50 protein-coding genes and 1 riboswitch (1 of these 51 running past the window's edge) are annotated in these 57671 nt (G+C 38.1%); of the genes, 28 read left to right on the top strand and 22 right to left on the bottom strand.

Translation table 11 applies throughout. The features are described from left to right. From KKC91_08540 to KKC91_08455, 18 genes are all read left to right on the top strand, one after another. Nucleotides 1-788: the 3' portion of an ABC transporter ATP-binding protein gene (locus KKC91_08540; GenBank protein ID MBU0478600.1), read on the top strand. Its footprint begins 172 nt before the window's first position; the window shows 788 of its 960 coding nt (coding positions 173-960); the start codon falls outside the window, past its left edge; its stop codon occupies nt 786-788. Nucleotides 789-790: 2 nt separating this feature from the next. Beyond that, nucleotides 791-1735 (top strand): ABC transporter ATP-binding protein, encoded by a 945-nt coding sequence (locus tag KKC91_08535; protein ID MBU0478599.1) that lies wholly within the window; start codon nt 791-793, stop codon nt 1733-1735. Beyond that, a complete protein-coding gene (holA, locus tag KKC91_08530) occupies nt 1713-2768 on the top strand; it encodes a DNA polymerase III subunit delta (protein MBU0478598.1) in 1056 nt (351 codons plus the stop codon). Before KKC91_08535 ends, holA begins: the two co-directional genes overlap by 23 nt. Nucleotides 2769-2779: 11 nt before the next feature. Beyond that, nucleotides 2780-3328 (top strand): DUF3750 domain-containing protein, encoded by a 549-nt coding sequence (locus KKC91_08525; GenBank protein MBU0478597.1) that lies wholly within the window; start codon nt 2780-2782, stop codon nt 3326-3328. 22 nt (nt 3329-3350) lie between these two features. Further along, the gene (gene budA, locus KKC91_08520; protein MBU0478596.1) at nt 3351-4079 is read left to right on the top strand and encodes an acetolactate decarboxylase; all 729 of its coding nucleotides are present in this window, start codon (nt 3351-3353) and stop codon (nt 4077-4079) included. Nucleotides 4080-4178: 99 nt separating this feature from the next. After that, the gene (tkt, locus tag KKC91_08515; GenBank protein ID MBU0478595.1) at nt 4179-6179 is read left to right on the top strand and encodes a transketolase; all 2001 of its coding nucleotides are present in this window, start codon (nt 4179-4181) and stop codon (nt 6177-6179) included. A gap of 12 nt (nt 6180-6191) precedes the next feature. Continuing rightward, entirely contained in the window at nt 6192-7364 is a 1173-nt protein-coding gene (locus KKC91_08510; protein MBU0478594.1) for a 6-phosphofructokinase, read from the top strand. Continuing rightward, nucleotides 7365-8246, top strand: coding sequence for a tetratricopeptide repeat protein (locus KKC91_08505; protein MBU0478593.1), 882 nt, complete (start codon nt 7365-7367; stop codon nt 8244-8246). A gap of 20 nt (nt 8247-8266) precedes the next feature. Continuing rightward, nucleotides 8267-10213: an aconitate hydratase gene (locus KKC91_08500; GenBank protein MBU0478592.1), complete on the top strand. Its 1947-nt coding sequence runs from the start codon at nt 8267-8269 to the stop codon at nt 10211-10213. Then, complete coding sequence (gene icd, locus KKC91_08495; protein MBU0478591.1) at nt 10213-11424, top strand: isocitrate dehydrogenase (NADP(+)); 1212 nt, start codon at nt 10213-10215, stop codon at nt 11422-11424. Before KKC91_08500 ends, icd begins: the two co-directional genes overlap by 1 nt. A gap of 5 nt (nt 11425-11429) precedes the next feature. Then, complete coding sequence (locus KKC91_08490) at nt 11430-12275, top strand: AraC family transcriptional regulator (protein ID MBU0478590.1); 846 nt, start codon at nt 11430-11432, stop codon at nt 12273-12275. 74 nt (nt 12276-12349) lie between these two features. Beyond that, nucleotides 12350-13594, top strand: coding sequence for a hypothetical protein (locus tag KKC91_08485; protein MBU0478589.1), 1245 nt, complete (start codon nt 12350-12352; stop codon nt 13592-13594). Between the two features lie 62 nt (nt 13595-13656). Next, nucleotides 13657-14673, top strand: a complete 1017-nt coding sequence (locus KKC91_08480) for a Gfo/Idh/MocA family oxidoreductase (GenBank protein MBU0478588.1) — start codon at nt 13657-13659, stop codon at nt 14671-14673. A gap of 314 nt (nt 14674-14987) precedes the next feature. Further along, the gene (locus KKC91_08475) at nt 14988-15809 is read left to right on the top strand and encodes a hypothetical protein (protein ID MBU0478587.1); all 822 of its coding nucleotides are present in this window, start codon (nt 14988-14990) and stop codon (nt 15807-15809) included. 22 nt (nt 15810-15831) lie between these two features. Next, on the top strand, nt 15832-16713 hold the full coding sequence (locus KKC91_08470; GenBank protein MBU0478586.1) for a Gfo/Idh/MocA family oxidoreductase: 882 nt from the start codon (nt 15832-15834) through the stop codon (nt 16711-16713). Between the two features lie 10 nt (nt 16714-16723). Then, nucleotides 16724-17770: a Gfo/Idh/MocA family oxidoreductase gene (locus KKC91_08465; GenBank protein ID MBU0478585.1), complete on the top strand. Its 1047-nt coding sequence runs from the start codon at nt 16724-16726 to the stop codon at nt 17768-17770. Between the two features lie 19 nt (nt 17771-17789). Continuing rightward, nucleotides 17790-18605 (top strand): sugar phosphate isomerase/epimerase, encoded by an 816-nt coding sequence (locus KKC91_08460; GenBank protein ID MBU0478584.1) that lies wholly within the window; start codon nt 17790-17792, stop codon nt 18603-18605. Nucleotides 18606-18618: 13 nt separating this feature from the next. Next, the gene (locus tag KKC91_08455) at nt 18619-19497 is read left to right on the top strand and encodes a sugar phosphate isomerase/epimerase (GenBank protein MBU0478583.1); all 879 of its coding nucleotides are present in this window, start codon (nt 18619-18621) and stop codon (nt 19495-19497) included. Here KKC91_08455 and gcvPB read toward each other — a convergent pair. The 8 genes from gcvPB to KKC91_08415 form a co-directional block, all read right to left on the bottom strand. Next, on the bottom strand, nt 19489-20949 hold the full coding sequence (gcvPB, locus tag KKC91_08450) for an aminomethyl-transferring glycine dehydrogenase subunit GcvPB (protein MBU0478582.1): 1461 nt from the start codon (nt 20947-20949) through the stop codon (nt 19489-19491). The two genes, KKC91_08455 and gcvPB, sit on opposite strands and share 9 nt — an antisense overlap. A gap of 132 nt (nt 20950-21081) precedes the next feature. After that, the gene (locus tag KKC91_08445; GenBank protein MBU0478581.1) at nt 21082-21996 is read right to left on the bottom strand and encodes a prepilin peptidase; all 915 of its coding nucleotides are present in this window, start codon (nt 21994-21996) and stop codon (nt 21082-21084) included. Between the two features lie 42 nt (nt 21997-22038). Further along, nucleotides 22039-23664 carry a 30S ribosomal protein S1 gene (locus KKC91_08440; protein MBU0478580.1) on the bottom strand — a complete coding sequence of 542 codons (1626 nt, stop codon included), beginning with the start codon at nt 23662-23664 and terminating at the stop codon, nt 22039-22041. A 73-nt stretch (nt 23665-23737) separates the two neighbouring features. After that, nucleotides 23738-24346: a 1-acyl-sn-glycerol-3-phosphate acyltransferase gene (locus tag KKC91_08435; GenBank protein ID MBU0478579.1), complete on the bottom strand. Its 609-nt coding sequence runs from the start codon at nt 24344-24346 to the stop codon at nt 23738-23740. Then, on the bottom strand, nt 24343-25005 hold the full coding sequence (gene cmk, locus KKC91_08430; protein ID MBU0478578.1) for a (d)CMP kinase: 663 nt from the start codon (nt 25003-25005) through the stop codon (nt 24343-24345). The genes KKC91_08435 and cmk overlap by 4 nt, the downstream gene beginning before the upstream one ends. Then, the gene (gene aroA / locus KKC91_08425) at nt 24995-26344 is read right to left on the bottom strand and encodes a 3-phosphoshikimate 1-carboxyvinyltransferase (protein MBU0478577.1); all 1350 of its coding nucleotides are present in this window, start codon (nt 26342-26344) and stop codon (nt 24995-24997) included. Before aroA ends, cmk begins: the two co-directional genes overlap by 11 nt. A 13-nt stretch (nt 26345-26357) precedes the next feature. Beyond that, complete coding sequence (locus KKC91_08420) at nt 26358-27224, bottom strand: prephenate dehydrogenase (protein MBU0478576.1); 867 nt, start codon at nt 27222-27224, stop codon at nt 26358-26360. Further along, the gene (locus tag KKC91_08415; protein MBU0478575.1) at nt 27205-27828 is read right to left on the bottom strand and encodes a phosphoribosylglycinamide formyltransferase; all 624 of its coding nucleotides are present in this window, start codon (nt 27826-27828) and stop codon (nt 27205-27207) included. The genes KKC91_08420 and KKC91_08415 overlap by 20 nt, the downstream gene beginning before the upstream one ends. 218 nt (nt 27829-28046) lie before the next feature. Here KKC91_08415 and KKC91_08410 point away from each other — a divergent pair, with 218 nt between their 5' ends. From KKC91_08410 to KKC91_08380, 7 genes are all read left to right on the top strand, one after another. After that, a complete protein-coding gene (locus KKC91_08410) occupies nt 28047-28937 on the top strand; it encodes an AraC family transcriptional regulator (GenBank protein ID MBU0478574.1) in 891 nt (296 codons plus the stop codon). A gap of 91 nt (nt 28938-29028) precedes the next feature. Next, nucleotides 29029-29682, top strand: a complete 654-nt coding sequence (locus tag KKC91_08405; GenBank protein ID MBU0478573.1) for a DUF1559 domain-containing protein — start codon at nt 29029-29031, stop codon at nt 29680-29682. An 86-nt stretch (nt 29683-29768) separates the two neighbouring features. Continuing rightward, nucleotides 29769-34433, top strand: coding sequence for a beta-galactosidase (locus KKC91_08400; GenBank protein ID MBU0478572.1), 4665 nt, complete (start codon nt 29769-29771; stop codon nt 34431-34433). A gap of 76 nt (nt 34434-34509) precedes the next feature. Continuing rightward, entirely contained in the window at nt 34510-35772 is a 1263-nt protein-coding gene (locus tag KKC91_08395) for a dipeptidase (protein ID MBU0478571.1), read from the top strand. A gap of 9 nt (nt 35773-35781) precedes the next feature. Further along, nucleotides 35782-38778, top strand: a complete 2997-nt coding sequence (locus KKC91_08390; protein ID MBU0478570.1) for a hypothetical protein — start codon at nt 35782-35784, stop codon at nt 38776-38778. A 4-nt stretch (nt 38779-38782) separates the two neighbouring features. Continuing rightward, a complete protein-coding gene (locus tag KKC91_08385) occupies nt 38783-39904 on the top strand; it encodes a sugar phosphate isomerase/epimerase (GenBank protein MBU0478569.1) in 1122 nt (373 codons plus the stop codon). Nucleotides 39905-39921: 17 nt separating this feature from the next. After that, nucleotides 39922-40749: an SDR family oxidoreductase gene (locus tag KKC91_08380; GenBank protein MBU0478568.1), complete on the top strand. Its 828-nt coding sequence runs from the start codon at nt 39922-39924 to the stop codon at nt 40747-40749. A 53-nt stretch (nt 40750-40802) separates the two neighbouring features. Here KKC91_08380 and gcvPA read toward each other — a convergent pair whose 3' ends face one another. The 4 genes from gcvPA to priA all read right to left on the bottom strand — a co-directional run bounded on the left by gcvPA (nt 40803) and on the right by priA (nt 46155). Beyond that, nucleotides 40803-42143 (bottom strand): aminomethyl-transferring glycine dehydrogenase subunit GcvPA, encoded by a 1341-nt coding sequence (gene gcvPA / locus KKC91_08375; GenBank protein MBU0478567.1) that lies wholly within the window; start codon nt 42141-42143, stop codon nt 40803-40805. Between the two features lies 1 nt (nt 42144). Then, complete coding sequence (gene gcvH, locus KKC91_08370) at nt 42145-42537, bottom strand: glycine cleavage system protein GcvH (protein MBU0478566.1); 393 nt, start codon at nt 42535-42537, stop codon at nt 42145-42147. Nucleotides 42538-42539: 2 nt separating this feature from the next. Beyond that, nucleotides 42540-43613 (bottom strand): glycine cleavage system aminomethyltransferase GcvT, encoded by a 1074-nt coding sequence (gene gcvT, locus KKC91_08365; protein MBU0478565.1) that lies wholly within the window; start codon nt 43611-43613, stop codon nt 42540-42542. Nucleotides 43614-43754: 141 nt separating this feature from the next. Continuing rightward, nucleotides 43755-43852: riboswitch (glycine riboswitch) on the bottom strand. Between the two features lie 62 nt (nt 43853-43914). Then, nucleotides 43915-46155 (bottom strand): primosomal protein N', encoded by a 2241-nt coding sequence (gene priA, locus KKC91_08360; protein ID MBU0478564.1) that lies wholly within the window; start codon nt 46153-46155, stop codon nt 43915-43917. A 135-nt stretch (nt 46156-46290) separates the two neighbouring features. Here priA and KKC91_08355 point away from each other — a divergent pair, with 135 nt between their 5' ends. Next, complete coding sequence (locus tag KKC91_08355) at nt 46291-47028, top strand: hypothetical protein (protein ID MBU0478563.1); 738 nt, start codon at nt 46291-46293, stop codon at nt 47026-47028. Between the two features lie 8 nt (nt 47029-47036). On the opposite strand, the gene typA is transcribed toward KKC91_08355, so the two are convergent. Next, nucleotides 47037-48860 (bottom strand): translational GTPase TypA, encoded by a 1824-nt coding sequence (typA, locus tag KKC91_08350; protein MBU0478562.1) that lies wholly within the window; start codon nt 48858-48860, stop codon nt 47037-47039. 89 nt (nt 48861-48949) lie between these two features. Here typA and KKC91_08345 point away from each other — a divergent pair, with 89 nt between their 5' ends. Then, a complete protein-coding gene (locus KKC91_08345; protein MBU0478561.1) occupies nt 48950-49174 on the top strand; it encodes a YggU family protein in 225 nt (74 codons plus the stop codon). On the opposite strand, the gene KKC91_08340 is transcribed toward KKC91_08345, so the two are convergent. Continuing rightward, the gene (locus tag KKC91_08340; protein MBU0478560.1) at nt 49167-49799 is read right to left on the bottom strand and encodes a corrinoid protein; all 633 of its coding nucleotides are present in this window, start codon (nt 49797-49799) and stop codon (nt 49167-49169) included. The two genes, KKC91_08345 and KKC91_08340, sit on opposite strands and share 8 nt — an antisense overlap. A gap of 103 nt (nt 49800-49902) precedes the next feature. Continuing rightward, nucleotides 49903-50568, bottom strand: a complete 666-nt coding sequence (locus tag KKC91_08335; GenBank protein MBU0478559.1) for an AraC family transcriptional regulator — start codon at nt 50566-50568, stop codon at nt 49903-49905. Between the two features lie 100 nt (nt 50569-50668). Between KKC91_08335 and KKC91_08330 the strand changes: the two genes are divergently transcribed. Then, entirely contained in the window at nt 50669-52003 is a 1335-nt protein-coding gene (locus KKC91_08330; protein ID MBU0478558.1) for a YihY family inner membrane protein, read from the top strand. Here the strand turns inward: KKC91_08330 and coaD are convergent. The 7 genes from coaD to KKC91_08295 form a co-directional block, all read right to left on the bottom strand. Next, nucleotides 51992-52474 (bottom strand): pantetheine-phosphate adenylyltransferase, encoded by a 483-nt coding sequence (gene coaD, locus KKC91_08325; GenBank protein MBU0478557.1) that lies wholly within the window; start codon nt 52472-52474, stop codon nt 51992-51994. The two genes, KKC91_08330 and coaD, sit on opposite strands and share 12 nt — an antisense overlap. A gap of 4 nt (nt 52475-52478) precedes the next feature. Then, a complete protein-coding gene (locus tag KKC91_08320) occupies nt 52479-53195 on the bottom strand; it encodes an anaerobic ribonucleoside-triphosphate reductase activating protein (protein ID MBU0478556.1) in 717 nt (238 codons plus the stop codon). Then, a complete protein-coding gene (locus tag KKC91_08315; protein ID MBU0478555.1) occupies nt 53192-54115 on the bottom strand; it encodes a radical SAM protein in 924 nt (307 codons plus the stop codon). The genes KKC91_08320 and KKC91_08315 overlap by 4 nt, the downstream gene beginning before the upstream one ends. After that, entirely contained in the window at nt 54108-54425 is a 318-nt protein-coding gene (trxA, locus tag KKC91_08310) for a thioredoxin (GenBank protein MBU0478554.1), read from the bottom strand. The genes KKC91_08315 and trxA overlap by 8 nt, the downstream gene beginning before the upstream one ends. 16 nt (nt 54426-54441) lie before the next feature. Next, a complete protein-coding gene (locus KKC91_08305) occupies nt 54442-56298 on the bottom strand; it encodes a DUF4445 domain-containing protein (protein MBU0478553.1) in 1857 nt (618 codons plus the stop codon). Beyond that, nucleotides 56295-57269 carry a thioredoxin-disulfide reductase gene (trxB, locus tag KKC91_08300; GenBank protein ID MBU0478552.1) on the bottom strand — a complete coding sequence of 325 codons (975 nt, stop codon included), beginning with the start codon at nt 57267-57269 and terminating at the stop codon, nt 56295-56297. The genes KKC91_08305 and trxB overlap by 4 nt, the downstream gene beginning before the upstream one ends. Next, the coding region (locus KKC91_08295; GenBank protein MBU0478551.1) for a hypothetical protein at nt 57266-57671 on the bottom strand (406 nt) is incomplete at its 5' end. The genes KKC91_08295 and trxB, both read right to left, overlap by 4 nt.

Below are 57671 nucleotides of genomic sequence, written 5' to 3'. Positions count from 1 at the left end.
TCTCTCCCCCAGGAAAGATTGTAGGAGGAAAGATAAACTTCAATGATACAGATCTTCTGGAATTAGGGAATAAGCAGTTGAGAAAAATAAGAGGCAATAACATATCCATGATATTTCAAGAACCTCTCTCATGCCTTAATCCAACTCTTACTATTGGAAATCAAATTCTGGAAGCTATCTTCACACACAAATCTACTCCGAAAGCTCAGGCATACAGAGACACAATTGATATCTTAAAAACTGTCGGGCTCCCGGATCAGCAAAGAATATTTAATACATACCCGCATCAACTCAGCGGAGGTATGCAGCAGAGAGTAATGATTGCTATGGCTCTAATTACAAAGCCACAGCTCCTGATCGCAGACGAACCAACAACTGCTCTGGATGTTACTATTCAGGCACAAATACTTTCCCTGCTAAAAACTCTGCAGAGGAAACTCAATATGTCAATTTTATTAATAACTCATGATTTGAGCATAGTGGCTCAAGTTGCCCAGCGAGTTGTAGTAATGTATGGAGGAGAAATTGTAGAAGAGGCAGATGTAAAACAAATTTTTGCCTGCCCTCTACATCCTTATACAGAAGCTCTTCTAAAGTCTGTGCCAAACTTAAAAAAAGAAAAAGGTAAACTGGAAGTTATTCCGGGCTCTGTGCCAAATCCGGCTGAATTTCCCACAGGATGCAGGTTTCATCCAAGATGCAGAGAAGCTGATAGAATATGCAAAAAAGCCAAACCCGGATTGTTTGAAGTTGAGAAACAACATTTTGTTAGATGTTTGAAGAGATAAAGATGAAACAAGAAATTTTAGTTATAAAGGATGTAGAGAAATATTTCTCGCGGAAAACAAGTCTTTGGGCTAAGCATTCATATGTAGTAAAAGCTGTTGATGGTGTGAGTTTTTATATTGGGCGAGGAGAAATACTTGGACTTGTTGGAGAAAGCGGGTGCGGTAAAAGCACCGTTGGAAAGCTAATAACAGGGCTTATTCCGCCTGATAAAGGAACTATAGAATATCTTGGAGATAAAAGCGTTAACCCGCAACTGATATTTCAGGACCCTGTAAACTCTCTAAATCCAAGAATGAACATAAACCAGACACTTCGCGAGCCATTACTAATAAATAGGTCATTAAGTAAAAAGAATATGTTGCCAGAAATTAAAAGACTTATAAAGATGGTTGGATTAGACATAAAAATGTTAAATAAATATCCCCATCAACTAAGCGGAGGGCAGAAACAGCGTGTTGGCATAGCCAGAGCTTTAGCAGCAAACTCTGAGCTTATAATTGCTGATGAGCCGACTTCATCTCTGGATGTCTCAATACAGGCACAAATACTAAATCTGCTGAGTCAACTACAGTCTGACTTCAGCCTTTCTATGCTCTTTATTTCACATGACTTAAACATAATCAAGTACATAAGTCATCGTGTGTGCGTAATGTATCTTGGTAAAATAGTGGAACAAGGTCCGTGCGATGAAATATTCAAAAGGCCGCTGCATCCTTATACAAATACTTTGCTTCGCGGGGCACCTGCAGAGGAAACATCAAGTTCATTACCGCCATCTTCAGGATGCAGCTTTTATCCGAGATGCAAAATTGCCAAAAATAGATGTAAAAGCCAGGTTCCTGAGTTAAAACAGATAGGTAAAGAGCATTATCTTGCATGTCATGTGATGTATGAAATTTTTTCATATACCAGAAGGGTTGAAAGTGTTAGAAAACAGACTAAGTAAACAATCCAATCTGATCAAAAAAATAAAAAACGGAGATCCCCCTAATTTATTCCTGATTTTTGGCGGAGAGAGTTATCTGGTAGAGGACACTGCCAAGAAGATTATCAACATACTATTACCTGGAGATAAAAAAGAGTTTGGATTGGAAATAGTACATGCGAAAGACACAGATATAAAGAGCATTATATCTGCAATAAAGACTCCTTCTTTACTCGGACTTAAACGTGTTGTCTGGATTAAAGATTGTGAAAATCTACTCGGGAAAAATTCTGAAGGATTTGATGAAACGATAGAACATGACATACCCGCTAATACCTATGTAATTTTAACTGCTGAACAGGCGGATAAAAAAATTGGAGAAGTAATTGAATTTTCCTCTTTCAAGGAAAACAAAAAATCAGACAGAAACCAACTATATGAATTTGTACAGCTAAAACTAAAGAAGAGCGCTAAACAGCTCTCTCCAATTGCCTTTGAATATCTACTGTCTTTCACCGGAGTAAATCTCAGGCAAATAATAAATGAACTCGACAAATTAGAACTTTATTGCAATGGCAAAGATAATATTACAGAGGATGATATAAATATACTTGTCCCTGAATCAATAGAATATGCATCATTTGCTATGTCTGATGCAGTTGCAGAGAAAAACCTTCCAAGAGCCTTAAAACTTCTTGAGGAATTCTCTCGTACTCAAAACACTAGCTATAGCATTGTGCCTATGCTGACAAAAAGAATCAGGCTGTTATTGCAGATTAAGATACTTATTGAAAAAGATGACATTCCTCTTGATATAGTCAGAAAAGGATACTATGATCAGAAGATATATAGTTCTGCTTCCAAAAAGCTCTCTGGGCAGCATCCTTACCTCATATTCAGAATAGCTCAGCAAAGTCTAAAATTTCAAAAAGAAGAGCTGATGGAAGATATTAAGAAATTGTTTGAAACAGAGGTTGCTATAAAGACAGGTAAAGTTCCCCAAAAACTGGCATTAGAGCTGCTTATTGCTAAGATTTGCAAGGTGATTTCGTGAAGCATATATTTATGAAAATCTTGAAACTACTGCCGGCTTTTGTCCTGATGGGATTGATTTTGTCGAACTGTTCTTCTGGTAAAGACTGGCGCACCGCCAGCCGCGAACCTGCTGGGATCGCACCCGACCCTGCCGTGACAAAAGAAGCGGTTCTTCACGTCTACGGTGCCAAGGCCTGGGGCTGGCGTGGCTGGTTTGCCATTCACACCTGGATTGCAGCCAAGCGGACCGGCGAAGCCTCTTACACGGTGTATGACGTGGTCGGTTGGCGCGGTTATCACGGCCAGCCGGTCCTGAGGATTACCCAGGACGTCCCCGACCGCTACTGGTATGGCGAGAAACCACGGATTCTCAAAGAGCATAGAGGAACGGGAGTAGACGAACTGATTGATGCCGTCGACAAGGCTGCCCGTGCTTACCCATGGAAAACGAAATACAAGGCCTTTCCAGGTCCCAACAGCAACACCTTTACCGCCTGGATCGCCAAGCTGGTGCCGAAACTGGAACTAGACCTCCCCTTTTCTGCCATCGGCAGTGGTTACGGATCCAAAGGGAAATGAGCAAAAAAATTAGGAGAGGATAATGAAGAAAAAAGAACAGGCTACACCTGACACGAGTCGTGTTTACCTGTGCGCTCCTGTGAATGCACTCGTTGAAGGACTCTATGAACAAAAAATTCCTTTTACGCAGATAAAACAGTACGGTGATTTTGGTTTAGGCACCTTTGACAAGTTGGATGGCGAGATGGTTATGCTCGACGGGGAGATTTATCAAATCACTGCCGAAGGATTCGTCCGTAAAGTTAACGAACAAGAATCGACGCCGTTTGCCTGTGTCACTTTTTATAAGCCTTTGAGTCATGATAAGGTTGAAACAGAATTGTCTTATGCTGAATTTCAAGAATGGCTATATAGACTATTGCCATCGTCCAATATTATTTATGCCATTCGGGTTGAAGGACGATTTTCCTATATGCGGCTCCGTTCAGTGCCGAAGCAGGAGAATTATCGGCCTTTGGTGGAAGTCGCCAAGGATCAACAGGTTTTTACTTTTAGAGACATTGTGGGCACCTTGGTAGGGTTTTTTACGCCTTCATTTATTAGTTCGTTGAGTGTACCTGGCCTGCATCTCCATTTTCTTTCATCTGATCGGCAACGGGGTGGACATTTACTGGAATGTCAACCTAAGCAAGTGCGTGTGGGAGTGCAGTTTATTTCGACCTTAGAACTGGCGTTTCCCATGAGTTTGGATTATTTGACATGTGACTTTCATCGCGAGCCAAAACAGGACTTGGAAAAAGTCGAGAAGTGATTCAAGCGGGTGCGATTTTCTTGACATGAAATTTTTTTTATGATAAAAAACCACACACTATAAATTAGACAATTAGACACAAAAATCGAGGAGACAGAAATGCAATTTAATAAAAAAGATACTCTCTCAATAAATACAATAAAAATGCTCTCAGTAGATGCTGTACAAAAAGCCAATTCAGGGCACCCTGGGCTTCCAATGGGAGTTGCGGATTATGCATATGTAGTCTGGACCAGATTTTTAAGATATAATCCCAAAGATATTACGTGGATAAATAGAGATAGATTTGTTCTTTCCGGCGGACATGGTTCAATGCTTCTTTACTCATTGCTTCATTTGAGCGGGTTTGACTTATCACTTGAAGAACTTAAAAATTTCAGGCAGTGGGATAGTAAGACTCCGGGACATCCTGAATATGGGATGACACCAGGAGTTGAGACAACAACCGGTCCTCTTGGGCAGGGATTTGCAAATGGAGTTGGTATGGCAATATCGGCAAAAATCTTTGAAAACAGGTTTAATACAGACCATATTAAACTCTTTGATTCCTATGTTTACGGCATAGTAACCGATGGGGATCTAATGGAAGGTATTAGCGCAGAAGCAGCGTCTTTTGCAGGGCATCTTGGACTCGGAAATATTATATACTTCTATGATGACAATCACATTACTATTGAAGGAGATACTTCTCTTACCTTTAGTGAAGATGTAGGAAAACGCTTTGAAGCATATGACTGGCAAGTAATAAAAATTGACCCGTATAATCTTCGGGAAATTGCAGAGGCGATTGAATCAGGACAAAAAGAAAAAAATAAGCCAACCTTAATTATAGGCAGAACTAATATCGCAAAAGGATCTCCTAATAAACAGGACTCGGCATCTGCACACGGCGAGCCTTTAGGAGAAGAAGAAGTAAAACTGACAAAGGAAAACATTGGCTGGCCTCTTGAACCTTCATTTTATATACCAGGGGAAACAAAGGAAATCTTTGGAAAATGTAATGAAAAAAATCTTTTAATCTATAAAGACTGGGAAAACAAGCTGGAAGAATACAAAACAAAATATCCACAAAAAGCAGAGGCTCTGAACAACTGGCTGAATAAAGAAATCCCAGAAAATATAGCAGACACTTTACCAAGCTTTGAAAACAAACCGGTTGCAACACGAAATGCTGCTGGTGAAGTAATGCAGGCTATTGCAGAAAAAGTTCCTTTTCTTATCGGCGGTTCAGCAGATCTTTCTCCGTCTACAAAGACAATCCTGAAAAAATACGAATCTATAAACAGAGTGAAATTCAGTGGACGCAACATGCATTTTGGTATAAGAGAACACTGCATGGGCGGAGTATTGAATGGCATGTCTCTTTTTGGTGGCATTATTCCATATGGCTCTACTTTTTTTGTCTTCTCAGACTATATGAGACCTTCTATACGGCTTGCAGCTATTATGAAGCAGCAGGTAATCTATGTTTTTACACATGACAGTATTTTTGTTGGAGAAGACGGTCCAACTCATGAACCCGTTGAGCAAGCAGCTTCACTTCGTTTGATACCCAACTTAACAGTAATAAGACCGGCTGACGCCTCTGAGACACCTGCTGCATGGATAGAGGCTCTTAAAAACAAAAATGGGCCAACTGCTATTCTCCTGACAAGACAAAAAATTCCTGTAATTGACAGGAATAAATATCCATCAGCAAAAAACCTTTCTAAAGGGGCGTATGTGCTAATAGATAGCAAGTCCAGAGTACCAGAACTTGTTATTATTGCTTCTGGCTCTGAAGTCAGTATTTGTATGGAAGCAACAGAGCGACTGAATAAGGAAGGACATAATGCGAGACTTGTGAATATACCAAGTGTCGAAATATTTGAAGCACAGTCTGGATCATATATTGAAAAAGTTATTCCATCATTATGCAGGCAGAGATTGGTAGTTGAAGCCGGCTCAACTGCAGGATGGTGCAAATATGCAGGATTAGATGGAAAAGTGCTCGGAATTGATGAATTTGGAGCTTCTGCGCCATATGAAATATTAGCAGAAAAGTTCGGGTTTACTGCTGATAATGTGTATAAGAAAGCATTGGAAATAATAAAAAGATAAGGAGGATTTTAAATGAGTACAAAAGCATGTGGAAACGCTGTTATAGGCCAATCAGGCGGGCCAACGTGTGTTATTAATCAGAGCTTAGTTGGTGCAATAATAGAAGCAGGCAAACATCCGGAAATTCAAAAATTTTATGGTGCATGGCATGGCATAAAAGGAATACTTGATGAGAATTTTATTGATTTGGGGGCACAGGACTCCTCAGTTCTTGAAAAAGTAGCCAACACACCATCTGCTGCACTTGGTTCTGTTAGGAAAAAACCTACTGAAGAGGAATGTGAAAAAATATTTAAGATATTCAAGAAGAATAATATCAGATATTTCTTTTATATTGGAGGTAATGATTCAGCAGAAACAGCAGATATTATAAATCAACTTGCAAACAAATCAGGCTATGATTTAACGTCTTACCATATACCAAAGACTATTGATAATGACTTGCTTGTTACTGACCACTGTCCAGGTTATGGTTCTGCGGCAAAATTTGTTGCAATGGCAATAATGGGTGATAATCTTGATAACGGTGCTATCCCTGGAATTAAAGTTAACATTATTATGGGGAGACATGCAGGATTTTTAACTGCCGCTTCTGCTCTTGGCAGACAACATGAGAATGATGGCCCGCATCTGATCTATGTGCCTGAAATTCCATTCTCAAAAGATAAGTTTATCAAGGATGTTAAAGATGTTTATAACAGACTGGGACGATGCCAGATAGCCGCTTCTGAAGGAATAAGTGATGACAAAGGCAACCCGATTTTTCAATCCGGAGTTAAGGATGCTCATGGAAATGTACAATTGAGCGGCTCCGGAGGACTTGGAGATATGCTGATAGAGCTTATTAAACAAAACATTCCCGGCAAGCTTAGAGCTAGAGCTGATACATTTGGTTATTTACAAAGATGTTTTCCCGGTATTGTTTCTGAATCGGATGCAGAAGAAGCAAGACGTATTGGAGAATTTGCAGTAAAGAGTGCTGTGAAAAGCGAGCTCAAAGACGGAAGTGTTGCAATAAAAGGAAGCGGGCTTTTCATAACCCCTCTTCATTCTGTTGCTAAGAATACACGAGGCATGCCCAGAGACTACATGAACGAGAAAGGCAACAACGTAACGGAAAAGTTTCTTGCATATGCAAGACCTTTAGTAGGGAAATTACCCGAAATTGGGAAATTAAAAATATAGATGAAAGCAATCACCATATTTGCAATATTTTTCCTGTTTTCCTCTTCCGCGTATTCTTATTCTCAATCAGACACAGAGCTTTTTCAGCTCTCGGATGCAAATAGAAAAAAAGCTGAAGAATACTTCGTCCTTGCAGAAAAACACGTTGATAATGAAGAAATTAAAAAGGCTGTCAAATACTATAAACTTGCCATAAAATATAGTCCTGCGTACGTGGAAGCTTATTATAATCTGGGGAAAGTATATGATAAGCAGGATAAACTGGATAAGGCTATATCTCAATACACGTTCGCTCTTAAGTATAATCCTAAATATATCAAGGCTTATAATTGTTTAATGGAGATTTATAAAAAACTTGGGCAAATTGAACAAATGGCAGGGCATTACAAGTTTGCCATCTCTTATGACCCCAAATATAGCTGGGCATATTTTAATCTCGCCGGGCTCTATTTTGATTTAAATAATACTCCAGATGCTATAAAAAACTTGAAGCTTGCCGTAAAGCATAGTCCTCAATATTCTGACAGTTATAACAATCTTGGAGTTATTTATTGGAAACAGGGTAAATTAGAGAAAGCTGAAGAGCAATATAAACTCGCTATTAAGCATGATCCGAAACATGTTGTTTCTTACAATAACTTAGGCGCTGTATATTTGCAGGAAGATAAGCTGGCACAAGCCGAAAAGCAATTAAAACTTGCTATAAAATACGACCCGAAATTCTATTATGCTTATTACAATCTGGGATTGGTTTACGCAAAACAGGCTAAGCCGGAACTATCTGTCGCTCAAATGAAATTTGCTATTAGTAATAATCATTACCTATCAGATACTGCCAATAATCGCGGTATTGCTTATTACCAAAGACAATGGAGAAATTAAAGAATGAGGAGGGCATAAAATTGGGTTTAGGTGTAGTAGAAAAAATCATAAAAGAACATCTCCTGAAAGGGAAAATGATATCTGGTGAAGAAATTACTCTAAAAATAGACCAGACCCTTACACAAGATGCTACAGGAACAATGGCCTACCTGCAGTTTGAAGCTCTTGAAATTCAAAAGATAAAAACAGAGCTATCTGTCAGTTATGTTGATCATAATACTATACAAGATAGTTTTGAGAATGCTGATGACCATTGCTACCTTCAAACTGCTGCTTCTAAATATGGAGCTTATTTTTCCAGAGCTGGAAATGGAATATGCCATCAGGTGCATCTGGAAAGGTTTGCGGAGCCTGGAAAAACACTTCTTGGTTCGGATTCCCACACTCCAACAGCCGGAGGGATGGGAATGCTTGCTATCGGAGCAGGTGGATTAGACGTGGCTGTGGCAATGGGAACATGCGAATATACCCTGCGTTATCCCAGAATCATCCGCATCAATCTGGAAGGCAAATTAAATCCATGGATAAACGCAAAGGATATAATACTTACAATTTTAAAGATGTTTGGCACCAAAGGAAACGTTGGAACCATAATAGAGTATGGAGGCAGCGGGCTTAAAAGCCTAGATGTCCCTGAAAGGGCAACCATAACCAATATGGGTGCAGAGCTTGGCGTGACAACATCAGCTTTTCCAAGCGATTTTCTTACAAAAAGATTTCTTGCAGCTGAAAATAGAGAAAGTGCGTGGAAAGAATTAAAGGCAGACTCAGATGCTAAATATAAAAAAGTAATAAACATTGATCTTGCTGAAATTGAACCCATGCTGGCGTGTCCTCATAGCCCGGGTAATGTTGTTCCCGTAAGAGAACTAGCTGGGAAAAGAGTAGATCAAGTAATCATTGGCAGTTGCACCAACTCTTCCTACAATGACCTTAAGACAGTTGCTCATATAGTCAAAGGACATAAAATTCCACAGAACGTAAGCTTTGTAGTTGCCCCAGGTTCAAGGCAGGTATTAAAAATGATAACAGATGACGGCAGCCTTTCCACCTTGATTGATGCAGGTGCCAGAATTGCAGAATGTGTATGTGGGTTCTGCATTGGGAATAGCCACGCTCCAGCCACAGGAGCAGTAAGCATCAGAACCAGTAATAGAAATTTCAAGGGTCGCTCGGGAACTCAATCTGCTTCTGTTTACCTATCAAGTCCCCAAACAGCTGCGGCATGTGCGCTGTCTGGAATAATCACTGATCCACGTGATCTTAAAGAACTGGTTTTTCCATCCTTTGATCTGCCAAAGAAATTTCATATAGATGATACTATGATCATTCACCCGGCACCTGAGGGCAAAAAAACAAAGATACATAAAGGTCCGAACATTGGAGATCCTCCTAAAAACAAACCTTTGTCTGAAAACATCAATGCTAAAATTGCAATTAAGGTAGGAGATGAAATTACCACTGACCATATAATGCCTGCAGGATCAAGATTGAAATATCGCTCCAATATTAAAAAATACTCTCAATTTGTATTTGAAGAAATTGATCCATCTTTCACGAGCCGATGTAAGGACAATAAATTAGATGGTTATAGTAATATTATTGTGGCTGGACTGAGTTATGGACAGGGTTCAAGCCGCGAACATGCAGCTATGTGTCCAATGCATCTAGAAGTAAAAGCTGTTATTGCAAAATCTATAGAAAGAATCCATAGAACCAATTTAATAAACTTTGGCATCCTGCCTCTTATCTTTATAAAACCAGATTATTATAAGCATCTAAATGCAGGAGATATTGTGGAAATTCGAAGTATAGAGAAAATAATAACAAAAAATGCGAAACTAGTTTTAAAAAACAAAACCAAGAATGTTGATATTGAGTTAAAATATGATTTTACCGAAAAGGAAAAACAGATAATAGTGGCAGGAGGTTTATTAAATTATATAAAAAGAAAGGACAAACAATAATGGACAATCTAATCAGGATGAGGGAAGGAAAACTTCATGTGCCTGATAAACCAATTATTCCCTTTATTGAGGGAGATGGAACTGGTCCTGATATCTGGCGAGCTTCAGTAAGAGTATTCAACGTGGCTGTTGATAGGGCGTATGAAGGCAAGAGACAAATTGTATGGAAAGAAATATTTGCAGGAGAAAAAGCATATAAAAAAACCAAAGAATGGCTGCCTGAAGAAACAGTTAATGCTTTCAAGAAATATCTGGTGGGGATAAAAGGGCCACTAACAACGCCTGTTGGCGGCGGCTTCAGAAGTCTAAATGTTCTTCTTAGGAAATCGTTGGATCTATACGTTTGTCTGCGGCCAGTAAGATGGCTCAAAGGCGTTCCGAGTCCGGTTAAGCATCCAGAGAAGGTTGATGTAGTTGTTTTTCGGGAAAATACTGAAGATGTCTATGCAGGTCTGGAACTACAAGCATATTCAGAAGATGTAAAGAAGCTTATTAGCTTTTGCAAAGATTCTTTTGGATGGCACATCAGAGAAGACTCTGGCGTAGGAATAAAACCAATAAGTGAGACTGGAAGTAAAAGATTAATAAGAGCAGCAATAAATTACGCAATAGAGAACAAAAGAAAAAGCGTAACTCTTGTTCATAAAGGCAATATTCAGAAATACACAGAGGGTGCGTTTAGAAATTGGGGATATGAGCTGGCAAAGGATGAGTTTTCAGAAGAAGTTATATCATGGGATAAATGTAAAGGAATCGTTCCTCAGGGAAAAGTCTTAATAAAAGATACTATTGCTGATATTTTCTTGCAGCAAATATTAACAAGAACAGACGAATTCGATGTAATAGCTACAATGAATCTCAATGGAGATTATATTTCAGACGCGATAGCTGCACAGGTAGGAGGCATCGGAATATCACCCGGAGGGAATATCAATTATGACACCGGTCACGCAATATTTGAGGCAACTCACGGTACAGCGCCTAAGTACAGGGGTATGGATAAAGTAAACCCCGGCTCATTAATATTGTCTGGAGAGATGATGCTTAGATATATTGGATGGGAGAAGGCCGCGGATCTTATTGCTAAAGGAATAAGTAAAGCAATCTTAAACAAAAAAGTTACATATGATTTTGAAAGATTGATGAATGGAGCAAAGCTTCTTAAGTGCTCTGAGTTTGGAGATGAAGTCATAAAGAACATGTCAGAATAGCTAATATGACTAAAGACCTTAACAATATTTCTCCAGTGGTGAATTCTGCAGGAAAAACCAGTTCTTCACCAGGATTTGTTGAAAAACCCAAAAAATGTCAGGCTTGTCCTGACCATGATCTTCATTTTGTTGCATCAGGTAAAGGTGCGTTAATTGTAGATAATACTGAATATCATCTGGAGAAAGGGGATGTGCTCCTCGTATATCCTGGAGAAAATTTCAGGGTATATACAGAGGGACATGAAGACTTTGTCCGCTACTATATCCACTTCGATTTTTATAATACAAATAAGTTGAGGAAGAAAACACCTCTACTGAAGAACAATCGAATATGGCCTCGCATTGTCCACCTGAAAGCAGATATCGAAGCAAGAAGCATCTGTTCTGCTATTGTTTATCACCTACGCAATAACTCAACAACTTCTTCAATCATTACAAGCGGGGAGTTAAAAGCTTTATTAGGACTCATTTTAAACGCTTATTTAAACGCAAGAGACTCATTTCAATTCCGAAGAATAAAAAGTTATAAAAATATAATCAAAGCAGAAAAATTCATACGAACTAATTATCAAAAAGATATAAGCCTGCAGGACATAGCCAGAGAAGCAAATTTAAGCGAAACATATTTTGGTAATATTTTTAAGAAAATTACAGGTAAATCCCCTATTGATTACCTTACCAGTACAAGAATCAACAATGCAAAGCGACTGCTTATTGAAACAGATCATAACATCTCTGAAATTTCTTCTCTTATTGGATATGAAGACTCCCATTATTTCAGCTACATATTCAAGCAAAAAGAAGGAATTACTCCATCTGAATTTCTGGCTTCTCTCTCCGAAACAGTATAGCTACAGTGAAAAATCAAACAAAAAAGTGATTTATTCTAAAGACAGCTATCAGTTATTGTGCTAGCATTCGTCATATGACTTCAAATGACAAAGTTATTCTACGTGACCTCGCCAGGCGATATCTTGAGGTTTGCAATAGAGATGTGCAAAAGGAGCGTCGTACCCTGTGGCGACAGCACAATAGCTTTATTAGAACACAAATTCCCATCTATGTGCGTGCCTTTGCGTGGAAAGAGATGCCTGAGGCTATCTTGAAATGTGAAAACCCTTTCTTTCGCAGTCATGAGAATTTCCTGCGCCAGATGATTTTTCAGGATACAATAGGAGATGATTACATATTTGAGCCATGGATTACGCAAGAAGTCTCGTATGTTTCTGGAGCTGAGGGAATTTGGGGCACTAAGATTGGACGCACACCAAGCTCTGAAGAGCGCGGTTCATGGAAATACGATCCTCCTATTAAGGATTTGAAGGATATTGACAAAATGGTTATGCCTCATCATATAATTGATGAGAAGAAAACTGCTAGGAATGTAGCGCGTCTTGAAGAAACAATCGGCAATATTCTCACAGTAAATGTAGACAGAGCTCCTCTTTATAAAATCTGGAATGCTGATATTTCAACTCAGCTGGCTAATCTGCGTGGTCTGGAACAGATTATGTGGGATATGACGGACAATCCCGAATGGCTACACAGACTTCTTTCCTTTATGCGTGATGGAATTCTGAGAACCCATCAGGAGGCTGAGGATGCAGGAGATTGGTGTTTATGTAATCATTATAATCAGGCAATGCCTTATGCTGAGGAGTCGCCTGATCCAGAGGCAAACAGTAAGCCTGTTACCCGTGATAAGCTGTGGATATTCATGGCAGCACAGGAGTTTACTCTTATATCACCACAAATGCATGAGGAGTTTATGTTTAATTACCAGTTACCAATTATGGAGAAGTTTGGTCTTGTTTCATATGGGTGCTGCGAGAATCTCACTAAAAAGATAGATATGCTTCGTAGAATTCCTAATCTGAGGCGCATTGCTGTAACACCATGGGCTGATTTACAGAGATGTGTTGAGCAGATTCAACAGGATTATATTATCTCGTGGAGACCAAATCCGGCTGATATGGTAAGCTGTGGGTTTAATCCTGATCATGTTCGCAAAGTTGTTAAAAACGCAATTGAAATTGCAAAAGGATGTTATATCGATATTACTTTGAAAGATGTACAAACAGTAGAGAATGATCCTAATAGAGTCCGAGAGTGGGTAAGAATTGTTAGAGATGTTTGTTCTTCAGTAGTGAAAAATCCAACAAAAAAGTGATTTATTCTAAAGACGTTCGTGTTTTTATATGTTAAAATTCTGAAAAAAACAGGTTAAATTCTATGGCTATAAGAACAGCAATTATTGGTTATGGACGCAGTGGAAGTAAACTTCATGCAGACCCGCTTGAAGCTCTGCCTGAGTATAAGGTAGTGGCTGTATGTGACCCTGATAAGGAAAGACAGAAAATAGCTTACCAGCGGTTTGGATGTTCCACATACAATAATCTATCCTCTTTGCTCAAAAAAGAAAAAATAGACCTTGCATGTATTATCACAAGAAGTGACCAACACGCTTCAATGGCGATTGAAGCTATGAAAAAAGGGGCACATGTTCTGGTTACAAAACCAATGGCAATTAATGCAGTTCAGGTAAAAAAAATGCTGGATGCCTCAAAAAAATACAAAAGGATACTGGCTCCATGGCAGCCATCTCGCTGGGGAACGGATTTTACACAGATTAAAAAAATAATTGCGGAAGGTGAAATCGGGAAGGTATTCAGTATTCAAAGAAATTTTCTGTTCTATGATGTACGGCATGACTGGCAGACAAAGAGCAAATTCGGCGGCGGCTATCTTCTGAACTGGGGACCTCATCTTATTGATCAGGTTATAGAACTGGTTAAGGAACCTGTGGAAAGCGTATGGGGAAAACTCTGGCAGGCCATTAATCCAGGAGATGTCGAGGATAGCATTAAAACTATTCTTGCTTTTAAAAACTCTGATATAATAGGTGAAATAAATATTGGTATCGGCGCAGAACAGCTTCCCAGATGGTTTATACAGGGCTCACTTGGAACAATTACGTCGGATGAAAAATATGTTTATGTAGTTGTCTCGAAAAAGAAACAAGAATTTGTTACGGGTATTCCCGGTAATAGCGAGAAGAGAGATGTTATAGAGAGAACACCTGTTGGAAAGTTTATTTACGGAGATGCTTCTGTAATTTACAGAGAACTGGCTCAGGCAATACATGGGGAAAAATCCTTTACAGTCACACCTGAAAGTGTACTGAATCTTATGAAAGTACTGGACGCTGTCCGGGAATCCAATAAAAAGGGAAGTACAATCAAGCTATGACATCAAGGGAGCGAGTTTTAAGAGCACTTGGACATTCTGAACCCGATAAAATTCCCTACGACTTGTCCGGGACAACAGTAACCGCTATTACAAAAACAGCTTTCATAAATGCAATGAAATTGCGAAATCTGCCATGTGATTTTATAATGCATGATGATATACAGCAAATTGTTATTCCCTCAAAACAGGTTCTTGATTATTTAGGTGTGGATACTATAAGACTTGGACCGCCACGCGTTTACAATCTTAACAAAAAAACAACTAAAGAAGATAAAACAATAAGCTATCAAGATGAATGGGGTATAACATGGAATATGAATACTGAAACAGATTTCTACTTTAACGAGGACTCTGCTTCTCCTCTTCAGAATGCAAAAACCATTGAGGATTTGAAATCATATGATTTTCCAGATCCTGAGAAGACAGTTAACTTTGATATATTAAGAAAAGAACTTGAGATTATACCTGATGATAAGGCACTGATAGTTGACCGCAATTGCGCAGGATTATTTGAGATGGCTTTCAGGATAAGAGGCTACGAAAATTTTTACATGGACCTGGCCACATCTGTCAAAATGGCTGAGTATTTAATTGATAAAATACTGGAAGTAAAAATGCGATACTGGGATAGAGTTCTTTCATTTGCAGGAAAGCGGGCAGATATTATTGCTGAATGTGACGATCTTGGGACGCAGCAAAGTTTATTGGTCTCACCTGATATGTATAGAGGGATTCTAAAGCCAAGACAAAAGAAGCTATTGTCTTTCATCAAATCAAAAGCTCCACAGGCGAAAATTTTCTTTCATAGCTGTGGTGCAATATCAGAAATAATTCCAGATCTTATTGATATAGGTGTAGATATATTAAATCCAGTGCAAACTAATGCTGCAGGTATGAACGCTGAAAGATTAAAAGGGGAATTCTCGAAAGACATTTGTTTCTGGGGAGGAGGAGTTAATACTCAGGAGACTCTGCCTCATGGAACACCTCAGCAGGTTAAGGACAATGTGAAAAAATCTGTTGAGATACTTGCTGAAGATGGAGGATATGTATTTTCTGCTATTCACAATATCCAGGCAGATGTCCCTGCAGAGAACTTCTGGGCGATGTGGGAAGAGTTTCAGAAAATAAGATAAAAATAAAAAAAAGACGCAAGGAATGGAGACAAAAGTAATAAGATTCGGAGTAATCGGAACGGAGAATTCGCATGTGAACCAGGCATGCAAGCGGTTTAATGTTGAGAAAACTATGAATGGTGCATTCGTAGAAGCTCTATATCCGGGCGAAGGAGATACTCTGGAGCACGTAAAACAGGTTCAGGAACAAGGGAAGGTTCCTTTACTTGTTGATAAGCCGGAGGATATGCTGGGCAAAGTTGATGCAGTTATTATTATGAACCGTCATGCTAAATATCACGCGAAATATGCAAAGCTATTCCTAGAGAATAAAATTGCAACATTTGTTGATAAACCCATAACATGCGACTTAGAAGAAGCAAAAGAACTTACAGAGCTCAGCCACCAAACTAACACATGGCTTTCTTCATGGTCCAGTGTATGGCAGACATCAAGTTTTCAGGATTTTTTCAGGCAGACTACCGAGGAGCTGGGACCTGTTTGTTCAGGAATGGTTGGCGGCCCCTTTGATTTCGAGAGTGAACATGGCGGGGTGTTTTTTTACGGCATACATACTGTTGAAATGCTTCTTAACGGGTTCGGATATGACGTGAAAACAGTTAATGCTAAACTATATGAGAAGAACTGCTGGGTAACAGCCACACTTGAAAGCGGCAGGGTCGTATCTCTTCATCTCCTTGGACAAGGAAAGGGGAAGTTTCAGGTTCTCCTGCACTGTGAAAAAGGCAGCAGACATCTGCTGGTAGATTCTTCGGATAGCTACGATAAAGCGTTTAAAAAATTAATAAATACCATCAATAGTAACGAAAACCCTTTAACAGACGAGGAGCTTCTCATGCCTGTCAAGGTGTTGCTTGCAATTGACAAATCAGCTAAAACAAACAAAGAAGTAGAAATAACATAAGGGAAAAAATATGGCTAAGAAAAAAAATAAAGCAATTAACGTAGGGGTTATTGGGCTTGGGAAGAGTGGATGGGACATCCATATTCGTATGATCAGACAAGTATTGAATAAATATAAGATCGTAGCAGTTTCTGACCCTGATAAGAAAAGACAGAAAGAAGCACAAGATGAATTTAAATGTAAAATATATTCAAATTTCGAAGACTTAATAAAAGACCCAGATGTTGAGCTTGTGATTGTTGCGACTCCTTCGCATCTGCATGCAGGTTGCAGTATTAAAGCGTTAAAAGCAGGGAAACATGTTGTGTGTGAGAAGCCAATGGCAACCAGTTTAACTGACGCAGATAAGATGCTTAAAACCGCGAAAATGACAGGCATGATACTGGCCCCCTTCCAAAACAGGCGTTATACACCTGATTTTCTAAAGATTAAGAAGATTATTGATTCAGGGAAGTTGGGTCGCATAGTAATGATTAAACAAACATGGCATGGTTTTGGAAGACGCTGGGATTGGCAGACATTGAAGAAATTTGGTGGAGGAACACTTAACAATACTGCGCCGCATGCTATAGATGTATTATTACAGTTATTTGGAGAAAAAGACCCTGAAGAAGTATTCTGCCATCTGGAGCGAACACTGACGCTTGGAGATGCTGATGACCATGTAAAGATTATGTTAAAGACAAAAGGACAGCCAATGATTGATCTGGAACTGACAAGCGCATGCGCGTATCCTCAGGAGCATTGGCTTATAATGGGAACACAGGGCACTCTGGCTGGAAATGCTAAGGAACTTAGATGGAAATACTTTGATCCTAAAAAACTTCCTAATAGAAGTGTCTCCACAAAACCTGATCCAAACCGGGCATATAACAAAGAAGATATTCCATGGAAAGAGCAAACATGGAAAGTTCCAAGCGGGACGTCACGAAATCCTGACTTTTATAATGATGTTTATAAGACCATTCGACAGGGTAAACCGCTGTATATAACGCCTGAAAGCGTTAGAAGACAGATTGCGCTGATACACAGGTGCCATAAAATGTGTCCTGTATAATAACAATAGGAGAATAACAATGAAAAAATCGCTTTGTCACTATAGTTATCATAGAAGAATTAAAGAAGAAGAATGGAATTTGGAAAGATTTGTTATTGAAGCTGAAAAACTTGAAATTGAAGGCATAGATTTCCATGTAGCGTATCTGCCTGAATATAAAGAAGCCGTAAAACAGATAAATGCGCTTATGTCAAAGACAACGCTTGAACTTTCAGGCCTTTCTATGTCTAACAGTTTCAATAAGGAAGAAGATGAATTTAATGACCAGGTGGAAAAAGTCAAAAGATGGCTGGACGTCGCAGGAGATGTAGGCGCTCCTGTTTCAAGAATCTTTGGTGGAAGCATTAGCGACAGAAGCAATACAGAAGAATTGAAGAAAGCACTTGATAAGGTAATAAAAGGTATTGAACTGGTTCTTCCTTCTGCTGAGAAAAACAATGTTATATTGGCTTTAGAAAATCATGGCGGACTCCCATGCACAGGAGAAGAACAGGTAGAAGTTATAAAAAAAATGAATTCCCCATTTTTGAAAGCTACGATTGATGTGGGTAATTATATGCAATGCGGTCAGACAGGAGATGAAGGAACAAAGATTGCTGCCCCATACTGCAAGTATGTACATTTCAAGGATTTTAAAAAGGATCCAACTCACAAAAGAGGACTTCGTCCGACTGTTATTGGAAAGGGGGACGTGGATCATGCTAAATGTCTTCAGCATATCAAGAATGCAGGATTTGATGGGTTTGTTGCGCTTGAATATGAGGGAGAGGAAGATGAGACAACAGGTGTTCCTGCAAGTGTGAAGTTCATGAAATCCGTTATGAAGAATTATTGAGGGAGAAAAACAAATGTTAAAAAGTAGTTTTATGAGTTTTAGCTGTAAAGAATGGGATTTAGATACAATCCTTGCAAAAGCAAAAGAATACGGTTTTGACGGCTTTGAGCCAAGGGTAGAGAGTAACCATAAACATGGTATTGAGCTAAGTCTCACAAAATCCGAGCGTGAACAGGTAAAGACAAAGTGCGAAGATAGCGGTATAATTTTAAGCTGCCTTGCTACTTCTGTTCAGTATTCTTCTCCAGATGACGCTGAATACCGCAGAAATATTGAAAACTGCAAACAGCATATCATTCTGGCATCAGACCTCGGAATCAAACTTCTCAGAGTATTTGGAGGAACTATTCCTGAACCAAAGATAGAGAACAGAGATAGGTTCTTTGATAAAATTGCAAAGGGGATAAAGGAATGCGGAAAATTCGCTACAGAATACGGAACCACACTTTCTCTTGAGACACATGATGATATTTGCAGGGTGAAGAATGCTAATGAGATTCTCCAGAGAGCCGATGCACCTGGTCTCTCAATCAACTGGGACTTTACGCACTCTATAACAAATGGGGATGTGCCTCGTGAAGTTTATCCAATAATAAAAGGGAAAATAACCCATTTGCATACAAGAGATGCCAAATATATTGGTGAAGGGAATCCATTTCCGATGAAAAAGCATGAATTCCATGCACCTGATATGTATAAGAACTGGGAATATGCGCATCTTGGAGAAGGAGATATGCCAATAAAGGAACTGATGCAAATAATGGTTGAGGATAATTTTGATGGATTTTTCTCTCTGGAGCAACTGAAAACAAATCTTTCTCCCGAAGAGGTTTTATCCAAAACAGCTCAGAATTTTATAAAAATGAGAGAAGAAATTAATAAATCACTCTGATGACCATTGTAAGTCAGGATGTCTCGCAGCTTCAACCTCATCTAGTCTTGATAAAGAAGTCTTATGCGGTGCATTTGTAACCTTTTCTGGAGTGTTTTCTATCTCTTGCGCTATTTTGATCATTACATCTATGAATTCATCTAATGTTTCTTTTGTCTCTGTTTCTGTTGGCTCTATAATTAATGCCTCGTACACAATTAAAGGGAAATACACTGTTGGAGGATGTATGCCATAATCCAAGAGCCGTTTTGCAATATCCAGTGCTCTTACTCCTTTTTTCCTAAACCGTTGTGCTGATAAAACAAATTCATGCATGCAATTCCTGTCATACGATACATCAAAATAATTCTTCAATTTAGTTAACAAATAATTTGCATTAAGCACAGCATTCTCACTAACATTTCTAAGACCATCTGGTCCAAGCATTCTGATATATACATATGCCTTCAATATTACTAAAAAATTACCATAGAATGCGTGTACCCTACCTATTGATCTTGGACAATTATACTCAAAGTAGTAATTATGCTCCTTGTTTTTCTCTATTAGAGGTACTGGTAAATACGGCTTCAGGTGTTCCTTACATGATATTGGACCTGATCCTGGACCACCGCCACCATGAGGTGTTGAAAAGGTTTTATGAAGATTATAGTGCATTATATCAAACCCCATGTCACCTGGCCGCACAATACCGAGTATTGCGTTCATGTTTGCACCATCATAATATAAAAGGCCGCCTTTTGAATGCATAATCTCAGACACCTCTAGAATATGCTCTTCAAACAGGCCTAATGTGTTCGGATTAGTTAACATAAGACAGGCAACGCTCTCGTCAACAACATCCCTTAAGGATTCTACATCAATATTTCCCCTATTATCGGATTTAACCTCAACTACTTCATAACCACATAATGCAGCGCTGGCAGGATTTGTTCCATGTGCCGAGTCTGGAACCACTACTTTAAACCTGTTTTCTTTTTTACCCTTAAAATATGCCTTTATCATCATCATTGCTGTAAGCTCACCATGCGCGCCAGCCGCTGGTTGCATACATGTTTTTGCCATACCGCCAATCTCTGAAAGGAATTTGTCCATATGATAGAGAATGTGTAATGCTCCCTGAGATAACTCTTCTGAGGCAAAAGGATGAACACCCCTGAAATCTATAGACTCTGCCAATTCTTCATTGATTTTTGGATTATATTTCATTGTACAAGAACCCAACGGATACAGTTCAGAATCAACACTAAAATTATTCTTCGAAAGCATTGTAAAATGTCTTATAACTTCTAACTCTGTAAGCTGCGGCAAGTTAGCGTCTTTCTTCCTAATGAACTTTCTGGGAACTAGTTCAGAAACATTCTGCTCAATTACATCACACAGCGGCAAAGTGTAGGCTCTTCTTCCTTCTTTCCCAAGTTCAAATATTAATTTTTCGCAAATATTCACCAAACTTCTCCCAGATGGACACAATCCGCATGCCTCACCTACTAGCAAACACTCTCCTGTCTCGCTTACGACGCACTAGAGCTGGTCGGCTCAACATACAGCCTGTATCCATTCACTATTTACCAATTACTTTTCCTACATCCCCCATATCTTCTGGAGAATAATGGGATAAATGTTAAGAAGCTTGTCTCCATATAATATAGATAAAATTGCTCCAAGGACAATATATGGACCAAATGGTATCGCAGTTCCTCTTCTACGATTCAACTGATAAATCAAGCTTTTAGCGGGAATTATGAAATAAAGTTGCCTTTTTGTGAGTCCCCTGCTCTTTCTTTTTATTCTTTTAAGTGTTGCACCTACTCTTTCTATCGCTACTATAATGAGAAAGCTTACTCCAAAAAATGCACCTGCAAGAAATGATATAAAAAGAGTCATTAAAGTATATTGCCATCCAATAAATGCTCCTATCATTGCTATTAACTTGATATCCCCTCCTCCCATTGCTTCCTTTTTAAAAATAAACCAGCCGAAAAAAGCAACACATGTAAGACTTAATCCACCAAATAAAGCCCCTCCTAAGGATCTTAGGAAAGCTTCGAGATTTGATGCTGAATTCATTAGTGGAGGATAAAGGAAGCTTACTAAAAGCGCGAATGCAATTCCAAAAAGAGAAAAGAAATCAGGAATAAGCATCCACTCAATATCTATAAAAGAAACAACTATAAATACTGCAAAAAGAAGTGAATATACAAAGAACTTGATACTAATGCCGAATTTAAAATACAGTAACAGTAATAGCACTCCTGTAAGAAGCTCAACAATAAAATACTGCGCAGATATTCTCTCCTTACAAACCCTGCACCTGCCTCTAAGGAGAATATAGCTTATTAATGGAATATTATCGAACCATTTTATGCTCTTACTGCATCCTGGACATAGAGATGGAGGAGATACTATAGACTTTTGCCTGGGGATTCGATAAATACATACATTTAAAAAACTGCCTATACATAAACTAAATATTAGGACAAAAAAAATTATCATCATTCAAAAGAATTTTCAGGGCTTCCGGGAGCTAAACTGTTATGTTTATTCGCTTTTAACTTCTTCTTTTTTAGTTCTGGTATCTTCGGGTTTTATTTTTTCTTTTTTCTGCTTATTGCCAGACTCTTTTATACTTAGACTTATTTTCCGTCCTTGTAAATCAATTTTAACTATTCTAGCAGTGATTTTCGTGCCAATTTCATATTTCTTCTCTAAATTTTCTCCTTCCGACAGTTCTGAAACGTGAATCAAACCTTCTACTCCCTGCTCAAGCTCAACAAAAATTCCAAACTTAGTTATCTTTATCACCCCACACTCTACGTCCATTTCATCTTTATATTTATCAGATAACTCTTCCCAAGGATCAGACGTAAGCTGTTTTACGCCTAGGGATATTTTCCTATTATCAGAGTCTATCGATAACACAACAACTTCCATCTCATCATCTTTCTTAAACATTTTCGACGGATCATTTGCTCTCGTAGACCATGATAAATCTGAGATATGTACTAGACCATCTATCCCTTCTTCTATTTCAACAAACACGCCGTAATCAGTTATGTTTCTAATTATGCCTTTAATCTTTGCTCCAACAGGATACTTTTCTTCTGCCTTTTCCCATGGATTTGCTTCTAACTGTTTTATCCCTAAAGAGATTTTTTCCTCTCCCTTTTCAAGACTTAAAACAATGGCTTCTACTGCATCTCCCATATTTACAACCTCAGAGGGATGCATAATTTTTTTAGTCCATGACATCTGAGATATATGCATTAAGCCCTCTATCCCTTCTTCCAATTCAACAAAAGCCCCATAAGCAGTAATATTCACTACTTTTCCCTTAACCTTTGAACCAATAGGATATTTTTTATCTATGTCTAACCATGGATTGGTAGTTTTTTGCTTTAGACCAAGAGATACTCTATTCTTTTCTTTATCAATTGATAAAATCATAACTTCTATCTCCTGTCCAAGAGAAAGCACATCTGAAGGATGCGATATGCGTCCCCATGATATATCTGTTATATGAAGTAATCCATCAATTCCTCCAAGGTCAATAAATGCTCCAAAATCTGTTATATTTTTAATGAATCCTTTTCTAATCTGTCCTTCCTTTAGATCTTCAAAAAGTTTTTCTCTATCCTCTACTTGTGTCTTTTTAAACAATTCTTTACGAGAAAGCACAACATTTCTACGCATTTTATTCAATTTTATAATCTTAAACTCTAAATTTTTATTAAGCATATTTTCAAAACCAGCAATTATCTTGATATCCGACTGTGAGGTAGGCAAGAATCCCTCAACTCCGATATCCACAGAAAACCCACCTTTTATCCTTTTTAGCAGTTTGCCCATAACACTTTTTTCTTCTGAAAACGCTGCCACGATCTCGTTCCAAAACTTCATTTGTCCAGCCTTTTCTTTTGATAAAACTACTGAGCCTGATTCATCCTCAATTTTCTCAAGTAAAACTTCAATCTCATCTCCAACCTTTAGCTTAGATGCATCCTTAAACTCGTCAATGCGGATTACTCCTTCAGACTTATACCCTATATCCACTATTACCTCATTCCGTCCTATTTCAATAATTGTTCCCTTTACAACATCCCCCTTTTTAATATTTTTAAAACTCTGCTCATATAATGCTTCCAAATCTCCATTAGTCTTTTGCATCAAACCAAAATCCTCCTTATTTTCTCAAAATTTCCCAAAAATTGTTTCTACAAAATAGCAGACTGTTTCCCTATTAGCAAGTAATATTTTCTTTTAAATTATTTATAGACTCCATTACTTGAGCGCTTATTCTTCGATAGTCATTCTTATTTGAGTCTTTACTATTAGGCATAATTGGCTTGCCAAAGATAACTCTAATCCTCTTTGGATGTATCCATTTACCATATTTAGGGAAAGCCTTTGTCGCTCCATCTATATATGCAGGGACAATGGGAACATTTGCTTTTAAAGCAAGCATGCCTATACCAATCTTTCCTTGGCCTAGTTTCCCATCTATACTTCTTGTCCCTTCAGGAAATAGAATGACAGCTTTTTTAGAGTGTAGGGATCTAATTAATTCTTTAAATGTAGAAATGCTTACCTGCTCACGCCTTACTGGGATAGTATGCAAGGATTTGATTAGCAATCCAAATATAGGAATCTTAAACAAGTTTTGTTTTGTAAGGTAATAAGTTGCTCTGGATATTCCAACACCTACAATAACAGGGTCAAGGAAACTGCTATGATTTGAAGCCACTAACACCCCCCCTTTTTTAGGGATATTATCAGTGCCTTTTATTTCTAATCTGAAATAAATCTTACAGAAAATATATGAAATTAATTTAGCTACTGTATATATCATTTTATATAGGATATGACTGTTTCTGCTTCTTCTTCCAAACTCATTCCTGTTGAGTCAATAACAATAGCATCCTCTGCTTTTATTAAAGGTGCTATTTTTCTTGTCAAATCTTTTTTGTCTCGCATTTTTATATCTTTTGAGAGTTCTGATTCCACAATTTGCTGGCCATTTTGTTCTAACTCTTTCCTGCGCCTTTTCACACGCTCCTCAAAAGAAGCATCCAGATAAAACTTATAGTCTGCATCAGGCAATATAACAGTTGTGATATCTCGTCCTTCCATTACAACATCGCCTTTTTCTGCAATTTTCCTCTGCAACCTCTTCATGCACTCTCTTACTCCTTCTGCTCTGGCAAGATAAAAGACATTATTTGTTACATCAGTACCTCTTATTTTTTCTGTTACATCTTGTCCATCAAGTAAAACAACAGTCCCCTCTTCCTGATGAATTAGCTCAATTTTTGTATTACGTGTAAGCTCTACCAATGCCATCTCTTTTTTTATATTAATGCCATTTTCCATAGCCTTAAGTGTGAGCGCTCTGTACATAGCTCCTGTATCTACATACAAAAGTCCCAATCTTTTTGCAATAATCTTTGAAACGCTGCTTTTGCCTGAACCAGCAGGCCCATCAATAGCTATAGTTAGCTTATTTCTCAACTTTAATCGTTCCTTCAGGAATCATTTTTTTTAATATTTCTATAAAATTAGGAAAAGACGTATTAATACAATCTGTATCAAATATCTTTGCTTTTTCCGTTTTCCCCTTTGCCATAAGACCCATAATAATTCCAGTCATAGCTATTCTATGGTCACCAAGACTGTTACATACGGCTCCGGAAAAGGTTTGAGGTTTCATATCTTGCTCTCCTGGAATAACCAATCTTTTAGAACTGCAATCATTGAGCTTCATTTCAAAGTAGTGAAATAGGTCATGAATTGCCATTAGCCTGTTACTTTCTTTAACTTTCAATTCAGAGACTCCTTTGATTACAGTTTCTCCACGCGCTCTAGCGGCAGCAACTGCAATTATTGGAATTTCATCAATTATTCTTGGAATTTGATCCGGTTCAATAGTAATTCCCTTAAGTTTGCTGCTTTTAACAAGAATATCTGCACGAGGTTCTCCTGAAATTGTCTTTTCGTTTCTTAATTCTATATCTGCGCCCATTCTTCTCATCACATCAATTATACCTGTTCGGGTAGGATTTACTCCCACATTTCTAATTACAATTTCTGAGCCCTTTAAACATGAAGTAGCTACAATAAAAAATGCGGCAGAAGAAATGTCTCCGGGAATAACTATATCCTTAGATACTAAATGTCCCCTTCCCTTTATTGACACTTTATTCCCCTCTACTTTTAAATCCGCACCAAGATATTCAAGCATCCTCTCTGTATGATCTCTTGATTTAAAAGGCTCAATGACAGATGTCTCTTCGTTTGCATATAAACCTGCTAAAAGAATTGCAGATTTTACCTGTGCGCTTGCAACTAAAACTGATTTATGTTCTCTCCCCAAAAGGTCTCCTCCTGAAACAACAAAAGGAGCATATTCGTCATAATTTTTAACTTTACCTGTGATCTTGGCACCCATTTTCCTGAGAGGATCTGTAACTCTTCTCATAGGCCTTTTGCAAAGAGAATCATCCCCTGTAATTCTTGAAGTAAACTTCTGACCTGCCAGAACTCCAAGCATAAGTCTCATTGTTGTTCCGGAGTTACCTGCATATAAATCCTCCTTGGGCTCTTTTAGTCCATGAAGACCTTTCGAGGTTATCACTACTTCGTTTTTTCCGGATACAGCTATATCAACACCCAGCTGCCTGAAGATTTCGACTGTTCTCATGCAATCTTCGCTTTCAAGGAACCCTGTTATTCTTGTTGTTCCCTTTGCCAGAGAGCCAAGAATAACTGCTCTGTGAGAAATTGATTTATCTCCGGGAACATAAATGGTACCGGATAATTTATTTACGGGTTTTACTATTGCTGAGTACATAAATCCTATCTTTTTACTTCAAACTAGTTCTGAGAGATTTTGCTTTTTCAAGCTCTTTAGTCAGTCCTTCTCTGTCAGATTTGTTTATTAATTTGTATATCTTATCCAGTTCTCTTTGGAATCTCGATAAAGCATCTAAGATATTCTTTTTATTTGTTATACATATCTCCTGCCACATCTCTGGAGAACTTGAAGCAATTCTGGTTGTGTCTTTAAACCCTTTTCCAATGACAAGTTTTAAATCTTTATCTACCGTCTCTGTTTTGCCCAGAGCATTAACAAGTGATACAGCTGCTATATGAGGCAGATGACTTGTAAGAGCAACCAGCTTATCATGTTGACTTGGAGAGAAAAATACAACACTGGCTCCTATTTTGTTCCATAGCTTTTTAACTTTTAGGAGCGCATCTTTATTTGTTTTTGAGGTTTTTGTAATTATACATACTGTTCCATCAAATAATCTATTGGTTGCAACATCAACACCGTGTCTTTCCAAGCCAGCTATTGGATGAGCACCAACAAAATGTATTCCATCAGGCAGTATCTCCTGTATCTTCTTACAAAACAGTTCTTTTGTGCTTTCTACGTCAGTAACTACTGCGTCTTTTTTTAAAAAAGGTGCTATTTTTTTTGCAGCTTCAATAGAGGATTTTATATGCATTGACAGAATTACCAGATCCGCATCCCTAACCTCTGCTATATAATCAGTCGTAACCCTATCAACTGCTCCCGCTAAAACAGCTTTTTCAAGTTTTGCAATATTTCTGCCAATACCGATAACTTCATCAGCTAATCCATCCTTTTTAATCGCCATACCGATAGAACCGCCAATAAGTCCAACACCAAATATGCAAACTTTGTTAAATAGTTTCTTTTTCATAACTTTCTACCCTTCTCCCCACAATCTTTACCTTACCATTTATAACCCTATCAATAGCCTCCGGATAAATTCTGTGTTCTTCTTTAAGGATACGCTGAGATAGAGTTTCCTCAGTATCATCCTCAAGCACAGGAACAACTGCCTGAAGAACTATGGGCCCTGTATCACATCCTTCATCAACAAAATGCACTGTACAGCCAGAATATTTCACTCCATATTCCAGTGCTTTTTTCTGCACGCCCAACCCTGGAAAAGAAGGAAGCAGCGCAGGATGAATATTCAACATTTTATTTTTATATACATTTATTAGTGATAAAGGAATTATTCTCATAAATCCTGCAAGAATCACATATTCGACATTGTTTTCTTCCAGAGTTTTTGCTATTTCATCAAAAAATCCGCCGCGGTTTTTAAAATCTTTGGGATTGACAAAACATGTTTTTATATTATATTTCCTTGCCCTTTCCAGAGCATAGGCATTCTTTACATCACTTATAACAACAGCTATTTCCGCATTCAATTTCCCTTTTCCAATATTATCAATAATAGACTGAAGATTGGATCCTCTGCCTGATACCAAAACCCCTAATTTCGCTTTTTCCATCATGGTTTTTGATTATATCTCATGGAGTATAATAAATCAAATGATGCGCTGTCTAGGTAATGTAAAATAATAAAGCCATTTACTCCCCTCCTTATAGAATAGTTTTGATAGATATTGATACTAGCAAAATAAATGTCAATAATAGGGAGCACTGAGTAAAAATTTTTAAATTTGTTCAAAATGTGTTAGTATTTATATTGTATAAATAAAAAACCATCATGAAATCATCAAAAAAGCGTTTTAAAAAAGACCTAGAGATATATGTTTTTAAACTTGAGCAGTTAGATCTTGAATTACATACACATGACTTTATAGAACTGGTTTACATATTAAGAGGAAAGGGGATTAATGTTATTCAGATGCAAGGCGAAAATAAAAAATCAAAAAACGCAGAATTTCCTGTCACAGTGGGCGATTTTTTTGTAATTACTCCTGAACAAGCGCATGGTTATAAGAATGCAGATAATTTAGAGTTAGTGAACATCCTGATAGACTCAGCTGTATTTAAAAAGGAAATTAGAAGCAAGCTTAAAGATATAGACAGTTTTAACGACTTATTCTATATAGAGCCCTTTTATAGAAAAGAAACAGATTTTAAATATAAACTTCATCTTACCAGCGAACAATCTAAATTTGTAGAAGCTATATTGAATAAGACAGTGAATGAAATAGAAAAAGAACCTGAAGGATATAATATTTTGATTAAGGCATATATATTTGAACTTATAGTAAATGTCTGCAGGTTTTATTCAGACTACCAGAAACAGAAAAACATTGATAAAGACATATCCACAAAAAGGGAAACTTGTTTCAGGGTCATAAGATATGTTGAAGACAATTACGATAAGGATATCCACCTGAAGGATCTGGCTGATATTGGCTATTTGCAGACAAACTATTTCTGCAAGGTATTTAAAGACATAAGCGGCATGACCCCAATGGAATATGTAACAAATTATCGCATACAAAAAGCGTGTGACTTACTTTCAAATACTGATAAATCCGTCACGGATGTATGTTTTGAAGTAGGTTTTCATGATTCCAGTTACTTTGCCAGGATGTTCAAAGAGCTTATCAAAACCTCCCCCAGTGAATACAGAAAATCCTAAAATCCTCCTAGTTTTTCTTAAAATCCTTATAGTTTGTTAAAACTATTTGCTATATGCTACAATTGTTCTCCAAAAGAGGAGGAAACAAATTATGATGAAATGGATGAGGGATAAGTTTGAGAGTGTCGGATTTACGCTTATTGAGCTTTTGGTCGTAATAGCTATTATTGCTCTGCTTGCATCACTGCTTTTGCCTGCGCTTACTGGAGCAAGGGAAATGGCTAGAAGGATAAAATGCATCTCTAACCTGAGGCAATGGGGCTTGGCTGTTACAATGTACATAGATGACTACGATGGATATTTCCCCATAGGAAATGGAGGACCTGACTTTCACTACTGGTTTTTCTCTGATGGCCCATTGGCTCCCTATATAGGTTCTCAAATAGAGGGGGTTAGGCGTTGTCCAAGTGCGAATTGGGCTGGTGCCGGAAGTTTTACCTATACCTACAACCTCAATTTTGGGATATATACAGGAGGTGTTTTCAATTATGTAAAAGAAAATCACGTTAAAAATCCTACTAATAAATGGGTTATAGCTGATTCAATACAGTCTTTTGGTGACTTCACCTCCTTTGATCCTCGTATGAAACCTGGCACCTGTGGATATGCAGGTACTGATAGTGCTTCCCTCGGAAGACTCGGAGACTATCATTCTGGGGGGCTAAATCTTCTCTTCTCTGATGGCCATGTAGAGTGGATGCTTCATGATAAGGTTACCGCTGCCATGACATTACCCACGTATTGAATCATCTAAAATGCAACCTTTGCTAAAAAATGCTGTAAATTATGTAATGATGAGTAAAAATATACAGAAAAAAAGGAGAATTATCTATGAAAAGGTTAAAGTATTTTTTGATGGCAGTTTTTATTTTTGGTCAGGTTGGTACAATAATGGCAGATGATGTAAACCCGTTTAAGGGGGCTACTATAAAAGAAACTGAGCAGGAACCAATAAAAGACATCGGACCAAAACCCTTTGAAATTGATAAGAATACAGTTCTACTTTTACATATGGATGAGGGAGGTGGGAACACGGTGCATGACCCAAGTGCTAATAGCTTTAATGGAACAACGGAGGGTACGACCCAACCAAGTTGGATTGAAGGTAAATTTGGAAATGGGTTAGAATTTAATGGCACCTCAAGTTTTGTGAGGATTGATGACAGTGCCGCTGAGTCTGCTCTTGATTTACAGGAGCCATTCACCATAGAAGCATGGATTAAGGCAAGAGGGGTTGCTGAACGTAATATGATTGTAGATAAATATGATTATATTTCAACAACTCCAGGTATTTATAGTCCAGCCGGTACCCGGGGCTATACTTTATCTCTTTATAATGGTGTTATAAGATTTAACATAATGTCTGGTCTGGATACCTGTGGCGGAGTGACAGGAGGTCCAGACTTGAGGGATAATCGTTGGCATCATGTGGCTGGTGTTTGGACTGGAAAGCAATTAAAGATTTATTTAGATGGAGCGTTGCTTAAGAGTTTAAATTGGGACCATGCACCAGCACAAGCTAATTGGGATTTAGCCATAGGAGCAAGAACCAGGTTTGGTGGTTCATGTTTTTTCGATGGAATGATAGATGAAGTCAGGATTTCGAATACTGTTCGTGCCTTTTTTACTGTTAAACTCGATGAGGATGCAGTGTTGCTACATTTAGATGAGGGAAGCGGAGATAAAGCTTCAGATAGTAGTGCTTATGCCAATCATGGGATGATTAACGGTGCTAACTGGACTACAGGTAAGTTAAATGGTGGACTGCTCTTTGATGGTGTAGATGACTACATTAAAATGCCTTGGTCTTCTGGTCTGAACATCACAGATAAAATTACTCTCCAAGCCTGGATATGTATTAAGGAACGACGCTTTGTAAATCAGCGGATAATCTCTAAGTTAGATAGTTACCGGCTTTTGGTAAATGGAGATCAATTCCTGATGGAATTGAATCTTGGAAATATCAAGGAGGTAATTGCTTCAGACTCTATTCTTATTGCTGATCGGTGGTACCATATTGCGGGAACCTATGATTCTGAAACGAGAGCGGTGAATCTTTACATAAATGGTTTGTGTGTTAAATCGACAATCCTGAGGAATCTGAGTGACTATAAGATTGCTGCCAACGTGACGAATGTGACTATTGGCGCTGGTAGTGATTCACGTGAGCCATTCAATGGTATTATCGATGAGGTTGAAATCTCCAATGTAGTCCGCACTTTTTTCCCTTTAGAGAAAGTGAAGGAAAAACCGCTTCTTACCAAGGCAAGATGGATATGGTATCCTGAGGACCCATCACTGAGTTGCCGCAAGCAATGGCGGTACTTCAGGAAAAGTTTCAAGATTATACATCCGGTAAAGTCCTCTTCTCTCTGGATAACTGCTGACAACGCTTTCAATTTATATGTAAATGGTAAAGAGATAGGGAAGAGTGATGATTGGCAGAAGGTAATGAAATACGATATTAGCCATTCTCTTAAAGAGGGCACTAATATAATAGCAGTCGAGGCATATAATGAGGGCTCAATGGCTGCTCTCATGTTAAAGGGAATTCTCGAACTTTCCTCAGGAGATAAACAATTTCTTTTCTCGGATTCGAGCTGGAAAGTTAGTAAAAAAATTGATAAATCATGGATGACCTCCTCTTTTGATGATTCCTCATGGAAAAAAGGTTATATTATAGGGGATGCTTTCTCGGCTCCCTGGGCTGATAGATTCGACAATCAACTCTTTGCAGATACTCATGAACTTGCTCAAAGGAGAATGGCAAAAGAAAAATTGATTGGGCCCCTAAATTTTTTGAATAAGGAAAAGAAGGCTTCCTGCAGAATTGATCTCTCAAGAGGTTTCCCTGCTTTTATCATTAATGAGAAGCCCTATCCAGCCATATATTACCTTAACCCATACTCAGGCCCCTTTAGCTCTTGCGGAGAAAGACAGATTGAAAATTTTAAGAAAGCAGGTGTGCATATATATGAACTAATTGTTATCCTTAAAAAAACATGGCTTTCTCCAGGGGAGTATGATTTTACCGCTTCGGATAACGAGATGAGAAGAATAATAAGCATTGATCCCCAAGCCTTCATTCTATTTTCTCTTTCACTGGAGCCTCCTGATTGGTGGATGGATAAACACCCTGATGAATGGATAGGATACGCTACCGGACCCGTGGTTCCTGCCGCTGATGAGTCAGGCAGAGCAAAGAGAGCATCTCTTGCCTCGAAAGTGTGGAGAGAGGAAGTTGGTCAGGTATTGAGAGATTGGATAAAACATCTGGAAGGAACACAGTGGGGCAAAAGGATAATTAGCTGTGAAACACGCTATGGCGGTACTTCAGAGTGGTATTATTATGGACAACGATGGGATATGCCCGATACAGGGAAAGCAATGACCCAAAAATTCCGGGAATGGCTCAGAAAAAAGTATGGAAGTGTATCTCTCTTAAAAAAAGCATGGGGAGACCCTGCAGTTAATTTTGAAAATGCCACCATTCCCGACAAGAAAGAGAGACTGACTAATTCTCTTCTCGTCTTCAAGGATCCTCATAAAGAGTGCAAGGTTCTTGATTACTATCATTGCCATGATGAAGTAATTGCCGAAGACATTCTTTATTTTGGGAAAATTGTTAAGGAAGAAACTAACCAGCGCGTGCTCTATGGAGTCTATTATGGCTATCTTTTTGGGATGTGCATGTACCCACCTGAATTCGGGCATGGTGCTCAAGAAAAAGTCCTTTCTTCCCCACTGGTGGATTACTTCATTTCTCCATCTGTATATAAGAAACGGATGATGGGTGGCGATGGACAGTTAAGGCATAGTGTTGAGAGTATGAGATTACATGGAAAACTATCTATCCAAGACGCAGATATTAGAACTCATATTGCGTCTAAGGATTTCTGCTGGGCCGCCAATCTTACTGAGTCCATAGCCAAGATTCGCCGGCAGTTCTGCCACAGCCTGGCTTGGGGAGTAGCATTCATGTGGGCTGATTTTGGCAGAGAGCCAAGGGGAGGCTGGTATGATGACCCCATTATTATGGAGAATATAGCCAGGATGCAGGAGATTGCCCAGGAAAGCTTAGAATTAAATAGAGGTTCAGTGAGCGAAGTAGCCTTAATTTATGACTTAGAAAGTCTTTATTATTTAGAACACGGACAGTATCCGAGAACATTTACTTCTATTTTGACAACTGAAATTCATAGTGAATTATTTAAATGCGGAATTCCGTTTGATGTAATTCTCCTCAATGACCTGGGAAAGAAGGAATTGCCGGATTATAAGGTCTATATATTTCTTAATTGCTTCGTCCTCACCCAGGAACAGCGCCTATGCATAGAGAAGGTAACTAAGAGAAATGATAAAGTAATTCTCTGGCTTTATGCCCCTGGCTTCATTGATGAAGAAGGCGCATCTGATGAGAATATTTCTAGCTTGATAGGTATGAAGGTAAAATCTATCAGAGAAAAAGCTCCACAGGTAATAGAGATATCCGCATCTCATTCCTTGACACAGGGTTTGCCCACTATCAAAAGAACACTCCCAACCAACATTAGCAAAATCACTTCCTTATCTGAACTTACCGATGTAGATAAATGGAGTCACAAATCACTTAAACTTTTGAATCATACCTTGAAGGCAGAGAATAATGTAATGAGATGGAAATTCCACGGAGGTCAAGGTGGCTACACACCTACCAATATATTCAAGAACTATGTAGACACTAATATCTTTGCTGAAAGGATAAAGAAATTTGATTTTATAGGAATGTGGGTAAAAAATTCCGCGGCAAGTAGTTTTGGTCTACAGATGCATTTATGGGATGGAAAGCAGACACTCTGGAGTGTTCGGCCTCAGATTGTTCTTCCTGGGAAATGGCAGCAAGTAATGTTTGCCAAAGATGACTACTACTGTATGTATCATCCAGATTCTCCTATTAAACCTGAAGAGATTACCTTTCCTCTTCACTACCTAAGACTATTCCTGGACATAAATTTGAGGAAAGATTATGACCTCTCTTTGAAGGATTTGGAGACCTTTTCGGGAGGGACCAAGAAGGAAGAGATTGCCTGTTTTGGTAAAGAGTTATTAATAGAAGGTCCTGTTTTTTATGTTGATGACCCTACAGTAACTGTATTAGGATTGCAACCTTTTAAGAGTAAAAAATTACCAGCTTTCTGCCTTAAAAATTTTAAAGGATGGACCTCAATATATATATCCATTCCTTTCGTATCTCGGGACGTCCTTCAGAACATCTTTGAGTATGCTGGGGTGCATCGATATCTGGACACTAAGAATGACATCATCTATGCCAATAAATCTATGCTCTCGATTCACACCAAGGAAGGAGGAAAGAAAATAATTTCTCTCCCCCAACCTATGGATGTGTACGACGCTTTTGCTCAGAAAGTTATTGGCAAGGAAATTTCCTCCTTCACGGTTAATATCCCACCTTGTTCTACTGTGCTTTACTTACTTCGCCGTCCTAGCGATGGATAAAAAATAGGAAGTATTTTACACTGCCACACGAAATTTGGTAGAACAGAAAATAGCAATGATTTAGTTATAAAAAGTAATGAGAAAAAAGCTAACAGTTGGAGAGGGCAATAAACTAATGAATAATAAAATAAATAAAAAAAGACAAATAGCTCTTAGCATTCTTAAGCCATCTAAAAAAGACCTAGAGCATGGACTTGAACTTCATCGAAACTCCATTGTCTGCGATTCCTATGGATTTGCTCCTAGTTCTGCGGTTGACGGAGATGCTATTTGTAAGGCTATTGAGGAAGGAGCGTCTAACATAGAACTAGTGGACTTGATGGAAGAGATGAATATGATGCAACATTTAGTTGATAAAACCGAGCAGAAGGAATTCAAAGAAGCATGGGAGGCATCCGGAGTAACCTGTGTTTTTCAGAATGCAGGTGCGGAAGGACCATCGCCTTTACGGCTTATAAAGCGATTCGCACGTTTTACTCATGTTACTGACATGATGAGTAATTTCCTAAACAGAGCAACTGTTCCGGATGATATTGACCTCACAAAGAAACAAGGACGTCATTGCTTTTATCTTAGCCTGAATGGTGTTCCTTTAACGCAGCAATGGAATTCTGTAGAAGAAGAGCTTCCCTATATTAAAATTTTCTTTCAATTGGGATGCAGGATGATGCATCTTACCTATAATCGCCGTAATATGCTTGGCGATGGCTGTGCAGAAATAAGCAATAGTGGGTTAAGTGATTTTGGTCGTGCTGTGATACATGAGATGAACCGGACAGGTGTGATTGTTGATGTTGCACATTCCGGATGGCAGACAAGTCTGGAATCAGCTAAAGTTTCTGATCGTCCTGTAGTAGCCAGTCATTCGACATGCCTGACAATTAACAAACACTGCCGGGCAAAGCCGGATGAAGTAATTCGCACAATTGCTGACACTGGCGGTTATATTGGTATCTGCTGTATACCTGCATTTTTGGGTAGGAATGGAGACATTAACGCATTATTGGACCATATTGAATATGCAGTTCGCAAGTTTGGTGTGGATCATGTTGCCATCGGGACTGATAGAGGCTATAAATCACAAAGTTCTGAAAAAGAAAAGACAAAAATTCCAAAACGCCGTAGAATACATCCACGCTTTGAAAATTTTTGGCCTGAAAATGATCCTCTTTTTGATCCAAAATGGAGACAGGAAAAACAGCGCCAGAGTCTTGCATGGACCAACTGGCCTCTTTTTACTGTAGGACTGGTTCAACGTGGATACTCGGATAGGGATATTCAAAAAATTATTGGCGGTAATGTACTTCGTGTTGCTCGTGCTGTGTTATCAGAAAAATGAGGAGAAATCATGAACCAAATTCAAAAAACATTTAAAAATCCAGGCAAAGATTGGCGGGGAGCGCCGTTCTGGAGCTGGAATGATAAGCTGGAACAAGCTGAACTTAGAAGACAGATAAGAGAGATGAAAAAAGCCGGTATGGGTGGGTTTTTCATGCACTCCAGGGTTGGGCTTATTACAGAATACCTGTCCCGAGAATGGATGAAGATGATAAAGGCATGTGTGGATGAGGCTAAAAAAACAGAAATGAATGCATGGCTCTATGACGAAGACTGCTGGCCAAGCGGAGCGGCAGGCGGGATTGTTACATCAAAGAATAAGAAATATAGAAATAAAGGAGTTGTTTTTAGAGAAATTTCTTCGAAAGATGCTAAGAATATTAAAAAGAAGATATTGGTAGAAGCCATACCCAATGCCAAAAACAAGTTGTTAGTTGCAACCTTTGAGTATGCTCCTGACAGCCCGTGGTACAACGGAGCTTCATATCTTGACACAATGAGTAAAGAAGCAGTTGATGCGTTTATAAAAAGCACACATGAAGCTTATTTGAAAGAAACAGGAAAAGAATTTGGCGGAGCAATACCTGGCATTTTTACTGATGAGCCGAATTATCATCACTGGGCCAGTTTCACTAAAGTCAAACCCAAAGAAGTAAAAGCTGTATTGCCGTGGACAGATAAACTTCCGGAACATTTTAACTCAAGATGCAATTACAGTATTATTGATAAACTTCCCTCTTTAATATATGAAACGGGCGATTTTAAAAAAGTTCGATACGATTATTGGAAATGCGTAACAGAACTATTTCTCAAGAACTTTTCTGAGAATATTTATAACTGGTGCGAAAAACATAATCTTCAGCAAACAGGGCATTACAATGCAGAACAAACTTTAAAACACCAAATTAGCTCTATAGGAGCGGCAATGCCTCATTATATGTACATGCATCAGCCGGGGATAGATATTCTCACAGAAAGAATATCGGAAATTCTTACAGTAAAACAGTGTTCATCTGCCGCAAATCAACTTGGGCGTAAAAGAGTCCTGTCAGAACTTTACGGATGCACAGGCTGGGATTTTAGCTTTGAAGGTCAGAAATGGGTTGGAGACTGGCAGTATGCGCTTGGTGTGAACTTCAGATGCCAGCACTTATCTTTGTACTCTCTGAAAGGCTGCAGAAAAAGAGATTTTCCTGCCTCAATCCATTATCAATCTCCATGGTGGAAGTATTACAAGAAAGTAGAGGATTATTATGGCAGACTGAGTTTTATTCTGTCTCAGGGAAAAGCTGTAAGGGATATTCTGGTTCTTCATCCAATAGGAAGCGCATGGAGCGTATATCATCCAAAAGGAACCGAAGCATTGAACGAATTAGACGAAGAATTCCTGAATCTTTCAAAAATCCTTCTTGAGATTCACAGGGATTATGATTACGGGGATGAGATGGTAATTGAAAAGCACGGAAAAACAAAAGACGGGAAATTTATAATCGGAGAAGTCGGATACAAAGTGGTAATTATTCCCTGCTCTATCACCTGGAATAGTAATATATTTAAACTGCTAAAAAACTTTACTGCGCAAGGCGGAAAAATCCTGACTATAGGAAAACTACCGGATAGAATAGACGGAAATTTAAATAAAGAGATAACAGAATTTTTAAAGAAAAATGCCCTGATAATAAATAACGATAAGCATAAAATAGAAAAAACACTCAATAAAGTCATGGAAAAAGAAGTTCAAATTTCAGGTAAGAAGAAAGATGATACAAAAGACATTATCTATCAGCTCAGAGAAATAAACAAAAAGAAATTTCTGTTTTTAGTTAATACGAACAGAAAAATGGGGCTTGATCTTACGATAAAGATGAAAGGGAAAGGTGTTTTTGAAAAATGGGATTCTGAAACTGGAGATATCTGTGAAGTCGAAACAGTGAACACAGAAGGCTATGCTGAAACAAAACATCATATATATTCAACAGGTTCTTTGCTTCTCTCATTGGATCCGGGGAAAAAACCAAAAGCTGTGGAAAGAAAGGAAATGGAGACGCAAAAAGTAGCAGTTTCAAAGGATAAATGGAATATTGAGTTGTCTCATATGAACGCTCTGACACTTGATTTCTGTAGATACAGAATACAGGATAAAAAATGGAGCAGAATGCTCCTCCCTGTATGGAAAGCTCAGGAACAAATCAGAGAACACTTCGGATTGCCTGAGATAAAGAGTAACACTGGCGTTCAGTTCTGGAAAGCATACAAGAATATGAAAGACTTAGACAATGCAAAAGTCTCTCTAAAATTTGAATTCTTGTCAAATCTGGATTCTGCTAATAACATCAATTTATTGATTGAAGAACCACAAAACTTCGATATTTTTATTAATAACAAAAAGGTTATGTATAAAAACCCTGAGTGGTATATTGACATAAGTTTCAAATTAATCCCTGTAGCCAAATATCTGAAAAAGGGGAAAAACGAAGTTTTGCTTGTCACAAAGAAATACAGACAGGATGTTGAGCTGGAAAATTGTTATATAGTCGGAGATTTCAGTGTTAATAAGAATAATCTTGTTCTTGAAAAATCACAAAATACAATCAAAACAGGTAATTGGGTAGAACAGGGTTTTCCGTTTTATCCGGGTTCAATAACGTACAAACAGGATATATCTGTTGATAAGAGAAAAAACAGGAAATATATACTCAAGATTAATAAGCATAAGGCAGCGATAATAAATATAAAGATAAACAACAGGCAAGCTGGTCTTTTGTGCTGGGAGCCGTATGAACTGGATATCACAAAACTTCTAAAGAGAGGCACTAACAAAATCGGTCTTGAGCTTGTTGGAAGCTTGAGAAATATGCTGGGTCCGCTTCACTACAAAGGTAAATTAAAATCAGTAGGTCCCGGACATTTTTGCAAGGAAGAAAAATGGACAGATAAATATAAGTTTGTATCTTATGGAATATTTGGTAAAGTAGAAATTATCGAATATAACAAAACAGGAGATTGAAAGAATGAAAGTAGATAAAAACACCTTGAAGCAACTCCCAAAATTTCAAGGATATCTTGAAGGAAAAAAGCTTGATGCGTTCTTTGAAACATACGAGATAAAGTTTGCTGCGGGGCATTGGTGCGCAGGGGACTTCTGCGACAGGTTTGCACCTCTTGGATATAACAGTAATAAGGAAAATTTTAAAAGTGATATCGTTTCACAAATACAAAGAGTAGCAGAAGCAGGAATAGCTGGAATAGAATTTCACGAGTCTGTTTTTATAGACAAAAATTACAAAAAGGACCAGAAAGTCATAGATGAAGTAAAAAAAGCGCTTAAGAAGTATAAAATTACGCCGACAAATATGAATACAAACCTGTGGACTGATCCAAAGTGGAAGTTCGGCGGGATAACAAATGCAAATTCAGCAGTAAGAAAAGATGCTCTCAAAATAGCGCTTCAGGGAGTTGAAATAGCAAAAGAAGTCGGATGTATAAGCGTTGCTCTGTGGCCTGGTTCAGACGGTTGGGATTATAACTTTCAGGCTGATTATGGCGTGCTTCTTGACAGATTTGTACAAGGATGTATCGAGATAAACAAAAAGGCAAAAAAACTTGGATTAAAATTCGGAGTTGAAGCAAAGCTTCACGAGCCAAGAGAAGGCAATATGATCATATCAACAACTCCAAAGGCAATGCTTGTTGCAGGCTGTGTCAACTCTGCCTGCGGAGGAAAAAACATGGGTGTTGCAATAGATTACGGACATGAGCAGATGTATGGAAATGAGCCGGCAGATAATTTATACACAGCTAAAAAATTTGGCATACCTGTTGTCAATTTCCACGTTAATAACGCAAAATTGCATTCCAATGATGAGGACAGAGTTGCCGGAACAGGAGATAACTGGAGACTTGCAGATTTCTGTTACGCAGCAATTGATACAGGATATCAGGGATGGTTCGGTGAAGATCAGTTCACTTACAGGATGAACCCTGTAAAAGCAATGTCACTCTCAAGAGAGCTGTTTGCCAATGTAATGAAAAAGGCTCTTATGATTTATGCCAGACGAGATGAGTTAAAGAAAGCTCAGGCAACAGGTGATGCAGGCAAAACAATAGATGTAGTAAAAAGGATACTAACCTAAAAAGGAGGGCAAGTAAAATGTCTTGGCTCAATCTGGAAGATAAAATTGCAATTATAACAGGCGCTGCATCAGGTATTGGTAGAGAAGTAGCCATTGCACTTGCTGAGAATGGTTGTAGCGTTGTTGTAGCTGATATAATGGAAAAAAGTGAAGATATTATTAAACAACCACAATTATCCAGAGAGAATGAAAAATATTTATATATTCAAACTGACATTACTAAAATAGCCAGTGTTGAAAGAATGGTTAAAAAAACTATTGAAGCTTACAATAAAATAGATATTCTGGTTAACAATGCGGGAATTAATATTCCAAGACTGCTTGTCTCACCTAATGACCCCAAAGGAAAATATGAACTTCACGAAGATGAATTTGACAGGATGATATCTATAAACCAGAAGGGCGTTTATTTATGCACACAAGCGGTCGTAAGAGAGATGATTAAAAAACAAGTTGAAGGAGCAATAATTAACATAACATCTGAATGTGGATTAGAGGGCTCCGAAGGGCAAAGCTGCTATGCAGCTACAAAGGCAGCTTTGTATGCATTTACAAGATCATGGGGTAAAGAATTGGGAAGATACGGGATAAGAGTAATTGGAGTTGCTCCAGGCATATTAGAAAAAACAGCATTGAGAAACCCTGAATATGAAAAAGCTCTTGCTTACACAAGAGGAATAACAATAAAACAGCTTAGAGAAGGATATAAAAAAGTTTCTGTTCCATTGGAAAAAGTCGGAAAATTAAGAGAAGTATCAGATTTAGTCTGTTTTTTAGCTTCTAAAAGAGCAAGTTATATTACTGGAACGACATATAATATTTCAGGAGGAAAAACACGTGCATAAAAAAGAATATCATATGACATGGCGTGATTAAGGCATTTATCTCTTTTTAAGCTTTAACCTATCTTAGCAAGTACATTAACAAACTTGTCAATCTGTCCTTTTGTTCTCATCTCAGTTATACACACAAGCATGCAGTCTTTTAATTCAGGATAAAATTTGTCAACTGAGAGACCGCCAATTATATTGTGCTCTAATAACCTCTTATTAATTTCTTCAGGATTCATGGGACATTGTATAAGAAATTCCTTAAAGAACGGCTGCTTGAATTTCAGAGTATATCCATCTATCTTTTCAATCTCTTTTTGAGCATAATGAGCTTTCTGCAAACATAAATTACCTACATCGGTAATACCCTGTTTCCCCATACATGAAAGATATACAGTACAGGCAAGAGCGTTTAAAGCCTGATTAGAGCAGATATTCGAGGTTGCTCTCGCTCTTCTTATATGCTGTTCACGTGTTTGCAGAGTGAGAACATATCCAGTATTCCCATTTTTATCCTTCGTTCTCCCCACAATTCTTCCGGGCATTTGCCGAAGAAAATCTTTCTTGCAGGAAAAAAGCCCTAAATAAGGACCTCCAAAAGCAAGGTTATTACCAAGAGACTGCCCTTCTCCAACAACAATATCTGCTCCATATTCTCCTGGTGGAGCTAAAATGCCGAGAGATAATGGATCAATACACATAATAAACAGCGATTTCTTAGAATGGACAATGTGCTCAATAGTATCCACATGTTCAAGACATCCAAAAAAGTTTGGATTCTGAATTATTACACACGCTGTATTATCATCTATCGATTCTTTCAACATATCTATATCCACCATTCCATCTCTGGATGCGATGTCACGCAATTCCAAATCAGCGGCTTCAGTATATGTTTTCAAAACCTGGCGGTAATGCGGATGAACTGTTTCAGAGACAATAATTTTCTTTAGACCAGTAATTCTTGATGCCATAAAAGCTGCTTCAGACACTGCTGATGCTCCATCATACATAGATGCATTTGAAACATCCATCCCAGTAAGCTCGCATATAAGAGACTGATATTCATATATTGCCTGCAATGTCCCCTGACTTGCTTCAGCCTGATATGGAGTATAAGCGGTATAGAATTCTGACCTTCCTGTAATATGCTTCACAACACTCGGAATAAAATGTTCATACGCTCCCCCGCCAAGAAACGATATATAATCTTTTAAACCAGCATTTTTCTCCCCTATCTCTTTTATAAGGGCAGTAACTTCCATTTCAGAAAGGGATTTCGGCAATTTCAATTTGCCCTTTAACTTAACTCTTTGATCTATTCCTATAAATAAATCATCTATAGATTTACATCCTACAGTCTCTAACATTTCTTTCTTATCTCTGGAAGTATTAGGTATATATACCATTTTATTTTACCTTGCTTTCAAGAAATTGATTGTACTCTTCATAATCCATTAATGAATCTAGCTCAGAAACATCGGGTAATTCTATTTCTATCATCCATCCTTCTTCATAGGGATCTGAGGCAACCTTTTCAGGGCTGTCTTTTACTAATTGGTTTACAGCTACAACCTTTCCTGTTACCGGTGAATTCAAATCAAAAACTGCTTTAACAGATTCAACTGTTCCAAATGGTTTGCTATGGCTAACTTGCACTCCAACTTCAGGGAGTTCAATAAAAACCACCTCATTTAATTCTTTTACTGCATACTCCGAGAGCCCTACTCTGCCAATATTTCCTGAGACATTAATCCATTCATGTGTTTCTAAGAATTTAAATCCCTTTTTCTCTGTTCCCATTACTATCCCTTCCTTTTATAAAATGGCTTCTTTATAATAATTGCTTCATAACCTTTATCTCTTATAACAATATCTATCTTTGTGTTTAAATCCGAGTACTCTTCCCCTATATACCCCAATCCTATTGCTTCATTCAAAGTCGGAGACATTGTGCCGCTTGTCACCTTTCCAGCTATTTTACCATTTTTAACTATTTTATATCCATGCCTTGGTATGCCTCTATCCAGCATACGAAACGCAACTAGTTTTTTACTTATTCCTTCTTTCTTTATCCTTTCAATCGCATCTTTTCCTATGAACCCTTTTTTATTGCTGTCTACAAAATGTCCTAATCCGGCTTCCAACGGATTAGTATCTATATCTAATTCATGTCCATAAAGAGGCATTGCTGCTTCTAAACGCAAAGTATCCCGTGCTCCAAGCCCTATTGGTTTAATTGCGTATTCTTTTCCTGCATCAAGTATAGCTTCCCATACCTTCGTGTCGCATTCTGCATATATTTCAAACCCGTCTTCCCCTGTATAACCTGTTCGTGATATCAGGGACTTCGTCCCGTTTATCTCCCCCATTTTGAAATAATAATACTTTATCTCTTTTAAATCTATATTCACAATCTTCTGAAGACACTTTTCGGCATTTGGACCCTGTACTGCTAACATTAAAATATCATTTGATACATTACTAATCTCTGCATCGCTAATTTTATGCGCATTAAACCATTCAAAATCCTTCTGAGTATTAGATGCATTTACTATAACAAGATAACTATTACTCTTCTTATACACAAGAACATCATCAATAACTCCGCCAGAATTATTGCAAACCAGAGAATACTGAACCTGGCCGGGTGCTATCTTGGAAATATTGTTAGTTGCTATCTGTTGCAGAAATTCCAATGCATTATCTCCTGAAACACTAATCTGCCCCATATGACACAGGTCAAAAAGCCCGACATTTTTTCTGACACAATTGTGTTCATCTGAAACAGTAGTATAATAAACAGGCATTTCCCATCCGCCAAATTCAACCATTCTCGCTTTATTAGCAACATGCCAGTCATACAACGGGGTTTTCATAAAAACCTTCTTTTATTCCAAAAAAATAGGGAGAATGATTATTCCAATCACTCTCCCCTGTCCTTTTTAACCTGAGAGATCTTTCTCTAAACTCTATTCAGAGAAATTACCCCTTCGGTAATTCTGTCTTCTCCAGAGGCCCATCAGAATGCGGTCCTTTTGCCTGAGAGTATTACCCCTTCGGCGCCCCAAGCTGAAATACACAACCGTTAGCCTAGAATCTCTCCCACATTCATCAAATGGGTAAATTTAAATTGCATTTTATGATAGCAATCTAATATGCTAAGTTCAAGAAAAATTTTCAGAGCGTATTCATCGGATCAATATCCACCATTATATTAGTTTTCCCCATTTGTAACTTGCTGCGCTTTAATCCCTTCATAGATCTTTCAATAAAACCGTTTATTTTCCCAGGCATCTTATGCTTTATAAGAATATGCCAGCGATACTGATTCTTTATTTTTGCCATAGGAGCCGGCGCCGGACCGAGAAGCTTACAATCCTGACCGCTCAATTCTTTCTTCAGCAGGAAAACCAAACCATTAGATGCTCTTATAACCTTTGCGCTGTCATGTCCTTTGACGGTTATTAGAACTATGTGTCTGAAAGGCGGGTAGTTAAGACCTTTTCTGAAAAGCATTTCCTTTTTGTAGAAATCATTATAATTATAGGTGCTTGAAGCAATAATACTAAAATGATTTGGATTATAAGTTTGAATAATAACCTCGCCTGGGACGGGCCCTCTGCCTGAACGGCCTGCAATCTGCGTTAAAAGCTGGAATGTTCTTTCTCCTGAGCGGAAGTCCGGAAAAAAAAGACTTGTATCGGCAGAAATAACACCTACCAATGTAACTTTTGGAAAATCCAGTCCTTTTGCTATCATCTGCGTTCCTATAAGTATATCAAATTCATGATGCTTGAATCCCCTTAATATTCCCTGATGAGAATTCTTTCGGGTTGTAGTATCTGTATCCATTCTCTGATATTTCGCATGAGGGAATAAGCTTGATATTTCCTCCTCTACTTTCTCTGTTCCATAACCACTGTATTTTACATAGAAGGCCTGGCACTCAGGACATATATTTGGAGGTTTATCCTCAAAATTGCAATAATGGCATCTCACTTTATCCTGTTGTGAATGATAAACCAGCGACACGTTACATTCCGGACATCTTGCAACATAGCCGCATTTATAGCACATAATATATGTTGAAAAACCCCGCCTGTTTAAAAACAATATTATTTGCTCTTTCTTTGAAAGTTTATCTTTGATAGCCAGTAGCAACGGCTTTGAGAAAACCTGAGACTCAGGAATCTTCACATTGCGGTCCTGCATATCAACAATCCTGACATCAGGCAGCTTTCTTTTATCTATTCGCTCTTTCAACTCAATAAGTTCATACTTCCCTGCTTCTATATTATAATATGTCTCAAGGGAAGGAGTGGCTGTTCCAAGCAAAACCGTTATATTAGCGAGTTTTCCGCGCATTATAGCCACATCCCTGCCATTATATCTGGGCGTCTCTCCTTGTTTATATGCAGGCTCATGTGATTCATCCACTATTATCAGCCCGGTATTACTAAACGGCGCAAATATTGCTGACCTTGCACCAACAACAATATCTACTTTTCCCTTTTTGATTTTCTCCCATTCATCATATCTTTCCCCTTTGGATAAGCGGCTATGCAATATGGCAACTCTGTCTCCAAAGCGCGATTTGAATATTTGAATAATCTGGGAAGCTAAAGATATCTCAGGAACAAGGACAATTGCCTGTTTTTTGTTTTTTATGCAGAAATCAATTGTCTGAAGATAAATCTCCGTTTTCCCACTGCCTGTAATACCATGAAGCAAAAAGGTATTGAAGCATCCTTTTTTAATAGAACTTACTACCTTTTTAAGAACACTGCTTTGATCACTGGTCAGAGAAAGATGTTGAGTATTTATAACAGTCTCTCTTGCAAACGGGTCTCTGTAAAAAACCTTAGGACTTACACCTACATATCCATTCTTCTTCAATGATTTCACAACAGCTTCTGTTACACCTGCGAAACCGCACAATGCCTTGCATTCCATACAAATTCCTTTAGCTGATAATAATATCTTCAGGACTTTTATCTGTTTTGCAGATTTTATCTTTTTGGAATCAATGTCAGAACAGATTGTCTTTTGAGGTTTTGCTACAGATACAATCCTCTGCTTTTTACGTGAGATGACTTCTTTTTTCATGCCCGGCGGCAAGGCTGTCTCAAGCACTATTCCCCAGCTGCAGTAATAATACCTGCTTATCCACTTTGTGAACTCAAGCATCTTTTCATCAAACACTGCAAAATTATCCAGCAGTCTGCTTATAGCTTTTAGATTCTTATAAACAGCTTTATCCGTAATGCTTACAACATATCCAATGCTCTTACGCCTGCCGAAGGGCACAGACACCCGCATTCCGACCTCAATCCTATATCCAATGCTCTCAGGTATTTCATACTGAAATTCCTTATCAACCGCTATTGGAAATACAACATTTGCAAATTTCTTATTCATTTATTGTATAATAACCTAATTTTGCTACACTATAAATAGCTTATATGTGTTTTTGTGATATGCAGGAAAGAACATGTTAGTGAAAACAATGTGGATGGAAACGGGTTAGGTGAAATGCCGCCGTTTGTTTAAACTATGGACTTTAAACAATCTACAATCGGAGAAATTCTGGACAGTGAAAGAGAAATGGTTCTCGAAGGAGCTAAACGCTACGAAGAATATTTTGTTAACGCCTCCGATTTCAACCATCTTTTAAATGAATTTCTCAAAACAATCGCCCCTGATCGCTCCATTTTTGCAGCTTTTCTATCTCAAATCAGAAAGCATCACATGCTCGCTCTTTTTTCTGCAGTGCGCCTTCACCGCACACAAGCAATGATGGATATGAGACAAGTCTTAGAAGCTGGGGCGTGTGCTGCTTATGCCATAGCAAATCCAGACCTTAAAGATTTTGCCAACTTTGACAATCAGGGAATAATAAATCCATCAGACGCGCTAACCAAAAAAAGGTATAAGTGGCTTGAGAAAAATTACAAAACCGGGTCAGATGCCATTAAAAACATGAAGAGTTCGATCAATAAAAGGGCTCACTCAAATATTGTGGATGCACAAAAAACATTCAAAATTGATGTCCAGTCTAGAAAATTCGAAACACCTTTTTTTGATATAGAAGACGATTATCATGTCAAAACTGACTTATGGATGATTGGAAATGTTGTAATGGATCTGATGGATTTATTTTACAACGTTAACAAAGAGCGTGATGTCATCAAATTTATTGATGATTTTATCCCCCGACTGAAATCGTTGAAAAAACAAAACGATAAACTCAAACAAGAAATGATGGGTTTTCAACGGAGAAACAAGAACTAATTAATAGATTACTTAATTTTCTTTCGAGATGCGGATGCTCTTCTGTGACGTCTTCTGTCGTTCTCTGTTAAATACTTCTTACGCAAGCGAATGTTCTTAGGAGTCACCTCCACATATTCATCATCCTGAATGTATTCAAGCGCCTTTTCAAGCTCAACCTCCACCGGTGGAGTCAGGTTAATTGCATCATCAGCACCAGAAGCACGGACATTCGTAAGGCTTTTACCCTTAACAGGATTGACCGCTAAATCAGTCCCCTGATTATGCTCTCCAATAATCATACCTTCGTACACCTCCGTTACCGGATGAATAAAGATAGGTCCGCGCTCCTGAAGGTTCCATAATGCATAAGCAGTTGCTGTCCCGGTCGCTCCCGAAACCATTGATCCAACTTTACGCTTTTCAATCTTCCCGCAATGAGGAGCAAAATGACTAAAAGAGTGATATAAAGTCCCCTCTCCTCTGGTTAAAGTAACAAAGGTTGAACGGAAGCCGAGCAGTCCTCGTGTCGGAATTTCAAATTCCATGATCGTATTACCAGTTTCATTCGACATATTTTTCATCATCCCTTTTCGAGAGGATAATATCTCAATGATTTTTCCAGCCATATTTTTTGGTACATTCACTACTACCGACTCAATCGGCTCGGAAGAAACGCCATCAATTTCCTGTAAAACCACCTGTGGTTGAGAAACCTGAAGCTCAAAACCTTCCCGACGCATACTTTCAATTAAAACCGAAAGGTGCATTTCTCCACGACCATAAACCTTGAACGTATCTGTATTATTAGTCATTTCAACAGACAATCCAACATTGGTCTCCAGCTCTTTTAAAAGACGTTCCCGAATATTGCGGCTTGTTAATATCTTCCCCTCTCGCCCTGCAAAAGGAGAAGTATTAACCATGAAATCCATTGCAAGCGCAGGTGGATCAACCCGAATAGCAGGAAGCGGCTCAACATCAGGGTTATTTGTAATAGTTTCCCCTACATAAATATCTGAAATACCTGCAATGGCAACAATGTCCCCCGCTTCTACCTCTGAAACCTCAACTTTCTTCAGCCCCTGAAATGTAAAAAGCTTAGTTAATCGTGCTGAACGACTTTCGCCATCAGAATTCAGTACAGTCACCATTTGACCTGAGGTAACCTTACCCTCATAAACACGGCCAACCGCTATTCTGCCTAAAAAGTTATCGTAAGCCAAGGTGGCTGGCTGCATTCTAAAATCTTTTTCGGTATCTGCCTTCGCAGCCGGAACATTCTCCAGAATAAAATCCAGAAGAGGAGTAATATCTTTATGTTCGTCCTTTAAATTTCGAATAGCAATTCCCTTACGGGCAATTGTATACATATAAGGAAAATCCATTTGTTCATCAGACGCCCCAAGTCTGCCAAATAAATCAAAGGTTAAATCAACCACCTTGTCCGGCCTTGCAGCGGGCCTATCGATTTTATTTATCACAACAAGAACAGGTAAACCAAGACCTAATGACTTAGAAAGAACAAACTTAGTCTGTGGCATAGGTCCCTCACAGGCATCCACCAAAAGAACGGTCGCATCCACTGTCCGCAAAACACGTTCTACCTCTGAACCAAAATCAGCATGACCTGGTGTGTCCACAATGTTAATCTTCGTCCCTTTATAATGAATTGCTGCATTTTTGGCATAAATCGTAATTCCACGCTCCTTTTCCTGATCATTACTGTCCATCACGCGCTCATCAACCGTTTCATGAGCGTTAAACGCGCCTCCTGCCTTCAGTAAAAAATCTACTAAAGTTGTTTTTCCATGATCAACATGGGCGATAATAGCAATATTTCGAATTTCCATTTTATTTTTCATTTGTTGCATGATAACGCAATTTTGCTATACTGCAAGTAGTTTTTATTAAATTAACTAGGGGATGAGTTGGAGACAAAATGAAACTGATAAATATAAGAGTAATTCCAAATGCTAAAAAAAATAATGTTTCTGAAGATCAGGGAAAGCTTAAGGTGCACATAAGCGCTCCGGCCATAGACGGCAAGGCAAATAAAGCTCTGATTAAAGTGCTAGCGGAACATTTTAAAATAAAGAAAAACCACATCAGAATAATCAAAGGTGCAAAATCAAGAGAAAAGGCTGTTGAAATACTTTCTAGCTAATCGCTGCTATAAGCTCCTTTGCCGTATCAACTGCTGAGGCAGCATCCGGAGCGTAGCCGTCTGCCTTAATCTCATCAGCATATCCCTGTGTAATAGGTGCTCCCCCAATCATTGTTTTAACATTAACTCCTGCGGATTTCAGAGTATCTATCACAGTCTTCATTGAAGGCATTGTTGTTGTTAGTAGTGCTGACATAGCTATTATCTGTGCTCCACCCTTTGCAGAATCAATAAATTTCTGAGCATCGCAATCAACACCAAGGTCTTCCACATTGAACCCTGCTCCTTTAAGCATCATAACTACCAGATTCTTGCCAATATCGTGAAGGTCGCCTTTAACAGTTCCTACTGCTATCTTACCAAGGGGCTTTACTCCAGCCTCAGCAAGCAATGGTTCCAAAATCTTCATTCCTGCATGCATTGCTCTTGCGGCTATAAGAACCTCAGGAACATAGACCTCGTTCTTCTTAAATCTTGCTCCTATTATATTCATACCTGCAATGAGTCCTTTAGTTAGAATTTCTTCAGGACCAACACCTTCATCCACAGCCTTCTTAACCAAATCTGAAACCGCTTGCGCCTGTCCTTTAATTAAGCTGTCTGCTATTGCCTGTAAATCCGCCATAACCAGTTCTCCTTTCAAAAGTTTTTATTGTATTTTAGAGATTATACATATAATACTGATTAAGTCTCGACATATATTGCCTTTTTTGGGAATATATTGTTTTTTATATCAGATTTCTTTTGCGATAGACCATTGGAGTTGTATGCTCATTCCTCTTGAATACCTTACTAAAATAACTCTGGTCTTCATATCCAACTTCTAATGCAATTTCAATAATACTCATTTTATCATTCTGCAAAAGTCTCTTTGCCTCTTCAATCCTAACCTTAGTAAGATAGTCAACAACAGTCATGCCTAGCTCTTTCTTAAAAAGATGGCTCAGATAATAGGTATTGACATATGCAGCCTTCGCTATCTTACTTAATGTTAGACTCTTGTTATAATTAGTTCTCATGCATTTCATTGCGCGTTCTACAATCGCCATATTCTTTTTATTGCTTGATCTGGACACTTCCTCCATAAAAGAAGAGAACACTTTTATCATCCATTTATACAATGCTTCTTCTTCATTTATTTCAGATAATTCACCTATATACGTATAATTAAGCCCCAATAACTTCTCCATATTAGCTCCAGCTTCAACTGCGGCTCTTGAAATTACAACAATAAGCTCCAGAATTCGTGCTTTACGCACATCTCCTTTTTCTGCATTTGCAAAAAGTATCTCTCCAACTAGTTTATTAAGAATGGTTTTTGCTCCAGTGCTATCACCAAGTTTAATCCTGGCGACTAATTCCTTTTCCTTCTTCATAGGATAAAGAGGATTCATCTTTGCTTCTCCCATTCAATTTTAAAAAAGCCACTATATTATAACAAATTATTGCATAACTTGTTATAATAACATATATTAATAAGTAGATGGTAGAGCTATGAGCATAATAAAAAGAATAACAAACTTTATTTTAAAGGATCTGTGGGAGAGGGAGCTCTCAGGCCTGTCCTATCTTAAAAAATGGGCATATAATATTCTAAAAATGGGATATATGGTTGCAAGAGGATTTATTACAGATAAATGTCAGCTCAGGGCTTTTGGACTAACTTATGTAACGCTTCTGGCTATAATCCCTTTTTTAGCCTTCATCTTTTCTATATCAAAAGCCTTTGGCGCATTTGATGCAGTGAAAAGCATAGTGCTTGAGAAGGCTGCAGTAACACAAGAGATTGTAACGAAAATTATTGATCTTGCCAGTAAAACTAGTCTAAAAACTCTGGGTATAGTAGGACTCGTCTTTTTAATATGGACATTAATTATTGTGTTGGGGACCATTGAGAGATCCTTTAACGATATCTGGGGAATTAAAAAATCCAGAAATATATTCAGAAAATTTACTGACTATCTGAGCGTAATTTTAATCTGTCCGATTCTCGCGCTTTGTACAACAGGCGTAAATGCCTTTCTATCAAATAGTAGTCTGGTCAACAAAATACTTGGTATGGAATTCATCGGAGTTCTCATGCATCAACTGTTAAGAATGACTCCATATTTATCTATGTGGCTTGTGTTCACTTTTATCTACATGTTTATGCCTAATACAAAAGTGAAATTCTCGTCTGCCTTAACAGCAGGGATTATTGGAGGAACTTTGTGGCAGTTTGCTCAATGGGGACACATTCACTTTCAGATAGGTGTTTCAAGGTATAGCGCAATCTATGGGACATTTGCTTCTATTCCGGTTTTTCTTATCTGGCTTTACATTAGCTGGCTAATAGTCCTATTTGGTGCAGAAATATCCTTTGCGCATCAAAATGTGAGAACATACACAAGAGAAGGAAAATCCTTATCTATAAGCCCAAAATGCAAAGAACTTCTTGGATTAAGAATTATGATAAGTATAGCCAGTAATTTTTATAAAGCGAAACAACCACTAACAGCTGCTCAACTCTCTAAAAAGTTTGATGTATCAATAAGACTTGTAAATCAGATCCTTTTCCAGCTTACAGAAGGCGGATTGATTAACGAGGTTAGTGGCAAAGAGTCTTCATATCAACCCTCATTCTCTATAGAAGCAGCAATTACTGCCGGAAAAGTTTTGGATGTATTTAGGGAATATGGAGAAAACATACCTAAAATTACAGAGGATAACATCACTAAATATCTAAAAGATATTCTTTCTGATGCAAGGAAAGCTGAAACAGAGATTCTTGATAAGTTAACCCTGAAAGATATTATAAAACGCCTGCCCAGCAATGGGTTAAAAATTTAATTTCTTCTTCAGATATTCTTTTACAACTTCTGGAACAAATTTGGAGATATCTCCGTTCATGGATGCAATTTGCTTTATTATCTTGGAACTAACATAGGAGAAGGACTCATTTGGCATCATAAATATTGTCTCTGTTTCCGGAGATAGTTTTCGATTAATCAAAGCCATTTGAAATTCATACTCAAAATCAGAAAAGGCACGAATGCCTCTTAAAACAACATTTGCCCCTTTAATGCGCACATAATCAATAAGAAGCCCTCCAAAATCATCAACTTCCACATTTTTCATATCTTTTGTGATCTCCCTTAACATGTCCACTCTTTCAGAAACTGTAAAAAGGGGATTTTTGTCAGGATTATGCGCAACTGCAACAATTAATTTATCAAATGTTTTAATGCCTCTTTTGATAAGGTCAATATGTCCGTGAGTTATGGGATCAAAAGTGCCTGGATATACTGCTATTTTATTCATAATTTTAACTTCCTCTTACCACACACTCCTCTACATAAGGAGAAACCAGTTTCTGGATCTTATTCAGTTTTTCTATTGGATAGGGCTTAACTTTCTTAAATTTTGGGTCTAGTATCTCACCTTGGACTGAAAAGTTCTGCATAGCATATTTTTTTGCACCTTTAATAAATTCAGCTATTCTCAATATATCTCCTTCTTTATGTAAAGTTGGCACTACAGTAGTCCTGAACTCATAATCAATATCAGATTCCATTATTAATCTAATACTATCCTTAACTTTCTCCAAAATCAAGGGATTCTTGATACCAGTAGATTTGGAATATGACGTGAAATCCAGAGCCGCCTTTATATCCATAGCTATGTAATTAACTAATTTCCTCTTAATTACCTCTGCGAGCATATCGGGGAATCCCCCATTAGTGTCAAGCTTTACCATCACATCAAGTTCTCGTATTTTTTGAATAAATTTTGGCAAATCTTTATACATACATGGCTCGCCGCCTGTTAAACATATTCCATCAATCCATCTATTGTTTTTAAGCAAATACTCCTTAATTACTCTAAAAGAAATGGTTTCTAACTTTTGGGGGGTGATAATAAGCCCTGCATTTTGACAGTAAGGACATCGAAAATTGCAGTGTGGCGTGTAAAGCGTAGAGACGATTTTCCCATCCCAGTCAAGAAGCGAGGTTTGAATAAATCCCTTTATTACCAGATTCATTTTTGAAAATATCTCTTCCCTTGATAGATTTTTGAGCTTATTTTTTTCTGCTTTTCCAAATCCTCTGCATATTTTATAACCTCATTAATGTGCAAACCCAAGGAAGACGATATATCCTTAGACGTTACAGGACGACGATTGATCAGAGTAAGAATTTCATCCTCTACATCCTTGAGATATGCCTTATGTCTCTTTCTCGCAAACTTGGCGATAATCTCACACTTATTTCCAAAAAAATTCTTTATTTTGATAAGTCTTGAAGCACTTAATGCCTTTACCCATTCTTCAGATGGAGGACGAACAGGAGTATTTAGCTGGATTTTATCAGGCTTAATTTGCTCTACTGCTGCCTTTAAGGCATTTAGTTCAGCCTCAGTTTCGTTTATTCCTTTAACAAGCATTATCTCAAGCCACATTTTACCTTTATATATTTTCTTAAAATCAATCATTCCTCTGATTGTGTTTTCTATTTTTAAAGATGCACAGGGTCTATTTACTTTCTCAAATACATCTTGTGTTGCTCCATCAAGAGAGGGCACCACTAAATCCGCAGGCAACAAGTCTTTTTTTAATGCATCATCACCAAGCAGTGTAGCATTAGTAATAACTGCTACAGGGATAGTTGTCATCTCTTTTATTTTTCTTATAATTTCGCCCGTCTTTGAGTTGAGTGTAGGCTCCCCACTGCCAGATAAAGTAATATAATCAATGTTTTTTGAATTTATTAATACTTTTTCTAATTCAGGCAGGATCTTATCACAGGATACATATTCTTTTCTTGCAACCGTCTTGCATGTTGTTTTCCCAAGCTGGCAATAGACACAATCGAGACTGCATACCTTGAAAGGAACCAGATCTACTCCCAGGGAAAAACCCAATCTTCTTGAGGGGACAGGTCCAAAAATATAAGTATTAAACATAAGGCGTAATTTTAGAAACAAGTTCTGTCTTGGAAACTACTCCTATAACTTTGTCCGCTATAGCACCGTCTTTAAAAATAGCTAAAGTAGGTATGCTCATAATGCCGTATTCTGAAGATGTTCCCGGAGCTTCATCAACATTTACTTTGCAGACTTTTAGCTTACCATCATACTCTTCAGCTATCTCCTCAACTGCCGGAGCAATCATACGGCATGGGCCGCACCACTCTGCCCAAAAATCCACAAGGACAGGAATATCTGATTCTAATACCTCCTGCTTAAAATTTGTATCATTTACTTTGATTTCCACTTTGTTCTCCTTTCTTTTAACTCATCTCCTTTCCCCTTCTCTTGACAGATAAGGGAAACACCATCTCGTTCATAAAGTTTTCATTAAAATCGCTTCTGGCAGACAGCTCTATATAATGAGTTTGTGTAGAAATATGTTCCGCTTCTTTTTCCATATCATAGGATAATAGAACAAGTTTTGCTCCGGAAGATGACGCATTTCCAACAAAAGCAATCTTCTCTGAAGGAATGTTTGGGATTAAACCTATTCTCTTTGCATTTGTGCGGCGAATAAAATTACCGAATGCTCCTGCAAGATATATTTCAGAGATATCTTTATCTGTAACATTCAATTCCTTCTGCAGTATTTTTATTCCTGCTGCAATAGCTGCCTTTGCGAGTTGAAGTTCACGCACATCTTTTTGTGAGATAAAAATAGGGCGCTTGCTTCTGGCAGCATGTCCGTCAACAAGCAAGAAGTCATTCCCTTTTTCAGTCTCTATGATTCGTCTTCGGATATTCTCATTCCCTCTGTATTCGATTTGAGAAACTATCCTGCCAGTCTCATCAATTACTCCTGCCTTTAATAATTCTGCCACTCCGTCAATTAGACCTGTACCGCATATTCCAAACGGCGCTACATTTCCAATAACATTGTATTCAACGTCCTCATTGATAATTACCTTTTCTATCGCTCCAATAGTTGCTCTCATCCCCTGAGATATGCGCGCTCCTTCAAATGCCGGACCTGCAGCTGTAGAAGCAGCAATTATTTTCTTATTATTACCAAGTACTATTTCTCCATTTGTACCTATATCTATAATTAATTTAAGGGCTTTTTTTGTGTGTAATTGTGTTGCCAGTATGCACGCAACTGTGTCTCCTCCAACAAAACCTGCAATGCTGGGCAAAACATATACAAGAGCATCTGGGTTTATATCAATGCCTATTTTCTTTGCTTTAACTTCTACAGGTTCCCTAATCACTAGATTAAACGGAATTTTAGCAAGACTTTTTGGTGCAACCCTTAGACAGATGTGCTGCATTGTAGAATTACCTGCAATTGCAACCTTGTATATGTTGTGAATATTTATTCCTGCCTCATTTGATAAATGCAGAATCATATTCTGCATTTCTCTGCTTATTTTGTAAAAAAGCTTATCCAAGCCGTCCTTATCTGTTATTGTAAAGTTTATCCGGGAGATAACATCATCTCCATAAATTACCTGTGGATTTGTTCTTGAGACAAGCGCAAGTTCCTCTCCTGTATTGAGGTCAAGAAGTGTACCTACAAGTGTTGTTGTCCCAATATCAAATGCCACTCCATAATCCGTTCCTGTTGTGTCTCCTTTTTCAACGCTTATTAATTCTCCATCAGAAAAGACACAAGTAACCTTATAATCTGACTCATTCAAGATTGCTGAAAGGTTGCGAATGACATATATATCTGCATGAAAATCTGTATTGGCGGCTTCTCTTATTAGATTGAGATTGGCTTGTGGACTGGCAAGCGTTGGCTTTTGCAGCTCTACGTATTTTTTCCAAACGCTTGGCTTAATTTCTTTCTTGCTCTGTATACCTTTTGTAAGAATCTGCTGAGCGGATTCCATGGAAGTCTGAGGAATATCTATAATACAGTTTGACGTTATTTTACTCTGACATGCAAGCCTCACGCCGCTTGATATATCTTCTTTAGATAACATTTTTTCTTCTGTAGAGGTTGGAGGAACATTACCTTCAATAATATGAACCCTGCATTTTCCACATGTTCCCTGCCCTCCACATGGAGAAGTAATAACAATACCCGTTCTGCCCGCAGCTTCCAGTATTGAAGTATTGGACAGCACATAAACCGAACGATTTCCTGGTTTGAAAGTAGCTTTTATTGAACTCATTTGTATGAAGTCCCTTTCAAGTCCTCCACGTACTGCTGGGCTGAAAACGCGGCAAATGCGCCATCTCCACAGGCAGTTACTACTTGCCGCAAGATAGTTTGCCGGCAATCGCCACACGCAAATATTCCATCGCGTGACGCTCTCATCTTGCTATCAGCAATAACATACCCATTTTCATCTAGCTTAATTATGTCTTTGACAAAATTTGTATTTGGTACAAGTCCAACAAAGATAAACACACCATCGCAAGAAATATCTGTCTCTTTCTTTGTTTTGAGATCTGTTAGGCTAACTCCCCGAACCTTAGTCTCGCCTAGAATCTCATTTATGACTGAATTCCAGACTATGCTTATCTTCTTATTTAAAAATATCCTTTCTTGCAGAATTTTTGCCGCTCTTAATCTATCTCTTCTGTGTACAATGGTAATTTTTTTGGCAAATCTGGTTAAGAATAATGCTTCTTCTGCTGCCGCATCACCTCCTCCGACAACAACAACATCCTTGTCTTTGAAGAATGCTCCATCACACACAGCGCAATAGGACACTCCCTTTCCAAGCAACCTCTTCTCTCCCTCTATTCCCAATATTTTGAACCGGGCACCGGAAGCGATAATCACTGATAGTGAATTATATGTTTTGTCCCTTACATCAACCTGCCAGATATTATTAATATTCTGTTGTTTAGAGACGTGGATATTATTCACATCTTCTGCCGCGAATTCTGCGCCAAAGAGTTTTGCCTGCTTTTTAAACTTATCTATCAGATCAAATCCGTTGATTCCTTCGGGAAATCCAGGATAATTTTCTATTTTATCAGTCACAAGAGCTTGACTGGACACAGAAAGACCCCCAAGCAATAGAGTTTTTAACTTTGCTCTTGAAGCATATATTGCTGCTGTCAGACCAGACGGCCCAGCTCCTATAATAATTACATCATATATAAATACAGAAGTATCTTTCGCTATATTCATAATTTAGGCATGTTCCTTTCTTTTTGACTTTCTTTTACAAATAAAAGAGGAAATACAATATCACTTACACAGCATGGAATCCAAACTGCGAGAAATAAAAACAGAAAAACAAAAGGAAGTAAAGGAATCCAATTTGCTATGCCGAACGCTGTAAAACCAAATAAGGATGCCCATGTACTTAATAAAACATGTCCAAAATGCGGAAATTTAGTTTTAGGTTTTAAATAACCAATTACAATTCCAAGTACTGCCGCAGAGTTCACAATCTTCCATTTTGCAATTCCAATAAATGGCATCTTTGCAGTCTCTATAAATGGCGCATGAAATTCCATTGGAACATTAAGCAAACCTCCCCCAAGGTAAGGGATTATAGCATCGCTTAATGTAGCTATTCCAATGGAG

This window comes from bacterium (assembly GCA_018812485.1).
Taxonomy (GTDB): Bacteria; JAHJDO01; JAHJDO01; order JAHJDO01; family JAHJDO01; genus JAHJDO01.
This window is presented reverse-complemented; position numbering and strand designations above follow the sequence as displayed.

Excerpts from the sequence above, each read along its gene's own strand:
- budA (MBU0478596.1), top strand. The coding sequence starts at position 3,351 with ATGAAGAAAAAAGAACAGGCTACACCTGACACGAGTCGTGTTTACCTG.
- KKC91_08505 (MBU0478593.1), top strand. The coding sequence starts at position 7,365 with ATGAAAGCAATCACCATATTTGCAATATTTTTCCTGTTTTCCTCTTCC.
- gcvH (MBU0478566.1), bottom strand. The coding sequence starts at position 42,537 with ATGGGAACAGAGAAAAAGGGATTTAAATTCTTAGAAACACATGAATGG.
- KKC91_08455 (MBU0478583.1), top strand. The coding sequence starts at position 18,619 with ATGTTAAAAAGTAGTTTTATGAGTTTTAGCTGTAAAGAATGGGATTTA.
- KKC91_08385 (MBU0478569.1), top strand. The coding sequence starts at position 38,783 with ATGAAAGTAGATAAAAACACCTTGAAGCAACTCCCAAAATTTCAAGGA.
- KKC91_08460 (MBU0478584.1), top strand. The coding sequence starts at position 17,790 with ATGAAAAAATCGCTTTGTCACTATAGTTATCATAGAAGAATTAAAGAA.
- KKC91_08420 (MBU0478576.1), bottom strand. The coding sequence starts at position 27,224 with ATGAAAAAGAAACTATTTAACAAAGTTTGCATATTTGGTGTTGGACTT.
- KKC91_08465 (MBU0478585.1), top strand. The coding sequence starts at position 16,724 with ATGGCTAAGAAAAAAAATAAAGCAATTAACGTAGGGGTTATTGGGCTT.
- KKC91_08535 (MBU0478599.1), top strand. The coding sequence starts at position 791 with ATGAAACAAGAAATTTTAGTTATAAAGGATGTAGAGAAATATTTCTCG.
- KKC91_08410 (MBU0478574.1), top strand. The coding sequence starts at position 28,047 with ATGAAATCATCAAAAAAGCGTTTTAAAAAAGACCTAGAGATATATGTT.
- KKC91_08480 (MBU0478588.1), top strand. The coding sequence starts at position 13,657 with ATGGCTATAAGAACAGCAATTATTGGTTATGGACGCAGTGGAAGTAAA.
- KKC91_08355 (MBU0478563.1), top strand. The coding sequence starts at position 46,291 with ATGGACTTTAAACAATCTACAATCGGAGAAATTCTGGACAGTGAAAGA.
- KKC91_08510 (MBU0478594.1), top strand. The coding sequence starts at position 6,192 with ATGAGTACAAAAGCATGTGGAAACGCTGTTATAGGCCAATCAGGCGGG.
- KKC91_08315 (MBU0478555.1), bottom strand. The coding sequence starts at position 54,115 with ATGTTTAATACTTATATTTTTGGACCTGTCCCCTCAAGAAGATTGGGT.
- KKC91_08335 (MBU0478559.1), bottom strand. The coding sequence starts at position 50,568 with ATGAATCCTCTTTATCCTATGAAGAAGGAAAAGGAATTAGTCGCCAGG.
- KKC91_08345 (MBU0478561.1), top strand. The coding sequence starts at position 48,950 with ATGAAACTGATAAATATAAGAGTAATTCCAAATGCTAAAAAAAATAAT.
- gcvT (MBU0478565.1), bottom strand. The coding sequence starts at position 43,613 with ATGAAAACCCCGTTGTATGACTGGCATGTTGCTAATAAAGCGAGAATG.
- icd (MBU0478591.1), top strand. The coding sequence starts at position 10,213 with ATGGACAATCTAATCAGGATGAGGGAAGGAAAACTTCATGTGCCTGAT.
- KKC91_08395 (MBU0478571.1), top strand. The coding sequence starts at position 34,510 with ATGAGAAAAAAGCTAACAGTTGGAGAGGGCAATAAACTAATGAATAAT.
- KKC91_08380 (MBU0478568.1), top strand. The coding sequence starts at position 39,922 with ATGTCTTGGCTCAATCTGGAAGATAAAATTGCAATTATAACAGGCGCT.
- KKC91_08330 (MBU0478558.1), top strand. The coding sequence starts at position 50,669 with ATGAGCATAATAAAAAGAATAACAAACTTTATTTTAAAGGATCTGTGG.
- KKC91_08440 (MBU0478580.1), bottom strand. The coding sequence starts at position 23,664 with ATGCAAAAGACTAATGGAGATTTGGAAGCATTATATGAGCAGAGTTTT.
- priA (MBU0478564.1), bottom strand. The coding sequence starts at position 46,155 with ATGAATAAGAAATTTGCAAATGTTGTATTTCCAATAGCGGTTGATAAG.
- KKC91_08475 (MBU0478587.1), top strand. The coding sequence starts at position 14,988 with ATGAATACTGAAACAGATTTCTACTTTAACGAGGACTCTGCTTCTCCT.
- coaD (MBU0478557.1), bottom strand. The coding sequence starts at position 52,474 with ATGAATAAAATAGCAGTATATCCAGGCACTTTTGATCCCATAACTCAC.
- KKC91_08390 (MBU0478570.1), top strand. The coding sequence starts at position 35,782 with ATGAACCAAATTCAAAAAACATTTAAAAATCCAGGCAAAGATTGGCGG.
- KKC91_08490 (MBU0478590.1), top strand. The coding sequence starts at position 11,430 with ATGACTAAAGACCTTAACAATATTTCTCCAGTGGTGAATTCTGCAGGA.
- KKC91_08405 (MBU0478573.1), top strand. The coding sequence starts at position 29,029 with ATGATGAAATGGATGAGGGATAAGTTTGAGAGTGTCGGATTTACGCTT.
- KKC91_08340 (MBU0478560.1), bottom strand. The coding sequence starts at position 49,799 with ATGGCGGATTTACAGGCAATAGCAGACAGCTTAATTAAAGGACAGGCG.
- KKC91_08320 (MBU0478556.1), bottom strand. The coding sequence starts at position 53,195 with ATGAATCTGGTAATAAAGGGATTTATTCAAACCTCGCTTCTTGACTGG.
- KKC91_08470 (MBU0478586.1), top strand. The coding sequence starts at position 15,832 with ATGGAGACAAAAGTAATAAGATTCGGAGTAATCGGAACGGAGAATTCG.
- aroA (MBU0478577.1), bottom strand. The coding sequence starts at position 26,344 with ATGTACTCAGCAATAGTAAAACCCGTAAATAAATTATCCGGTACCATT.
- KKC91_08305 (MBU0478553.1), bottom strand. The coding sequence starts at position 56,298 with ATGAGTTCAATAAAAGCTACTTTCAAACCAGGAAATCGTTCGGTTTAT.
- KKC91_08525 (MBU0478597.1), top strand. The coding sequence starts at position 2,780 with ATGAAAATCTTGAAACTACTGCCGGCTTTTGTCCTGATGGGATTGATT.
- gcvPA (MBU0478567.1), bottom strand. The coding sequence starts at position 42,143 with ATGGTATATATACCTAATACTTCCAGAGATAAGAAAGAAATGTTAGAG.
- KKC91_08415 (MBU0478575.1), bottom strand. The coding sequence starts at position 27,828 with ATGGAAAAAGCGAAATTAGGGGTTTTGGTATCAGGCAGAGGATCCAAT.
- tkt (MBU0478595.1), top strand. The coding sequence starts at position 4,179 with ATGCAATTTAATAAAAAAGATACTCTCTCAATAAATACAATAAAAATG.
- trxB (MBU0478552.1), bottom strand. The coding sequence starts at position 57,269 with ATGAATATAGCGAAAGATACTTCTGTATTTATATATGATGTAATTATT.
- KKC91_08435 (MBU0478579.1), bottom strand. The coding sequence starts at position 24,346 with ATGATATATACAGTAGCTAAATTAATTTCATATATTTTCTGTAAGATT.
- KKC91_08400 (MBU0478572.1), top strand. The coding sequence starts at position 29,769 with ATGAAAAGGTTAAAGTATTTTTTGATGGCAGTTTTTATTTTTGGTCAG.
- typA (MBU0478562.1), bottom strand. The coding sequence starts at position 48,860 with ATGGAAATTCGAAATATTGCTATTATCGCCCATGTTGATCATGGAAAA.
- KKC91_08445 (MBU0478581.1), bottom strand. The coding sequence starts at position 21,996 with ATGATGATAATTTTTTTTGTCCTAATATTTAGTTTATGTATAGGCAGT.
- KKC91_08485 (MBU0478589.1), top strand. The coding sequence starts at position 12,350 with ATGACTTCAAATGACAAAGTTATTCTACGTGACCTCGCCAGGCGATAT.